Origin of the sequence: Streptomyces niger (assembly GCF_000718305.1) — a bacterium.
In the GTDB taxonomy this organism is placed as follows: domain Bacteria; phylum Actinomycetota; class Actinomycetes; order Streptomycetales; family Streptomycetaceae; genus Streptomyces; species Streptomyces niger.
In genome coordinates this window covers 224,329-266,260 of sequence record NZ_JOFQ01000012.1, presented here as the reverse complement: position 1 = coordinate 266,260, position 41,932 = coordinate 224,329, and the positions used below count along the sequence as shown (strand labels likewise).

Here is a 41,932-nt window from a genome sequence, read left to right as displayed (position 1 = left end):
GCGGCCTCAGTCCTCCCCCTTGCGCATACCGCATAGCAACGGCATACCGCGGACACCCGCCGACGTCACTCCCGACAACGCAGCGGAAAGGTCAGTAACTGCCTTTCGGGGCGGCGGTCGGTGGCCCCCGAGGGGCCGCGTGTCACCGCGCTGTCCGCGGCGTTCGAAGTGGCTGCGTGTCAGCGTCCCGAGATGCGGTCGGCGAGCTTCGCGATCGGGGCCGTGGTGGTGCGGCGCACGGCCTCGCTGCGGTCCGCCGCCCGGTAGGCGGCGTACATGCCGTGCACGCCGAGCCAGCGGGCCGGCTCCGGCTCCCAGGACCGCGTCCGGTGCCCGGTCCACGGGAGCCGCGTCAGCTCGGTGTCCCGTTCCAGTACGAGGTCGCGCAGGGTGCGGCCGGCCAGATTGGTGGCCGCGACGCCGTGGCCCACGTAGCCGCCCGCCCAGCCCAGTCCCGTGGCCCGGTCGAAGGAGACGGACGCGCACCAGTCGCGCGGCACGGCGAGCACTCCGGACCAGGCGTGGTCGATCCGCGCCCCGGCGGTCGCGGGCAGCAGGCGGTTCAGGGTGTCGCGCAGCGCCCGTACCGTCTTCGGGCTGGTGCGCCCGTCCTGGTCCACGTGGGACCCGAAGCGGTACGGAACGCCGCGCCCACCGATCGCGATCCGACCGTCGGCGGTGCGCTGCGCGTACGTGTAGGCGTGCGTGAGGTCGCTGAGCAGTTCGTGACCGTCCCAGCCGATGGCCTTCCATGCGGCGGCCGGGAGCGGCTCCGTGACGACCATGGAGGAGTTCATCGGCAGCCACGTGCGGCGCTCTCCGTGGAGGTCCGTGGTGAAGCCCTCGGTGGCCCGCAGGACGCGGTGGGCCCGCACCGCCCCGAAGGGCGTCTCGGCGCGCCCCGGGGCGATGCGGGTGACGGGCGTGGACTCGTGGATGCGTACTCCGAGGGCGGCGACCGCCCGGGCGAGTCCCTGGACCAGCTTGGCCGGATGGACACGGGCGCAGTGCGGGTTGTGCACACCGCCCAGTGCGCCGGCGACATCGATGCGGTCGCGCACCTCGCGCCCCGAGAGCAGCACCTCGTCCTCGTTGCCCCAGTACCGCGACTTCTCGTGTGCGGCGCGCAGCCGCGGCAACTGGGCGGGCCGGTGGGCCACGCTCAGGTAGCCGCTCTTGACCACGTCGGCGTCGATCCCTTCGGCCCCGGCCACCGCGATGACCTCGTCCACCGTGGCGTTCATGGCGCGTTGCAGCGCCAGGACGGACTGCCGCCCCCGCTTCTCGGCGTACGTCGCGGGCGAGCCGGCGATCTTCGCGCTGAGCCAGCCGGCGTTGCGCCCCGAGGCGCCGTAGCCCGCGAACTCCCGCTCCAGTACGACGATGTCCCGGCCCGGGTCGGCCTTCTTGAGGTAGTACGCGGTCCACAGACCGGTGAAGCCGGCGCCCACGATGCACACATCGGCCTCTGCGGGGCCGGTCAGGGGGTCGCGCCGGCTGGGGACGCCGGTCTGGCGGTACCAGAAGGAGATGTTGCCGTTCCACGTCATCGTCGCCTCCGTCGGTCAGCGGCCGGGCCGGTCGATCACCCACAGGATGCCGCGGCACAGCACCTCAGGAGTTCTTACCGCCGTGCTGCGGCCCGTACCCGCCGCCGCCCGGCGTACGGACCACCAGCACGTCACCGGCCGCCATCTCGGCCACGTCACAGCCCGCCAGCCGCTCCGTGCGGCCGTCCGCGCGCGCCACGAGGTTCTCGCCCGGGGCGCCCGGCTCGCCGCCCGCCATGCCGTACGGCGGGACCCTGCGGTGCCCGGTCAGCAGGGCCACCGTCATCGGCTCCAGGAAGCGGAGGCGGCGGGTGACACCGCAGCCACCGTGCCATCGTCCGCGGCCGCCACTGCCCTCCCGGACGGAGAAGTCCTCGACACGTACCGGGTAGCGCCACTCCAGCACTTCGGGGTCGGTGAGCCGGGAGTTGGTCATGTGGGTCTGCACGGCGTCGGCGCCGTCGAACCCGTCGCCCGCTCCCGAGCCGCTGGCGACCGTCTCGTAGTACTGCACGCGGTCGTTCCCGAAGGTGACGTTGTTCATCGTGCCGGCACCCTCGGCCTGGACGCCCAACGCCCCGTAGAGCGCGCCGGTGACCGCCTGGGAGGTCTCCACGTTCCCGGCGACGGTGGCGGCAGGGAAGACCGGCGCGAGCATCGACCCTTCGGGGATGCGCACCTGGAGGGGCTCGAGACAGCCACTGTTGAGCGGGATGTCGTCGGCGACCAGGGTACGGAAGACGTACAGCACGGCGGCCATCACCACCGAGCTCGGCGCGTTGGCGTTGCCCGGCTGCTGTGGCGAGGTGCCGGCGAAGTCGAGCACGGCGCCGCGTTCCTCGTGGTCCACGGTCAGCGCGACGCGGATCTCCGCTCCGCTGTCGGTCTCGTACCGGAAGGAGCCGTCGGAGAGCCCGGCGATGATGCGGCGCACCGATTCCTCGGCGTTGTCCTGTACGTGCCCCATGTAGGCGCGCACGACGTCGAGGCCGAACTGCCCGATCATCCGGTGCAGTTCACGGATGCCCTTCTCGTTGGCGGCGATCTGCGCCCGTAGGTCGGCGATGTTGGCGTCCGGGGAGCGCGAGGGGTACGGCCCTTCGGTGAGCAGCCTTCGCGTCTCCTCTTCGCGCAGCCGGCCGTCGCGCACGAGGAGCCAGTTGTCGAAGAGCACGCCCTCCTCCTGGACCGTGCGGCTGAAGGCCGGCATGGAGCCCGGCGTGATGCCGCCGATCTCGGCGTGGTGGCCGCGGGAGGCCACCAGGAAAAGCAGCTCTTCGCCCGGCTCGTCGAACACGGGTGTGACGACCGTGACGTCGGGGAGGTGCGTGCCACCGTGGTAGGGGTCGTTGATCGCATACACGTCGCCGGGGCGCATGTCGTCAGCGCGCCGCCGCAGCACCTCCTTGATGGACTCGCCCATCGAGCCGAGGTGGACCGGGATGTGGGGCGCGTTGGCGATCAGGTTGCCGTCGGCGTCGAACAGCGCACAGGAGAAGTCGAGCCGTTCCTTGATGTTGACGGAGTGTGCGGTGTGTTCGAGGCGCACCCCCATCTGCTCGGCGATGGCCATGAAGAGGCTGTTGAAGACCTCCAGCATCACGGGGTCGGCCGCGGTGCCGACGGCGGTGCGTTCCGGGCGCGACTCGACCCGGGAGAGCAGCAGATGACCGTGGTCCCCCGCGGCCGCCTGCCAGCCCGGGTCGACGACGGTGGTGGCGTCGTCCTCCGCGACGATCGCCGGTCCGGTCACGGTGTCCCCCGGGCACAGGTCCGTACGTCGGTACAGGCGGGTCTCGCGCCACCGTCCGCCCACGAACATCCGGACGGTGTCCAGCGGCCGCAGCGGGCCCTCCCGGTCCGCCGCGAGGCTGCGGTGGCGGGAGGTGCCGCCCGCCGCGCCCAGCGCTTCCACGGAGGCCGCCTCGGCGATCAGCGGCTTGTCCATGGTGAAGGCGTAGCGGGTGCGGTGGACGCGGGCGAACTCGGCGGCCATCCCGTCCGCCCCGGCGAGCGGTACGGGAATGCCGGCGTCGGTGCCCGCGTACCGGAGGACGACGCGGGCCCGGGTGGTGATGCTGTCCTCGGGCACGCCGTCGGCGAGCAGTTCGTCGCGGGTCCGCTCGGCGAGCCCGTCACAGGTCGCGCGGATGTGGTCCATGGCGCCGGCCGTCAGCTCGGTCTCGATGGCCTGCTCGCGCATCGCGGTGGCGTCGGCGACCCCGATGCCGTACGCGGAGAGCACACCCGCGAGCGGGGGCACGATCACCGTGCCGATGCCGAGCGCGTCGGCGACCGCGCAGGCGTGCTGGCCGCCCGCGCCGCCGAAGCTGGTGAGCGCGTACCGGGTCACGTCGTGGCCGCGCTGGACGGAGATCTTCTTGACCGCGTTGGCCATGTTGAGCACGGCGATCTCCAGAAAGCCGGCGGCGACCTCCTCCGGGCCGCGCCGGTCGCCCACCGCCTTCTCGGCCTCCCGGGCGAGGGCTGCGAAGCGCTCGCGCACCTCTTCGGCGTCCAGGGGCCGGTCACCGTGCGGCCCGAACACCGCGGGGAAGTGGGCGGGCTGGATGCGGCCGAGCATGACGTTCGCGTCGGTGACCGTGAGGGGGCCGCCGCGGCGGTAGCAGGCGGGCCCCGGCACGGCGCCCGCCGAGTCGGGCCCCACCCGGTAGCGGCGCCCGTCGAAGTGCAGTACGGAGCCGCCGCCGGCCGCGACCGTGTGGATGTTCATCATGGGCGCGCGCATCCGTACGCCCGCGACCTCGCTGCCGAGGACCCGCTCGAACTCGCCCGCGTAGTGCGACACATCGGTGGACGTGCCGCCCATGTCGAACCCGATGACCTTGTCGTACCCGGCCTCGGCGGCGGAGCGGACCATGCCCACGACGCCGCCGGCCGGCCCGGAGAGCACCGCGTCCTTCCCCCTGAAGTGCTCGGCCTTCCGCAGCCCTCCGTTGGACTGCATGAACATCAGCCTGATGCCCGGAAGTTGTGCGGCGACCTCCTCCACGTAGCGCCGCAGGATGGGCGACAGGTAGGCGTCCACCACGGTGGTGTCACCGCGCGGCACGAGCTTCATCAGCGGACTCACCTCGTGCGAGCAACTGACCTGGGTGAACCCGGCCTCGGTGGCCAGCGCGGCGAGCTCCTTCTCGTGCGCCGGGTGCCGGTACCCGTGGAGCAGGACGACGGCGGCGCTGCGGAGGCCCGCTTCGTACGCGGCGGCCAGCGCCTCCCGGGCTGCTCCGGAATCCAAGGGCGTGACCGTCTCCCCGTGCGCGGCCACGCGCTCCGGCACCTCGATCACCCGGTCGTACAGCGCGTCCGGCAGCACGATGTGCCGGTCGAACAGCCGGGGCCGGTTCTGGTAGGCGATGCGCAGCGCGTCCCGGAAGCCGCGCGTGGTGACGAGTACGGTGGGCTCACCCTTGCGTTCCAGAAGGGCGTTGGTGGCCACGGTGGTGCCCATCTTCACGACGGCCACCCGCTCGGCGGGCACCGCCTCCCCGGGCGCGAGCCCCAGTACCTCCCGGATCCCCGCGACGGCCGCGTCGTCGTACCGCTCGGGGTGGTGCGACAGCAGTTTCCGCGTGACCAGCCCCCCATCGGGCCGCCGCGCCACGACGTCCGTGAAGGTCCCGCCCCGGTCGATCCAGAACTCCCAGCGTCCCGTCATGCGCCCATTGTGACCACGAAATCGGGTGGCGGAGCGCTCCGAAAGGGACGGCGCGTTGCCCGGGGAAGCGGTGCGACGGCATCTCCGGGTGGCTTCAGGCCACCCCCCTGAGCACCGGCGGCCGGGACGGGGTGAGCGGAGCCGCGTCGTGGGCGGTGAGGAAGGCGTTGACGGCGGCGTGCCAGCCGAAGCGTTCGGCGCGGTGGCGGGCTGCGGTGCGGCGGAGTTCTTCGGGACGGGCCAGGACGCGGCGTACGGCGGCGGCGATGCTGTCCCCGTCGTCGAGGGCGGTCTCGCCCGCGGGGCCGATCAGACCGGCGAGCGCGGAGCCGGCGTTGGCGACCACCGGGGTGCCGCAGGCCAGCGCCTCCAGCGCGGCGAGCCCAAACGTTTCGGCGGGGCCGGGGGCCAGGAGGACGTCGGCGCTGGCCTGGAGGGCGGCGAGCGCGCAGGGGTCGGCGACGTGGCCGAGGAACGCCACCGGCAGCCGCTCGGCACGGGCCCGAGCCTCCAGACGGGCGCGCAGCGGGCCGTCACCGGCCACGGCCAGCGCGGCGTCCACCCCGTCGGCGCGGAGCCGGGAGAGGGCGTCCAGGGCCCTCTCCGGGCGCTTCTCCACCGACAGCCGGGAGCAGAGCAGGAGCACGGCGGACGCGCCGCCGCCGGTCCGCCGGCGCAGTTCTTCGCTGCGGCAGCCCGGGTGGGCGCGGGCCAGGTCGACGCCGAGCGGGGCGGTGACCACATTGCGCGCGCCCGTCCTGGTGAACTCGGCCGCCGCCCACTCGGCCGTGCAGACGACGCGCGTGTAGGCGTGCGCGGTGCGGAGGTTGAGCCGGTCACCGACCCAGCGGGCGGCGTACCGGGGCACGCCCCACGTGTGCAGCACTCCGTCCACGCTCTCGTGCGAGACCATCACCGCCGGCACCCGGGCGCGCCGGGCCCACTCCCCCGTCCAGCGCAGGGTCGTGCGGTCGGAGACCTCCAGGCGGTCCGGGGCGAGGGTGCGCAGCAGGCGCTCCAGCCGGGCGCGCCCGGTGAGGACCCGGTAGCCGCCGGTGCCGGGCAGTACCGGGCCGGGGACGGTGATCACGCGTCCCTGCGCGGTGCGTTCATCGCTCGCGGCCGGCCCCGGGACCACGAGCACCGGGTCGTGGCCGGCCGCCCGGTACCCCTCGCCCAGCTCGCGCAGGGCCGTGCGCAGCCCGCCCGACGCCGGGGTGACGAAATTCGCGAGGCGTACGATGCGCAGCCCCTCGGCCCGGGTGTCCTCGTACCGGGCGGCGTCCTCGTACGGCCACCTCCGGATGTGCTCCGTGCGGTCCCGCTCCGTACCGTCGCGCCTCATGCCGGCACCGCCTCCCGTTGTCCCAGTACGTCCTCGTAGTGCGCCAGCAGCCGGTCGCCGACCGCCTCCCATGTGCGGTCCGCGACGGCCGCCCGCCCCGCGGCCCCGTATGCGGCGCGCAGCCCCGGGCTGTCGGCGAGCGCCTGCACCGCGTCCCGCAGCGCGCCGGCGTCCCTCGGTGTGACGAGCAGCCCGGTGCGCCCGTGGGAGACCAGGTCCAGCGGGCCGCCCGCCGCCGGCGCCACCACCGGCACCCCGCTCGCCATGGCCTCCTGGACGGTCTGGCCGAACGTTTCGTACGGGCCGGTGTGCACGAAGACGTCCAGGCTGGCGAAGAGCCGGGCCAGCTCGTCCCCCGTGCGGCGACCCAGGAAGCGGGTCCCGGGCAGGGCCCCGCGCAGCCCCGGGGCGCTCGGCCCGTCCCCGATCACGATGGTCCGTACGCCGGGCAGCCGCTCCGTCTCGCGCAACAGCCCGACCTCCTTCTCCGGGGCGAGCCGCCCGATGTAGCCCACCAGCACGTCTCTCCCGGCGGCCAGCGAGCTGCGCAGCACCTCGTCGCGGCGGGCCGGGTGGAACCGCATGGAATCCACGCCCCGCGGCCACAGGCGCACCCGTGGGACGCCGTGCTCGGCCAGCTCCCGGGCCGCTGCCGTGGACGGCGCCAGGGTGCGGTCCGCCGCGCCGTGCACCGCACGGAGCCGCCGCCAGGCCGCCGCGCTGCCCGTGCCCAGGTACGTCCGGGCGTAGCGGCCCAGGTCGGTCTGGTAGACGGCGACGGCGGGCACCCCGAGGCGCGTCGCGGCCGCCATGCCGCGCACGCCGAGCACGAAGGGACTCGCGAGGTGGACGAGGTCGGGCCGGTGCGCGCCGAGCACGGCGGCCAGCTTGCGGCCCGGCAGCGCGACCCGGACCTGCGGATAGCCGGGCAGCGGGAGCGAGGGCACCCGCACCACCGGGCACGGCGGGGTCCGCCCGGCCTCCGGGTCCTGGGCCGCCGCGGGGGCGACGACCAGTGGCTCGTGGCCGCGCCGCACCAGATGCCGGGCGGTCTCCAGGGTGCAGTGTGCGACGCCGTTGACGTCGGGCGGAAAGGATTCGGTGACGATGGCGACACGCATACCCGTGTTGTCGGCGGGCCGGGCGTGGACCGGGCCAAGGGGATCTTTCCTTCGGGGGAACGTCCCATGAGCGTTGCGTCGTCACCGGAGTGCGGGAAGGGGGTCGGGTGCCTCACAGGGCACGAGTGCCCTGGCACCACAAGGGTGCCGTGCCCGCTCCTGCCCGCTCGCCCTACGCCGTGCCCCGTAGGCCCGTCCACGCCTTGGTGGGGGAGTCCCTACCGACCGCGACCGGGCGGGGCGACATCAAGGCGCCGTACCGAGGCCGTACGGGGGCCGAGGCCGTACCGGGGCCGAGGTCGGCCCGCTTCGGGGCGGTCCCGCAGCCCCTGCTCGCCTCAGACCTCGGCGGCGTCCGGGCCGATGCGACCGCGTACGGCGGTCTGGACCTCGGTCTCCTCGGCCGGGTCGGCGGCGAGCCGGCGGAGCTGTTCGACGACGCGGGCGTCGCCGGTCGCGGCGGTCCGTGCGGCGAGCTCCCGGGTGGTCTCCTCGCAGTCCCACAGGCACTCGACGGCGAACCCGGCGGCGAAGCCGGGATCGGTGGCCGCCAGCGCGGCGGCGGCCCGGCCGCGCAGGTGGGAGGAGGAGGTCTCGCGGTAGATGTGGCGCAGCACGGGGGCGGCGCACTCGACGCCGAGCCGTCCGACGCCGTCGGCCAGCTCCCACAGGCCGTCCGCGTCCGGGCCCTCGGCCTGCACGGTCCTGCGCAGCGCGGCGAGCACCGCACCGGCGTCCTGGACGCCCCCGCGGCGGGCGAGCAGCCCGGCGGCCACGGCGCCCAGCCGGTCCGGGCGGTGGGCCCAGATCCTGGCGCGTTCGACGGCTGCCACGGCGCGCATACGCAGGAACGCGCCGGTCGCTGCCTCAGTGAGCTCCGCACAGCCGAGCGGGTCGGTGACCGCGGCTTCGATCAGGTCGAGCGCCTCCGGGTCGCCGCGCTCGGCGAGGTGGTGCAGGGCCGCGGCGCGGGCCGCGTCCGGGCCGCTGCGGGCGGCGGCCAGCAGCTCAGGGCGGTCCTCGGGGCCGGCCACCGCGGCGAGGCAGCGGGCAGCGGCGCCGGTGCGCCACTCGGCGGGCCGGGCGGCCCGGCCGTCCTCGGCCCACTGCAGGATCTCGCGGACGCTCCAGCCGGGGCGGGGCCCGCTCGGCGTGAGCTGGCGCTGCCAGCGGTCGAAGCTGCCCTGCTCGCCCGCGGCCCGCACCCGTGCGCCGTACCGGGCGTCCTCGGCCCACAGCCGCCACGGGCGGGGCTCGAACGCGTCCCGTACGGCGGCGGCCAGCTCGGCCTCCCCCTCGGGGGTCTCCGGGAAGCGGGCCAGTACGGCGGGGGCCAGGGAGAGCAGGCCGTCGTCGGTGTCGCGCAGGGCGAGCTCGTCCAGGGCCCAGCGCCAGTTGGCGCCGACCGCGGCATAGCTGCGCAAGAGGAGCAGCGCGGCGTCGCGCCCGTAGGAGGCGAGGTGGCCGAGCACGGAGAGCGCGAGGCCGGTGCGCTCCTCACGGGTGTCGGTGCGGTCGTCGGGGTGGAAGAGGTGCCGTTCGATCTCTTCGAGTCCGCCGTCGAGCTGCATGTAGAGGCGTGCGTAGTACAGCGAGCGGTTCTCCAGCTGCCAGTCGCGCCGGGGGTCGCGCAGCACGCAGTCGTCGAGGGCGGCCAGGGCCTCGGCCCGGGGCGCCGCCAAGGCATGCAGGGTCCCGTCGCCGCGGCCTCGCTGGAGGAGGCCGAGCAGGGTGCCACTGGGCGCTATGTCTGGATCGAACATGAGGTCAGCATCCGGTGCGGGGGGCTGGCTGGCAACGGGATTTCCGCTGACCGGCATTCTTGCCGGTGTCTGCGGGCCGTATGCGTCGTTCACCGGAGTGGATCGGCGGAACGACTGCCGTACGGCGGCCGAAGCCTAGCCCGGAGCGACAGATTCCGCAGCGTCCGGGAGGATTGCGGAGGCGCAGCCCGAGGCATATGCCATGCGCACCACCGTATCGGGTCATGCCAAATCCCTTACGCGCGGTCGCAGCCTGTGCAACAGTCGTAACCGGCCCTTCTGTCAGACATGGCCGACAAGGCCGGAGACATGGCCGAGCGCCGCCTGATATCGGAGTACGTCATGCCGTCCCATCTTTTTGAGGACCATCATCACGCGCAGCCGCCCGAGCGCGGCGCGGTCGACGCACTCATCTCGCAGGCTCGCCGGCTCCGTGGCGGTCTGGACGCGGTACGCCGCGAGGCCGCGGCCGGCGGGCTGCCGGACGAGGACGCCCGGCTGCGCTGGCAGCGGGCGCTGTGCGACCTCGCGGTCCACCACCTCGAAGACCTCGGCGGCCATCTGGACCAGCTGAGAGAGGGACTGCCGGCCGGGCCCGCAGACGGTACGGACGACGCCCCGCCGCGGCCGGCGGCCCCAGCCGACCCGGACCCCGAGGCCCAGGCCCGCGGCTCGCTGCTGAGCCGGGTGGGCAGCGCCGAGTGGAACCTCCTCACCGACCAGGTCAGCTGGTCCGAGGAGCTCTTCGAGATCTTCGGCCGGGACCCGGCCGACGGGCCGCTCACGCTGGACGAGCTGCCGTCGTTGGTCTTCTCCGACGACCAGGCGCAGCTGACCGCGATGGTCACGGACTGCCTGGTGGACGGCAAGCCGATCGACGGCGAATTCCGCATCGTGCGCTCCGACACGAGCGTGCGCACGGTGCACATGGTGGGCGAGCCGGTGCTCGACGCCGACGGCAGCACGGCCTGCATGTGGGCCGTGCTGCGGGACGTCAGCGAGCTGCGCCGCAGCCAGCGGGCGGTGCGCGAGACCCGTGACTCGCTGCAGCGCCAACGGCACATCGCGCAGACCGAGCACCGGCTTGCGGTCGAACTGCAGGAAGCCGTGCTGCCGCCGTGGCGCGGCTCCCTGCGGTTCCCGCAAGGCGGTCCGGTCGCCCTCGACCTGGCCGCCCACTACCTCCCCTCCGGTTCCAGCGACCTCATCGGCGGCGACTGGTACGACGCACTGCAGCTCCCCGACGGGCGTACGCTGCTCAGCGCCGGCGACCTCACCGGGCACGGCGTCGCCGCCACCTCCGGCATGGCGATGCTCCTCGGTGCGCTGCGCGGCATGGCCGTATCGGGTCAGGACCCGGGCCCCCTGATGGGCTATCTGAACCAACTCCTGGACGCCTCGGCGCAGCCCGCTCTGGGCAGCGCGGTGTGCTGCCGCTTCGATCCGGCCACTCGCCGCCTGGACTGGGCGCAGGCCGGACACCCCGCCCCGCTGGTCTTCCGGGACGGGCGAGGACGGGAGCTGCAGCCGCCCGAGGGCGTGCTGCTGGGCGCGACCTCCCACGCCACGTACGCACAGCGCAGCGAGCAACTGGCCCCCGGCGACCTGCTCGTGCTGTACACCGACGGCCTGGTGGGCCGGCGTCGTACGTACGGCACGGACAGCGCACAGGAAGGCGCGGACCGACTGCTCGCCCTCGCCCCGCGGTTCACCGCGGCACGGAGCGCGCAGGACAGCGTCCGTATCCTCGTCGAGGAGTTCGGCAACGCCGACCGGGAGGACGACGCATGCGTGTTGATCGCCAGGATCTGCGACTGATCGCTCTCCTGGTGCGGGTGGACAGCGGCTGACGGGCCACTGGCGACACCGCTCCTCGGGTACCGATTGCCGATCGGGTACTCGGGTACTGACGCACGGGCTACTGACGCGCGGCGGTGGGTTGACGACGGCAGAACAGCGCGGTGGAAGGCGCCCCGAGGTCTTGGGGGCGTCTTTCACGCTGTTGTTGCGGTCCCGCACTTCCGCGGCAGAGCCGCCACGGCCGGGAGCGGGGTGCTCAGGCCCGCCCGTTGCGTTCCTTCGGCTTCTTCTGCCTGGGCAGGGCGAGTTCGATCTCTTCGCGGAGCGCCTGCACCTTGGGGTAGTCGGCGTACTGCCCCGTGAGCCGGTACATCTCGCGCAGCCGGTCCCAGGTGCGGTGCGAGGAGTTCTCCCCGATCGACACCAGCGCCAGCCGGGCGTACCGGTCCGCCTGCTCCGGGTCGTGGGCGATGAACAGGGCGGAGGCCAGCGACAGATAGTCGAAGATCTGCGAGCGCTGGTAGCCGTCCCGGCGCAGCGCGAGCGCCTGCTGGGCGTGCCCTTGGGCGATCTTGGCTGCCTTGGGGTCGTGCTCGGCCAGTGTGCGGTACGCCAGCGCCTGCATGCCGTGCAGGTCGGCCTCGTCGAAGCTCTGCATCCAACTGGGCGGCGGCACGTCCCGCTTGTCCGAGACGAACAGCTCCTCGGCCTCGCCGAGCGTGCGCCGCATCGCCTGCCCCTGGCCCTTCGACGCCTGCGCCCACGCCTCGATCGTGTGCAACATCGCACGCGTGCGCGGCAGGGTCTCGTCGCCGGAGCCGGACTGGGCGAGTTTCATGAGGTCCAGGGCGTCGTCGGGACGGCCCAGGTGCACCATCTGGCGCGCCGCACGGGAGAGCGCCTCCCCCGCTCGCGGCCGGTCGCCGCCCTCACGCGCGGCGTGCGCGGCGATGACGAAGTACTTCTGGGCGGTGGGCTCCAGGCCCACGTCGTGGGACATCCAGCCGGCCAGGACGGCGAGGTTCGCCGCCACGCCCCACAGCCGCCGCTGGAGGTGGTCGGGGTGGCGGTAGGAGAGCATGCCGCCCACCTCGTTCAACTGGCCCACCACGGCCTTGCGCTGCAGTCCGCCGCCGCGGGCCGCGTCCCAGCGCCGGAAGACCTCCACGGAGCGCTCCAGGGCGTCGATCTCCTGGGAGCCCACGGGGGCCGCTTCGTACCGGTCCATGCCGGCCTGATCGAGGGTGCGGACGGACAGGGGGTTGTCTGTGCTGGGTGCGTCGGCTGCCAGGGCCGGATCGGCGTGCAGCCAGTCGTGCATGGCGCTGCTGAGCGCGGAGCCCGCGGCGAGCGCCGCGCCCGCGCCCACCAAGCCGCGTCGGTTGAGCATGAGGTCCATTCCCGTGAATTCCGTGAGGACCGCAGCCGTACGGTCGGGCGGCCACGGCAGGCCGTCGGCGGCCTGCCGCTTCCCCGCGCGCCCGGAACGTGCAAAACCGAGGTCCTCGATGGTTACGACACGGCCGAGGCGCTCGGTGAACAAGGCGGCCAGCACCTTCGGTACGGGATCGCGCGGGGTCTCCCCCATGTCGATCCAGCGCCGCACTCGGGACGTGTCGGTCGCCAGCTGTGGGTGGCCCATGGCCGCCGCCTGCCGGTTGACCAACCTCGCCAGCTCGCCCTTCGACCAGCCGGCGAGCTGGAAAAGGTCCGCGAGACGGGTGTTCGGCTCCCTGTTCACGTCAAGCCCCCAGGTTCCTCGACTGAGTTGACAGTAACCGGCCGTCATGTGCCGGGCGAGCATTCGCCAGGGTTCGCCAGGGTGCGCCAGATGGTCTGCCACCCGTAGTCGCGTGTTCTGTAGAGATGCAGCCCCCGGCCCGGTGGCGGAAACGCATTCCCCAGGGTGTCGCGACCCTCATCGGGCCGGTGGCGCACCGCCACTCGTCGGCGCACGAAGGGACCTCATCCACCCATGTACGCAGCATCGTCCGCCGCGACCGCCCCTTCCCGGCCGTACCGACCGCAGCCCGCCGGCAGCGGTCCGTATCTCGATCCCGCCCACTCCTCGGGGATGGCCGCAGGGCCCACGGGCGGCCGTCTCCGGCGGGCGCAGGGTCCTGGACCCCAACCGCTCAGCGGGAGACTCGACTTGTCCGGCCCCCAGGGCGCGCAGCTGCGCGCAGCGGTCGCCTCGGTCCAGCGCATCTGTCCGGAGTTCAATCCGGTCCAGGTGCTGCGGCGCGGCGGAAAGTCCGTCCTTCTCGTCGGCACGACCGGTCGTACGACCGCGGTCGCGAAGGTTTTACTGGACCACTCGCCGGCGTGGGTCGAGCGGTTCCGGCACGAAATAGCGGCATATCGCGCCTTCGTACGCCACCGTCCGCCGGTGCGCGTGCCGAGGTTGGTCGCCGCGGATCCTGACAACTGCACCCTGGTCGTCGAGCGGATGCCCGGACGGGTGGCCGCCGTGCAGCGCCACCCCACCGAAGCGCCGCCGCGTGCGGACATCCGGGCCGCGCTCGGCGCGGTCTGCCGGATCAACCTGTGGCGCCCCCCGGCCGGCATGTTCGACGCGCCGCTGGACTACGCGAACCGCATCGGGCGGTTCCACGATCTCGGCCTGCTGACCGACCGGGACCTCGGGGACCTGCAGAAACTGATGCACGGCCTCGCGCACTCCACGGGCCAGTTCTGCCACGGCGACGCGCTGCTGAACAACGTCCTGCTCTCCCCCGCCGGCCCGGTGCTGCTGGACTGGGAGCACGCCGGCTGGTATCTGCCGGGCTACGACCTGGCGACCCTGTGGTCGGTGCTCGGTGACGCACCGGTCGCGCGCCGGCAGATCAGTCAGCTCGCGCAGGCCGCGGGTCCCACGGCCCGGGATGCCTTCCTGGTCAATCTGATGCTGGTGCTGACCCGGGAGATCCGGCGCTACGAGACCGCGGTGCAGCGGACCATGCGGGAAGAGGCGCCGCCCGGCGCCCCCGGTCCGGGACAGCCGGGAGCGCCCGCCGCGGGCGAGGAACAGCGTCTGCTGCTGCGGCGGCTGCACGACGACGCCCAGATGGCGCGGCGTGCGGTACGAGCGGCGGTCGGCACCCGCTGATCCGCTGACGGGGGGACGGAGCGGCGCGCCTGTGCAGGGGCGCGCCGCTTCTGTGCGCGTACGCAGCCGCGCCACAGGGGTGGCGTACGGCCTCACACGGGTGGCGTACCACCGCGGCCTTCGGGGCATCACCCACACGCACCACGCGACGGTGCGGAACCCGAGGTCCACCGGCTCGACGTTGCCCACGATTGGTCCACACCACTGACGCGTCCCAGGCCCGGAGCCCGGCGCGCGAAAACCTCTCCGGGCCCGTGCCCACCTGCGGAATCACCCGGATGCAGGGTGATTGACGGATCGTCGGTGAACCGATACCTCTTGTCGGGTTCCCGCACGCCCAACGGCGCACCATCCGCCACACCGCCCGGTACGGGCCGGCCCGAGGAGGCTGCATTGCGAGGATCCGCTCCCGTCGGCGTCGCCAGACGTGACGCCGTCCGCACCCGCAGAACGACCAGGAGGGCGGCGACCGCGGTTGCGGCGTCCGCGCTCCTGCTGCCCCTGGTCTCGGCCGCGCCCCACGCCACCGCCGGCTCGGACACCGGCTCGCTCCAGCGCGCGTTCGCCGACGCCGCCGCCCGGTACGACGTGCCGCAGAGCGTGCTGCTGGCCGTCTCGTACCTGGAGTCCCGCTGGGACGGCCACCGTGGCGCGCCCAGCGTGGCCGGCGGCTACGGCCCCATGCACCTCACCGACGCACGGGCCGCGCTCGCCAAGGAGGCGCCGCACCACAGCGACGGCAGTGAGGACGCCCGCGGCGACTCCGCGCGCCCCCGGAAGACCGTCGAGGCGAAGCCGCCCGCGGCCGCCGACCTGCCGGCTCGGCTGAAGACCCTGCCGAAGGCCGCGGCGCTCACCGGCCTCTCCGCGCGCGAGCTGCGGGAAAACGCCGCGGCGAACGTCAGGGGCGGCGCGGCCCTCCTCGCCGACCAGCAGCGCCGGCTCGGCCTGAAGGCGAGCGCGGACCCGGCCGACTGGTACGCCGCCGTGGCCCGCTACTCCGGCGCGAGCGACTCCCGGACCGCCACGGTCTTCGCCGACCAGGTCTACGACGTGCTGCGCGGTGGCGCGTCCCGCACGACCGACGCGGGGCAGCGCGTCACCCTCGCCAAGTCCCCCGGCCTCTCCCCCGACCGCGCTCAGACCCGCGTGCTGGGCCTGCGCAAGGCGACCGGGGATCGGACCGAGTGCCCGTCGAGCGTGGCGTGCGAGTCGGTGCCCGCGCCGTACCAGGAGCTTCCCGACGACGACTACGGCAACCACGACCTGGCGGACCGCCCCGAGGACCAGAGCGTCGACTACATCGTCATCCACGACACGGAGGCGACGTGGGAGACGACTCTGAAGCTGGTCCAGGACCCGACCTACGTGTCCTGGCACTACAGCCTGCGCTCCTCCGACGGGCTGATCGCCCAGCACGTGCCGACCAAGGACGTCGGCTGGCACGCGGGCAACTGGTACATCAACTCCCGCTCCATCGGCCTGGAGCACGAGGGGTTCCTGGTCGCGCCGGACGCCTGGTACACGGAGGCGATGTACCGGACCTCGGCGCGGCTGGTGCGGTACCTGGCGCACAAGTACGACATCCCGCTGGACCGGCAGCACATCCTCGGACACGACAACGTGCCGGGCACCACCACCTCGACGATCAAGGGCATGCACACCGACCCCGGCCCCTACTGGGACTGGGACCACTACTTCGCGCTGCTGGGGCGGCCGTTGACGCCCACCGCGGGCCCACGCGGCGGTCTCGTCACGATCGACCCGGTCTACGAGATGAACGAACCGCCGTACACCGACTGCGAGAAGGCGGGCCAGCCGTGTGCCCCGCACGGCTCGGGCGCGGTGCGGCTGCACTCCGCGCCCAGTGAGGACGCCCCGCTGGTGAAGGACGAGGGGCTGCATCCGAACGGCGCCGACTCCACCATCGGCGTGAACGACACCGGCGCGCGTGCCAGCACCGGCCAGCAGTTCGCGGTCGCGGACCGCAAGGGCGACTGGACGGCGATCTGGTACCTCGGCCAGAAGGCGTGGTTCGAGAACCCCGGGTCGGAGCCGACGGCGGTCAACGCCAAGGGCTGGGTGGCCACGCCCAAGGAGGGCCGGACCGAGATCCCGGTCTACGGCCGGGCGTACCCGGAGAAGGCGGCGTACCCGGCGGACGTCCCGGTCCAGGCGGTCTCGCCGCTGCCGTACGCCCTCAAGGCCGGCCAGCGGTACGTGATCGGCGGCCGGACGCACGGCGAGTACTTCTACGCGCCCACGTTCGACACGAGCAAGCACGCCGTCGTGCGCGGCAAGGACGTGTACTACGAGATCCAGGTCGGCCACCGGGTCGGCTACGTCCGGGCGGCGGACGTCGACGTCCGCTGGTCCGGGCGCTGACACCACCGCGGCGGCCGGCGGGTCCCTTCCCGGGCCCGCCGGCCGCCGCGCCGTGCCCGTCCCTCAGCGCCCGCCGGCCACGTTCCGGCTGCGCTGCTCCTGGCCCGGGCCGCCGTACGGGTAGTCGGCGGCACCGGGGTCGCTGGCCTTGTCCAGCCGGGCGCGTTCCTCCTCCGACAGCCGGAGGCCGGCCGAGGCGAGGTTGTCGTCCAGCTGTGCCACGGTGCGGGCGCCGAGGATCACCGAGGACACGGCCGGCCGGTCGCGCACCCACGCGAGCGCGACCTGCGCCATGGAGACGCCGCGCTCCTCGGCCACCGCGCGCACCTCGTCGACGACGTCCCAGGTGCGCTCGACGGCGCCGCGCCGGTCGTACGCCTCGACGCCGCGCTCGGGGTTCTCGCCGAGCCGGGTCGCGCCGGAAGGCCGGGCGTCCCGCCGGTACTTACCGGTCAGCCAGCCGCCGCCCAGCGGGCTCCACGGGAGCAGGCCGAGCCCTTCGGAGACGCAGGCCGGCACGATCTCCCATTCGATCTCGCGGGAGACCAGGCTGTACTGCGGCTGGAGGGTGACGGGGCGGGCCAGGCCGCGGAAGTCGGCGACGTCCACGGTCTTCTGGAGCTGCCAGCCGGTGAAGTTGGACAGCCCGATGTAGTGGACCTTGCCCTGGCGCACCGCGTCGTCCAGGAAGCGCAGGGTCTCCTCGACGGGCGTCAGCGGGTCCCAGGCGTGCACCTGGTACAGGTCGATCGTCTCGATGCCGAGGCGGCGCAGCGACGCGTCCAGCGCCCGGTGCAGGTGGCGGCGGGAGAGCCCGGCGCCGTTCGGGTCCTCGGCCATGGGGAAGCGGCCCTTGGAGGCGAGGACGATGCGGTCGGTGACGTCGGCGGGGCGGGCGGCGAGCCAGCGGCCGATGATCTCCTCGGAGGCGCCGGCGGTGTAGACGTCGGCGGTGTCCACGAGGGTGCCGCCGGCCTCGACGAACCGGTCCAACTGGGCGTGCGCGCCCGCCTCGTCGGTCTCGTGGCCGAAGGTCATCGTGCCCAGCGCGAGGGCCGAGACGGCGCATCCTCCGGTGCCGAGGGTGCGGTACTCCATGTCAGGTGCTCCTTCGGTGGTCACAGGGCGAGCCACACCGCGTGGTCCGGGGCCAGCCGGCCGTCCGCGAGCGGGCCGCTGGCCAGCAGTACCTCCGCGTGCTCCGGGAGAGGATACGGCTCGGCCGAGAGGTTGACGAGGCACAGGAAGCCGGGCTCGCGGTGGAAGGCGAGGACGCCGGCGGGGGCATCCTGCCAGGCCATCGAGCCGTCGCCCAGGGCGGGGTGCTCGCGGCGGATGCGCAGGGCGCGGCGGTACAGCGTCAGCATGGAGTCCGCGTCGTCTTCTTGCGCGGCGACGCTCAGCTCCCGCCACAGCGGCGGCTGGGGCAGCCAGGGCTCGCCGGTCGCGCCGTCCGGGCTGAAGCCGTACGGGGCCCGGTCGCCGGACCACGGGATCGGCACCCGGCAGCCGTCCCGGCCGCGGTCGGTGTGGTCGGACCGCTCCCAGGTGGGGTCCTGGAGCACGTCCTCGGGCAGGTCCTCGACCTCGGGCAGGCCCAGTTCCTCGCCCTGGTAGACGTAGGCGCCGCCGGGCAGCGCGAGCATCAGGAGCGCTGCGGCGCGGGCGCGGCGGGTGCCGAGCGCGAGGTCGAGCGGGCCTTCGGGCCGGTACGTCTCGTTGGCGACCCACTTCTTGACGACCTCGCGGCCGTAGCGGCTGGGGTGGCGCACCACGTCGTGGTTGGAGAGGACCCAGGTGGCGGGGGCGCCGACCGCGCCGAGCATGGCGAGGGAGTGGTCGATGACCGCGCGCAGCTCCTTCGGGTCCCAGCTCGCCATGAGGAAGTCGAAGTTGAAGGCGGTGTGCAGGCCGTCGCTGCGTACGTAGGCGGCGAGTCGTTCGGGGGTGTCGGCCCAGGCCTCGGCGACGAAGGCGCGGTCGCCGGGGAACTCGTCGGCGACCCGGCGCCAGGCGCGGTAGATCTGGTGCACCTCGTCGCGGTCCCAGTGCGGGTGGTCCAGGTGTTCGCCGGGGACGCGGTCGGCCGGTGCCGGGAGGTCCGGCAGGTCGGGCAGCTCGGGGTGTTTGACCAGGCCGTGGGCGACGTCGATGCGGAAGCCGTCGACGCCGCGCCGGAACCAGAACCGCAGGATGTCCTCGAACTCGGCCAGGACGTCGGGGTGGTCCCAGTTGAGGTCGGGCTGTTCGGGCGCGAAGAGGTGGAGGTACCACTGCCCGTCGGGCACCCGGGTCCAGGCGCGGCCGCCGAAGCAGGACCGCCAGTCGTTGGGCGGCTCGGCGCCGTCGGGGCCGCGGCCGTCGCGGAAGACGTACCGGTCGCGCTCGGGGCTGCCGGGCCCGGCGGCCAGCGCGGCGCGGAACCATGCGTGCTGGTCGGAGGTGTGGTTCGGCACGATGTCCGGGATGACGCGGAGGCCTGCGGCGTGCGCCTCCTCGATGAGCGCCTCGGCCTCCTCGACGGTGCCGAACCGCGGGTCGATCGCCCGGAAGTCGGCCACGTCGTAACCGTGGTCGGCCTGCGGGGACTTGTACCAGGGGTTGATCCAGATCGCGTCCACGCCGAGCGACTTCAGGTAGGGCAGGCGGGAGCGGATGCCGGCGATGTCGCCGATGCCGTCGCCGTTCCCGTCGGCGAAGCTGCGGATGTAGACCTGGTAGATGACGGCGTCGCGCCACCAGGGTGCGGTGCGGGTCATGGGACGTACTCCTTGTACGGCGAGGCACGGACGAGGTACGGACGAGGTACGGGCAGTCTGGGTCACTTCGCGGCACCGGCGGTGAGGCCGGCGACGATCCGGCGCTGGAAGAGCAGCACCACGATGACGAGCGGTACGGTCACGAGCACCCCGGCCGCCATCTGGCTGCCGAACGGCGTCTCGAACCGGGTGGCGCCGGAGAACTTGGAGATCGCGACGGGCGCGGTCTGCATCTCCGGCTTGTTGGTCATGGACAGGGCGATGAGGAACTCGTTCCACGCCGCGATGAAGGTGATGATCGCGGTGGTGAACAGGCCGGGCGCGGCGAGCGGCACGATGACCCTGCGGAAGGCCTGGCCGCGGGTGCAGCCGTCGACCATGGCGGCCTGTTCCAGATCGTCGGGGAGCTGCCGGAAGAAGGCGGTGAGGTTCCAGACCGCCAGCGGCAGGGTGAAGGACATGCTGGGCACGATCATGGCCTGGTAGGTGTTGATCCAGCCCAGGCCCACGAAGAGCTTCAGCAGCGGCACGGCGATCGAGACCACCGGGAACATCGAGGTCGCGATGATCAGGGTGAGCACCAGCCGCTTGAGGCGGAACTCCAGCCGGGCCATGGCGTACGCGGTGAACGTGGCGAGGAGCAGCGCGAGGCAGGTGGTCACGCCCGCCACGACCAGGCTGTTGAGGAGAGCGCGGGTGAAGGCCTGGGAGGGGTCGAAGACCGCGCGGTAGTTCTCCAGGGAGGGCGGGGACGGCAGCGGGGAGTTGTCGAAGATGTCGGAGGTGCGGCGCAGGCTGGAGACCAGCATCCAGCCGAACGGCGCGAGGCAGTAGGCCACGACCGCGGCGACACCGAGGAACAACAGGCACTTGCGGAGGCTTGCCGGGAGTGTCACGCCGCAACCCCCTGAGGACGGCGCGGCAGCCGCCGGCGGCGCCGCGCGGACTTGCCGTCGTCCCCCACGATGTCCGCGCCGAGCAGCCGTACGAAGGCCAGCGCGATGAGGAACACGTAGACGAAGAGGAGCACCGCATAGGCGGAGGCCGGGCCGAACCGCACGTTGGCGGCCTGGTCCTGGGCGAGCATCGACAGCGTCTCCACCGAGGTCTTCTGCGCGCCGATCAGGATGTACGGCAGGTCGAACATCCTGAGTGCGTCCAGCGTACGGAACAACACGGCCACCAGCAGCGCCGGCTTCACCAGCGGCAGGGTGATGTGCCGGAACCGGCGCAGCACCCCGGCTCCGTCGATGCGCGCCGCTTCGTACACCTCGTCAGGGATGACCTGAAGGCCGGCCAGGACGAGCAGGCCGACGAAGGGCGCGGTCTTCCACACGTCGGCGACGATGACGGCGACCTTGGCGTGGAACCCCTCGGTGGTCCAGAGCACTTGGTGGCCGATCAGGGCGTTGGCGATGCCGTCGCTGTGGAAGATCCAGCGCCAGAGCAGGCCCGTGACGGCGGTGGGGATGGCCCACGGGATGAGGATGCTCGCGCGGACCAGGGCGCGGCCGCGGAAGGCACGGTGCATGATCAGCGCCATGGCCACCCCGATGAGGGTCTCCAGAAGGACCGTGGTGACGGTGAGGAACGTGGTGTTCCAGAAGGCGTTCCAGAAGCGGCTGCCGGCCTCGTCGAAGATCGCGGCGAAGTTCTGGAGCCCGACGAACGGCTCGCTGTCCTCGACGAATCCGGTCTTCGGGTCCAGGCGCCGGGTGCCGTACAGCGACTGCTGCAGGGCGACGATCGTCGGGTAGAGCACGACGACGCCGAGGACGAGCAGGGTGGGCGACACCAGGAGGGCGGCGAGCCGGGCGGTGCCCGCGGTGGCCCGGGGCGGGCGGCGGCGCCGGGCGGGCGCGGTGGGTCGTTCGCTGCGCGCGGCCGGCGGTGCGGGCCGGGCGGGCGTCTGTGTCTCGGCCATCGGGGCGTGGCTCCTTACTCGGCCATGGGGTGCCGCAGCGCCCGCTGGAGGTCCTTGAGCGCCTGGACGCTGCTCTTCTCGCCGGTCAGCGCGGCGTACGCCGCGCGCTGCACGGCCGCGGTCAGGTCGCCGTACCGGAAGACGCGCGGGCGCGGCACGGCGTGCAGGATCGACCGCTTGAGCGTGGGGAGGTAGGGATACGTCTTCACCAGGGCGGGGTCCTGGTAGAGCGACGCGTACGTGGGCGCGGCGGGCGCGTACTTGAGGGAGAAGCGCTGGTTCTCCTCGTTGGTGAAGAACTCGATGAAGTCCAGCGCGGTGGCCTTGTTCTTGGCGGAGGCGGTGAGGGCGAGGTTGTGGCCGCCGAGGCTGGAGGCGCCGGGCCCGTGCAGGCCGGGCAGCGGGGCCACGCCGAACTTCCCGGCGACCTTGCTGGAGCCGTCCTTCTTCGCGGCCAGCGGGTACATGTAGGGCCACTGGCGCTCGAAGATCAGCTTCCCGGCCTGGAAGGCCTGCCGGGCGTCCTCCTCCTGGTAGGTGATGGCCTCCTTCGGGACCGTGCCGTCCCGGACGGCGTCGACGAGGAAGTCCAGCCCGGCCTTGGCCTGCGGGGTGTCCAGGTGCGGGCGGCCGCGGGCGTCGGTGACGGTGCCGCCCGCGGAGTTGACGGCCTCGGCGACGTTGACGGTGAGGCCTTCGTACTTCTGGAACTGGCCGGCGTAGCAGGACATCCCGTGCGCCTCGGGCAGCTTCTTCACCTTCGCGCAGTCGGCCTTCATCTCCGCCCAGGTGGTCGGTGGTTCGGCGATGCCGGCGCGGCGCAACAGATCGGTGCGGTAGTAGAGCATGCCGCCGTCGGAGGTGGCCGGAACCGCGTACAGGCCGCCCCGGTAGGTGGCCGTCCCCACGATCGGGTCGAGCATCCTGCCGAGCGGAAAGCGGTCGGCGGGCAGCCGGTCGACCCAGCGGTGAGCGGCGAACTCCGTGGTCCAGACGGCGTCGAGGGAGAGCACCGTGAACGCGTCGGACTTGATCTCGGCGTTCTGGATCATTTGCTGGCGCTGCGCGTCGGGGTCGGTGGGCAGTTGGACGAAGGTGACCTTCTCGTCGGGGTGGGCCTTGTTCCACCGGTCGAGCACGGCTTGCACGGTGCCGGTGGTGTCCTTGCCCGCGACGTACGTGATGGGGCCGCGGCCCTCGAACGTGCCGGCTTTCGCGGCGGGCGGCGCGCCGCCGGAGGTGCCGCAGGCGGTCACGGCGGTGAGTCCGAGGAGCCCGGCACAGGCGCTCCGGACGGCTCTGGTGGTCCTGGTCTTCACTGTCTCTCCTGGCAGCTGGGCACCGCACACCGGATGCCGTGCGGTACACCGACCGTGTGACTGCGCTGTCTTCCGCATCCCGGGCAAGCAGAAACAAGAGACGCCCGATAGAGGGCCATTGAGGGGAAGAGGGGTGCAGGAGCGGGGGAAGGCGGCGGTCACTCCGTAACAACGCTTGCACGCTAGGAGGAGGCGTGAGGGAAGTCAACGCGTTACGTCGAGGTAATTTCCCGACCGCTCGCGGATGCTATGCCCCTGTTTGACGCGAGTAGTTGAGGGTCGTACCGGTGATCAGGTAACCGGGACAGCGTTGTCACACCATGAGCGTGACAGCGCTGTCTCAGAGAGGTTTCCGAGCGCCATGGCGGGTGCTACCGTCCGGGCATGCCACCAGCCCAGCGCCACCACCCCACGCTGGCCGACGTCGCCCAGCGGGCCGGGGTGTCCGCCTCCACCGTCTCCCGCACCATGCGCGGCCTGACCACGGTCTCGCCGGACGTGCGCGCCCGCGTCGAACAGGCCGCACGGGAACTGCACTTCGTGGTGTCCCGTCAGGCATCCAGCCTGGTCACCGGCCGTACGGGCGTGGTCGCCGTGCTCGCGCCCACGCTCAACTCCTGGTTCATCGGCTCGGCACTCTCCAGCCTGGGGCCGGTACTGCGCGCGGCCGGCCTGGACCTGCTGGTCTATGTCATCCCGGACCTGGCGGAGCGCACCGACTTCTTCGACCGGCTGCCCGCGCGGCGCAACGCCGACGCGCTGCTGGTCTTCTCCTTCGACCTCTCCGAGGAGGAGAGCGCGCGCCTGGACGACCTCCAGATGCCGGTGGTCTACATCAGCCAGCACGCCAAGGGCCGCCCCAGCGTGTACGTGGACGACGTGGCAGGGGCCCGCGCCGGCACCCGGCACCTGCTCGGCCTCGGGCACCGCCGGATCGCCTTCGTGCAGACCACCGGCGCCAGCGGCTTCACCTTCAGCTCGCACGAGCGGCTGCTCGGCTACCGGCAGGCGCTCAGCGAGGCGGGCGTGGCGCCGGACGACGATCTGGTGGTGGCCACGCCGCCCGGGGACAAGCGCCGTACCGCCGAAGCCGTTGGGACGCTGCTGAGCCTGCGCGAACCGCCCACCGCGATCTTCGCCGAACAGGACGAGGTCGCCGTCTCGCTGGTCTGGACGCTGCGCAAGGCCCATGTCGACGTGCCGGCGCGGATGTCCGTGCTGGGCTTCGACGACCATCAGATGGCCGAGTGGTCGGACCTCACCACGATCGCCCAGTCCCCCGCCGACATCGGACGGGCGGCGGGCGAGCTGGCCCTCGATCTGATCAACGACCCGGAAGCGGACCGGGCCCGGCACCTGGTCCTCCCCACCCGGTTGATCCCCCGGGCCACGACGGCACCGCCACGGCCGGCCGCCCGGGACCGGCCAGCGGAAGCGGCCGAACCCGCCGGCCCGGCCCCGGACGCGCCCGCCCGAAGCCGGGCCGGAGCGGACACGTACGAGTGACCGCCTCGCGCCCCGAGGACGGCCCGCTCCTGGCGCGAAGAGGCGGTACGGGCCCGGGGCACCCGCCCGTGCCGCCGTGCCGCGCTCATGCCGGGCTCAGCCCTGCTGGAACATCTCCGCGGGCAGCGGCTTGAGCAGCGCGTACAGGTCGTCGGTGATCGGGCGGTCCCAGCTGGCGATGGTGACCAGCACGCCGTCGTTCCGGTCGAACTGCACGCAGGAGACCCGGCCCTCGGAGCACTTGATGCGCTTGACGATCAGCAGGTTGTTGTCGTGCATCACCGGGAGGTCCTCGGTCTCCACGACGGTGACCTCCTCGTCGTGGCCCAGCGCGTCCAGCAGCTGCGCCACCTCGAAGGGCACCTCGCCCTCGCCGAGATCCCGCGCCGGGGATCCTTCGGGGAGATTGCCGATGATCATCGCCGGGCCGCGGCCGCCGAAGAGGTCGTAACGCAGGAAGACGCCCTGGCAGCTGCCGTCGGGAGCGGGCAGCAGCCCGGCACCCAGATTGCCGGGCCAGTCCCCGGGGTCCATGGCAAGCACATCAAAATCGGGCCCGGCAGGCACGGCGCTACGGCGGCGGAGGAACGACATACAGCCATCGTACGTGGCGCGCCGCGGCACCACGCTGCGGTCCCGGGGCGGCCGTCACCCCTCCGGCACGGTGGGCGGCGGCACGAGGCCGGCGCCCGCGCTCTCCAGCAGTCGCGGCAGGCCGCCGCGGTCCGTGCCCATCTTGCGGTAGACCCCGGACAGCAGCCGGCTGACGGCCGGCACCTGGGTGCCCAGCTCCACGGCGATGCGGTCCTTGGTCCAGCCCTGCACGACCCACTCGGCCACCGCCCGCTCCTGCGCGGTGAGCGTGTCCGTACCGGAACTGCGCAGCTGGAGCGGGCGCAGCCCGGCGGCGGACAGCTCGTCGCGGGCGCGGGCCGCCAGCGCCTCGGCGCCGCAGTGCAGGGCGCTGTCCAGGCCGCGGTAGAGGCGATCGGCGGCGTCCTGCGGCAGGCCCGCCCGGCGCAGTGCGGCGCCGTGCTCCACCAGCGCCTGGGCCAGCTCGAAGGCGGACGGGGAACGCTCGAAGTGGCGCACCGCCTCGGCCAGCAGCTTCATGCCCTCCGCGCCGCCGACCACGCCGGCCTTGCAGAACAGCGCCTGCCCGATGGCCGACTCCGTACCGAAGTCCTGCGCGCGCTGCAGCGCCTCGTCGACCAGGGTGAGGGCCCTGGCCCGGTCGGTGAGGGCGATCGCGCGGGCGAGGTGCAGCTGCCAGGGGCACCAGGCGGGGTTGCGCATGGCGCGCGACTCCAGCCGCCTGCCGACCGCCGTGAGCTGCTGTTCCGCGTCGCGGTGCAGTCCGCGCGCGAGCAGCAGCTCGCTGTAGACGGTCTGCGAGTCGGGGTACACGACGGCGTTCGGCACGACCTCGCCGTAGCTGTACGTGTCGGCCAGCTCCTGGGCCTCGGCGATCCGTCCGCGGGCGAGCAGGATCTCGATGAGGATGCCGATCGCGAACCACTGGGCGGGCACCCGCTGCCCCACCCGGTGCGCGATCCGCAGGCCGCCGTGGACCAGGTCCTCCGCCTCGGCGAGCCGGCCGCGGCGGTAGCGGATGTAACCGAGCAGGGTGTACCCGAAGGAGAGGTGGGCGCCGCGCCAGCCCTTGCGCTCGCACTCGGCGATGCCCTTGTGGAACAGCTCCTCGGCACGGCCCGGCTGGTCGCAGTACATGAAGGTGAGCGCGACGAGGACGGGCACTTCGAAGCCCTACTCCTCGTCCGTCCACGGCAGGCCGTCGCCGAGCGCCTCCTCGGCGTAGTGCAGCGCCCTCTGCGCGCTCTCGCCGCGCACCATGGCGTCCCAGGCGCGCAGCCCGAGGATGTACCGCTCGGCCATGCCGCGCCCGGTGAGATGGTCGGCCAGCTTGGCCAGCAGCCGGGAGCGGGCGGGCGACTCCTGCTCGTCGGCCCGGAAGGCGTTCCACATGAACTGCTCGGCCTGCATGCGCAGCCGCGTCCGCGCGTTGGTGGCCCGCTGCGCCTCCGCTGCGACCACCTCCGCCGCCTCCTCCATACGGTCGGCGTGTGCGAGCGCCTGCGCCAGCTTGTACGTGATCGTCTCGCGCAGTTCCGGGTCGAGCTCTTCCTCCTCCAGCGCCGCACGGAGGTGGTTCACCGTGGTCGCGGGCTCGCTGAGCAGGGAGGAACAGCCCAGCTCGAAGAGGACCAGGGCGCGGTCCTGCAGAGCAGGGGGCTCGCGCAGCGCACGGGCCAGGCAGCGGCGGGCCGCGTCCGGCGCGCCCGCGCGGAAGTACTCGCTCGCGGCCTCGCGCAGCCGCTGCACGACCCAGTCGTCGTGCTCGGGGTGCATCTCCAGCAGGTGCCGGGCCGCGGCCGTGGCGCCGTGGCCCGCGTCCACCACGGCGGCCGCCGCCTGGCCGTGCAGCGCGACCCGCAGCGCGCCGGGGATGGCCTGGTAGACGGCGCTGGCGACGAGGGGGTGGAAGAACCGGAGGTTGCCGTTGTCCGAGGAGGCGGCCGGGGCGAGGATGCGGGCGTCGCGCAGCTTGTCCACGACGTCGGCGGCCTGGACGGAGCCGAGGCCCGCGACGTTGGCGGCGAGCGTCGGGGAGACCTCCGTACCGAGCACGGAGGCGGCCCAGGCGAAGCGGACGGCGGCGGTACCGAGCCGCTCCAGGCGTTCGATGAGTCCGCTGTCCTTGATGGCCATGACCAGCTCGCGGAGCTGGGAGACGTTGGCCTGCTGCGGCTTGATGTCGCGCTCGCGGATCTTGGCGCTCAGCTCGACGACCTCGTACGGATTGCCGCCGGTGACGGCCCAGCACTCGCGGCAGAACGCCTCGTCGGCTCCCTCGCCGACCATGTGGGTCACCACGCGCCGGACGGCGGCGGGGGTGAGTGGGGTCAGCTCGAAGGGGCGGGAGCCGCTGCGCTCGGCGATCCGGCGCAGCGGACCGGCGCCGGCCGGCAGCTCGTCGGGGCGGTACCCGACGATGATCAGTATGGGGAGCTCCTCCGCGCGGGCGGCGAACGCGGTGAGCCAGGCGAGGGATTCGGAGTCGGCCCAGTGGGCGTCGTCGAGGATGAGGACGACGGGCGTGAAGTGCACGGCGAAGCGGGTGACGACCCAGTCCAGGCCGTCCCGCACGCCCTGCGGGTCGGGGGAGGCGTCGCCGTCCGCCGCGACCAGCCCCACGGCGGGCGCGACGATGTCGTACCAGGTGCCCAGGATCCGGCGGTGCTCCTCGGGGGACTCGGCGGCGAACACCGGCTGCACCAGCTGCCGTACCACATGGAAGGCCACCTCCTGCTCCTGCTCGCCGCCGCGGGCCAGCAGGACCGTGCAGCCGCGGGCGATGGCGCGCCGGCGGGCCTCGTTGATCAGCGCGGTCTTGCCCATGCCCGCGGGCCCGGCGAAGGCGATCAGGCCGCCCGTCCGCACCCCTCCGTCCTCTTTGCCGGAGCCGCACAGGTCGGTCAACATGCCGTCCAGTGCGCTCAGTTCCGTATCCCGCTCGAGCATCGGCCTGCGCGCCCGGCCGGACCGCCCGGTGATCTCCGCCATGTTCCGCCCTCACCCCTTTTGCATATGGCGACGAGCCTAGCGCCGCGTGGCTCCGCATGGTCGGGCCCGAGCAACTTCCGACCATGAATCGGGGGAGCGTACGCCGTGGTTGCGCGCTGTCCGGGACATTGCGCGGCGCGCTCCCCCTTACCTGCGCGGGTGGCGCGAGCGGGCGACGTCCGCGAACTTATTGACCGATAAACCTGCTCCCTTCTTGACTGGTCAACGCAGGAGCCTCAGGCTCCCCTGACTGCGCCGCGGGGCGCAGCTTGAAGGAGGCGGACCATGAACGACCACAAGAGTGCGACGGTAGTACCGTTGCCCCCCGTACCCAGGCGTACCGCGCCCCTCCTCATCCCCTTCCCGGCGCGGTTGAACCCCGGGGTGGAAGCGGCGCGGCGGCACACCCTCGGCTGGCTGCACGATCACGGCATACTGCGCGGTGCGGCGGCGACGGAGGAGTACGACGCACTGCGACTGGACCGGCTCATGGCCTACTTCTACCCCGAGGCCGGCGCCGCCGAGCTGGCCCTGGCGACGGACTTCAACGCCTGGTTCTTCCTCTTCGACGACCAGTTCGACGGCGAACTGGGCCAGTGCCCGGAGTCGGTGGCGCACTTCGTGGACCGCGTGGTGCGCACGATGGACGACACGCCCGATCTGCTGCCCGAGGAGCCCGACAGCCCGCTGGTCGCCGGCTACCGCGACATCTGGCTGCGGATCACCGCCGGGGCGCCCCGCGCCTGGCAGCTGCGCTTCCAGGACCACTGGGAGCGGTATCTCGGCGCGTACCACTGGGAGGCGCAGAACCGTACCCGCAAAGGCGTGCTGCCGTTGGAGCAGTACCTCAAGGGCCGCCGGGACTCCATAGGCGTACAGCCGTGCCTGGACTTCGCGGAGCGCTGCGGCGGTTACGTCCTCCCGCGTGAGCTGCACGGCAGACCGCCGCTGGCCGAGCTGCGCCGGCTCACCGCCGATGTGGTGATCTTCGTCAACGACGTCGTCTCGGTGGACAAGGAGCTGGCGGCCGGGGACGTCAACAACAGCGTGATCATCCTGCAGCGGTCGACCGGCTGCACGCTGGACCAGGCGGTGCGCAGGATCGTCCGGACGACCAACGCGCGCGTGGACCAGTTCCAGCAGATCGCCGCAACGCTGCCCGCGACGCTCAAGGAGCTGGGCGTACCGGCCGAGGTGCACGACCACGTGGGCCACTACGTCACGCACATGCACCACCTGATGAGCGGCAATCTCGTGTGGTCGCAGGAGACCCCGCGCTACGACGACACCGGCACCGCCTCCGTACGCAGCCGGCCCTGGGCCGACCTCTTCGCGGCCGCCGACCCGGGCACGCTGTCGGCGCACCGTACGACCGGCTCCTGACCGGCGGCCCGCCCCGATGACCGAGGTGCTCAACTACTGGAAGGCCGGGCTGGGATCCGTACCGGCGGAGGTGTGGGAGACGGTGCCGGGGCCGCGCACGCTGATCCTCGCCGACAACGCCCTCACCGCGCTCCCCGACCGCATCGGCCGGCTGACCAGCCTGCGCACGCTCGACCTCGGGCACAACGCACTCACCCGGCTGCCCGCCTCGCTCGGCGACCTGACCGGCCTCTCCGGCTGCCTGTACCTGCACGACAACCGACTGGCCGAACTGCCGGCCACACTGGGGCGGCTGGCCCGCCTCGGCTATCTCAACGTTGGCGAGAACCCGCTCGGCCGCCTCCCGGACGCGCTGGGCGGGCTTGCGGGCCTGTACGAACTGCGGGCCCAGCACTGCGCCCTGACCGCGCTGCCGCCGGCGCTCGGCCGGCTGACCCGGCTGCGGGAGCTGTGGCTGCGCGGCAACCACCTCACCGCGCTGCCCCGCACCTTCGCCGAACTGCGGGAACTGCGCGAACTGGAGCTGCGCGGGAACGCCTTGGCCGAGCTGCCCGAGGTGCTGCGCGGCCTCCCGCTGCTGCGCCGGCTGGACCTGCGCTCCAACTGCATCGGCACACTCCCCCACTGGCTGCCGGAGTGCCTGTCCCTGGAGAAGCTGGATCTGCGCTGGAACGCCGTCGACGAGGCGGCGCCGGTGCTGCGTGCCCTGCGGGACCGCGGCTGCGTCGTCCTCGTCTGACGGGCGCGCCGCCCGGCCGGGGTCCGGTCCGGGCGGCGCGGCCGCACCCGCTCAGCGCGCGGCGTCGTACCGTCCTCCGGGCGTCACGTCAGGTCGAACTCGCCGTCCCGGGCGCGCAGCACGAAGCCACGCCATTCGCCGGGCGAGAACACGACGGCCGGGCCGTCCGGGCTGCGGCGGTCCCGCATCGCGATGAAGCCGTCGACGAAGGCGATCTGGACATCGCCCACGCCCTGGCCACTGGGCTGCCACTGGGCCTGTGTGAGGTCGAGTTCGGGCTGCTTCTCGCCGGTGATCCGCTGCTCGGTGATGGTGCTTTCGGCCACGTGTACCGCTCCTCCCCGGTGGGGTCCGCCGTCCCGGCCAGCGTAACCATCGTGCCCGGCCACCGACAGGCCGCGACGGGCCGGATGGCCCCGATCCGCACGGCATCGGTCAGGTCGCGGGCGGCTCGGCGCCGACCAGCCACATCGCGAAGAACTGCGAGCCACCCCCGTAGGCGTGCCCCAACGCACGCCGGACACCCGGGATTTGGTGGTCCCCGGCCCGGCCGCGGACCTGGAGCGCCGCCTCGGCGAAGCGGAGCATGCCCGACGCGCCGATCGGGTTGGTGGAGAGGACGCCGCCCGAAGGATTCACCGGGAGGTCACCGTCCAGTTCCGTCACGCCGGCCTCGGTGAGCTTCCAGCCCTCGCCCTCCTCGGCGAAGCCGAGGTTCTCCAGCCACATCGGCTCGTACCAGCTGAACGGCACGTACATCTCGACCGCGTCGATCTGGCGGCGCGGGTCGGTGACGCCGGCCTGCCGGTAGACGTCGGCCGCGCAGTCCCGCCCGGCGCGCGGCGAGACGACGTCCTTGCCCGCGAACAGCGTCGGTTCGCTGCGCATCGCCCCGCCGTGCACCCATGCCGGCGGGTGCGGCGCGTGGTCGGCGCCGGCCCGTCCGGTCAGGACCATCGCGCACGCGCCGTCCGAGGAGGGGCAGGTCTCGGAGTACCGGACGGGGTCCCACAGCATCGGGGACGCCTGCACCTTCTCCAGGGTGATGTCGTGCTCGTGGAGGTGCGCGTACGGGTTCTTGAGCGCGTTGCGGCGGTCCTTGTAGGCGACGAGGGAGCCGATCGTGTCGGGTGCGCCGGTGCGGCGCATGTAGGCGCGGACGTGCGGGGCGAAGAAGCCGCCGGCCCCGGCCAGCAGCGGCTGCTGGAAGGGGACGGGCAGGGACAGGCCCCACATCGCGTTGGACTCGGACTGCTTCTCGAAGGCGAGGGTGAGGACGGTGCCGTGTACCCGTGCGGCGACGAGGTTGGCGGCCACCAGGGCGGTGGAGCCGCCCACGGAACCCGCGGTGTGCACCCGGAGCATGGGCTTGCCGACGGCGCCGAGCGCGTCGGCGAGGTACAGCTCGGGCATCATGACGCCCTCGAAGAAGTCGGGCGCCTTGCCGATGACGACGGCGTCGATGTCGGCCCAGGTCAGCTGGGCGTCCTCCAGGGCGCGCAGGGCGGCCTCGCGGACCAGCCCGGCGATCGAGACGTCCTTGCGTGCGGCGACGTGCCGGGTCTGGCCGATGCCGACGACGGCCACGGGCTCCTTGCTCATGACGGCCTCACTCCCCTTCCAGGACGGCGACCAGGTTCTGCTGCAGGCACGGGCCCGAGGTGGCGTGCGCGAGGGCGCGGTCGGACGCGCCGCGCTGGATGCGGGCGGCCGCCTCGCCGAGCCGGATCAGTCCGGCGGCCATCATGGGGTTGGCTGCCAGGGCGCCGCCCGAGGGGTTCACTGCGACGTCGTCGGTGAGCCGCAGGGCGCGGCGCAGCACGATCTCCTGGGAGGTGAAGGGCGCGTGCAGCTCCGCGGTGTCCACGGGGCGCTCGAAGGCCCCGGCACGTTCGGCGGCGAGCCGGGTGGAGGGCGAGTCGGTGAGGTCGCGTACGCCCAGGGCGTGGGCTTCGATGCGGTGGTCGATGCCGCGTATCCAGGCGGGCCGTTCGCACAGCTCTCGGGCCCTGTCCCCGGCGGCCAGGATGACGGCAGCCGCGCCGTCCCCGATGGGCGCGCAGTCGCCGCGCCTCAGGGGGGCGACGACGTGGTCGCCCATGGGGACGTCGCCACGCAGCTGGGCGTGCGGGTTGGCGGCCGCGTCGGTACGGCTGCGCGCGGCGACCCCCGCCAGGACCCGCTCGTCGGCGGCGCCCGCGTCGAACAGCGCCTGCGCCTGAAGGGCGGCGAGCGCCACGGAGTCGGGCCACAGCGGCGCCACGTAGTACGGGTCGAGCTGGCGGGTGAGCACTTCCCGCAGGTCGCCGGGCGAGGACTTGCCGTAGGAGTAGACGAGGGCGGTGTCGGCCTCGCCGGTGAGGAGCTTCACCCAGGCCTCGTACAGCGCCCAGGCGCCGTCCATCTCGACGTGCGACTCGGCGACGGGCGGCCAGGCGCCGACGCCGTCCAGGGCCATGGTGAAGGAGAAGGCCCGGCCTGCGAGGTAGTCGCAGGAGCCGGAGCAGACGAAGCCGAGGTCGGCGGTCTTCAGGGAGACCGCGTCGAGCACCTCCTTCAGCACCGGCATCAGCATCTCCACCTCGGAGACCTCGCGGCTGTCCGGTACGTGATCGGACTGCCCGAACGCGACGATCGCCACGTCTCGCATCACACCAGCTCCCTGTACGTGTCGTAGTCGGCGTCCGGCTCCCCGGTGGGCCGGTAGTGGTCGGGCCAGCGCTGGCCTTCCTTCCAGACCGGCTCGACCCGCATGCCCATCCGGACCTGGTCGTACGGAATGCCGGCGATGCGGCCGTGGAGCGCCAGCCCCGCGCCGTCCAGGGCGATGTGGCCGTAGACGTAGGGCACTTCGATGTCCAGGCCCTTGGCCTTGATGTTGACGATGCAGAAGGTGGTGACGGTGCCCTTCGGGCCGACCTCGACGCGTTCGCCGGTGGGGACGCCACAGGTGGGACAGGCGCCGCGCGGCGGCACGTAGACCTTGGCGCACTCAGGGCAGCGTTCGCCCACCGTGCGCCGCTCGGCGAGCGCCCGGAGGTACGCGGTCTGGGCCCGGCCGGGGCTGTACGTGTAGTCGAGGCGGGCGGGGAGGGTGACGACGGAGACGGCGTCGGCGAAGTCGCCGGCGTGGTCGCGGGGCGCGGGCCCGGCCGCGCCGTCGTACGGCTCGAAGCAGGCGATGTCCGTGATGGCGCCCGTCCGCGTCTCCGCCCACCGGATGCGGACCCGCATGCCGGTGGAGACCGCGTCGGGCGAGGGGGCGTCCAGGACGTGCAGCAGGGCGCTGTCGGTGCCGTCGAGCCGGACGAGCACCCAGGCGAAGGGCCGGTCGAGCGGGGGCTTGCCGGTGGGGTGCGGGTTCCAGGCCCAGGTGGTGACGGTGCCGACCTCCGCGACCTGGACCATCTCGTGCAGCTCGGCGGCGGTGGCCGGGTCGTACTCGGTGGGCGGCACCAGCACCGTGCCGGCGGTGGTCCGGACGCCGAGGACGGTGCGCTCGCGGAGGCCGGTGAGGAAGGCGCTCTGCACGGGCCCGAGGGAGCGGGTGAAGGGGAATTCGACGACGAGTGGGGCGGCGAGGATCTCGGTGGTCACGGCTGCTCCTCAGGTGCGCCGGTAGACGGGCGGGCGCTTCTCGGCGAAGGCTTTCGCGCCTTCCTTGGCGTCGGCGGTGCCGAAGATCGGCCAGCCGTGTTCGAGTTCGTGTGCCAGTCCGTCGGTCTCGGTCATCTCCGCGGTCGCGTAGACCGAGGACTTGACCGCTTCGACCGCGAGCGGGCCGCAGGCGTTGATCTGTTCGGCGATCTCCAGGGCCTTGGCACGGGCGGTGCCATCCGGCACGACGTGACCGATCAGCCCGGTCCGTTCGGCTTCCCGCGCGCTGTACGGGCGGCCGGTGAGCAGCATCTCCAGGGCGTGCGTGCGGGGGATCTGGCGCTGCAGGCGGACGGTCGAGCCACCGATGGGGAAGAGCCCGCGGCGCACTTCGAAGAGCCCGAAGGTCGCGCTCTCACCGGCCACCCGGATGTCCGTGCCCTGCAGGATCTCCGTACCGCCTGCCACGCACGGGCCCTCGACGGCGGCGATGACGGGTTTGCGCGGCCGGTGGTGCCGGAGCATGGCCTTCCAGTGCAGGTCGGGATCGGCTTTCATCCGGTCGCGGTACGCGTCGTCGGCCATGCCGCCGCCGGCCAGCGCCTTGAGGTCCATGCCGGCGCAGAAGACACCGCCCGCGCCGGTGAGGACGACCGACCGGATGTCGTCGTCGGCGTCGGCGGCCAGCCAGCCGTCGTACAGGCCGACCAGCATCGGCGGCGAGAGGGCGTTCTTCGCCGCCGGGCGGTTCAGGGTGAGTACGAGTGTCGCGCCGACGCGCTCCACGGTGAGGTGTTCGGTGCCGGTACCGGGGGTGCCGCCCATGCCGTTCTCCCGTCCTGCCCGTATGAAGGATCCGCTCTGCCCGGGTGAAGAATGCAGAACAGGTTGCAGGAGCGGCACGGCGACTTCAAGAGTTTTCTGACACTCAGTCAGTTTTATTGGCCGCGGCCCTTCCCCCTTACCGCCCCGGCGGCTCTAATGAGCGCCGGACCAGCGGCCGCGCGATCAGGAGGAGACGTGGAGTACAACCTTGCCGACCTCTTCGAGTCGATCGTCGACACGGTGCCCGACCGCGAAGCGTTGGTGTACACCGACCACCCCGGCAGCGGCGCCGAACGCCGGCTCACCTACCGGCAGCTGGACCGGGCGGCCAACCGCCTCGCCCACCACCTCCAGGACTCCGGCGTACGCCCCGGCGACCACGTCGGCCTGCACCTCTACAACGGCGTCGAGTACCTCCAGGCGTTCTACGCCTGCCTGAAGATCCGGGCCGTGCCGGTCAACGTCAACTACCGCTACGTTGAAGAGGAGCTGGCCTACCTCTACCGCGACGCCGACCTGGTCGCGCTCGTCTTCGACGCGGAGTTCACCGAGCGGGTGGCCGCCGCCGCGCCCCGGGCGCCGCGCCTGCGCCACCTCGTACGGGTCGGCACCCCGCCGCCCGGCGCCCCCGAACCCGCGCGCCCCGTCGTTCCCTTCACGGAGGCCGAGGCCGCCGGCTCCCCCGACCGCGGCTTCGGACCGCGCAGCGCCGACGACCGCGTCATCATCTACACGGGCGGCACCACCGGCATGCCCAAAGGCGTGGTCTGGCGCCACGAGGACCTGTTCTTCTCCGGCACGGGCGGCGGCGCGCCCACCGGCGAACCGGTCTCACGCGCCGAGGAACTGGCCGAACGGGCCGCCGCGAGCGGCGAAGGGCTGGTCTTCTTCCCCACTCCCCCACTCATGCACGGCACCTCCACCCTCACCGCCCTCATAGCCTTCCACTTCGGTCAGAAAGTCGTCCTCCACCGCAAGTACGTGCCCGAAGAGGTCCTGCGAACGATCGAACGCGAACGGGTCACCAGCGTCTCCCTCGTTGGCGACGCGATGCTGCGCCCGCTGACCGACGCCCTGGCCGGCCCGCTCAAGGGCACCGACTGCACGACCCTCTTCGCCGTCTCCAGCTCCGGCGCGATCCTCTCCGACACCGTGCGGGCCCAGTTCACCGCCCTGGTCCCGCACGCGATGCTGCTGAACAACTTCGGCTCCTCCGAGTCCGGCTTCAACGGCACCGCCACCGACGACGCGGGCCCCGACACCGGCTTCCGGCTGCACGTCAACGGCCGTACCGCGGTGGTCGACCCGGTCACGCACGCACCGGTGGCGCCCGGCGAGCCCGGCCGGCTGGCCCAGCGCGGCCACGTGCCGCTGGGCTACTACAACGACCCGGCCAAGACCGCCGAGACGTTCTTCGAGGCCGACGGCGAACGCTGGGTACTGCTCGGCGACATGGCCACCGTCGACGAGGACGGCGTGGTCACGGTCCTCGGCCGCGGCTCGCAGTGCATCAACTCCGGCGGCGAGAAGGTCTACCCCGAAGAGGTCGAACAGGCCCTCAAGGCCCACCCCGACGTGTACGACGCACTCGTCGCGGGCGTCCCGGACGACCGCTGGGGCAACCGCGTCGCGGCCGTGGTGCAGCTCCGCCCGGGCGCGGCGCCGGTGGATCCGGCCGCCGTCCAGGCCCACTGCCGTAGCCACCTCGCCGGCTACAAGATTCCCCGCACGGTCGTCTTCACCGACCACATCCAACGCTCCCCCAGCGGCAAGGCCGACTACCGGTGGGCCAAGCGGGTGGCGGGCGGCGAGTAGGCCCCCGGGGGACGGCTGCCGCGTCGTCCTCCGGCTGACGGAGGCGTCTCGGGCCGGCCGGGGTGCCCGCCTCCGGTCAGCCGCAGACCGAGCGCACGGAGCGGGCCAGGGCCACCGTGTGCAGCGGGTCCAGGCGCGCGTCCCGTACGACGCCGGCCGAGGCCACCGCCAGGACGGGCGTGCAGGACGGGGACGTACGCGCGGCCGAGGAGTCGGCGAGGGCGCGTACCAGCCCCTCGTTGATGCGGTTGATCTCCTCGCGGACCTCGGCGAGGTCGGGGCGGGTGGTGGGCGCCCGGGAGGGGTCGGCGGTCCAGGCGCGGTGCAGCCCGCGCTGCACGATCTTGTTCGCCTCGATCTGGTCCCGGAAGACCGCCACCGTACGCGCGGGGTCCGCGCCCAGTTCACGCGCCCGCTGGGCCACCGCATCGAGCACCTGCTGCTCGCGCGCCGGGTCGTCGATGGGGCTGTCGGTGCCCCACTTGGCCGCCGCGACCAGGTCGGCGGTCGCCAGCCGCTCGGCGGACAGCGCGGCGAGGGGACGCAGCGCGGTGTACTGGCCCGTACGTGCGGTGGGCCTGGTGGCGGCCGGAGCCGTGCGCTCCGGCGAGCCCGAGTGAGCCACCGGGGCAGCTTGGGTTGCCGGGGCCGCTTGGGTTGCCGGGGCCGCTTGGGTTGCCGGGGCCGCGGTCGCGCCGGGGGCTCCGGCGAACAGGGCGGCCGCGGCGACGGTCGTGACCACCGCGCGGCGGACGACGACGTGCCGCGGTGAACGGCGGCGGACGGAGGAGCTGAGTGGCACCGGTTCCCCTTCTCTGTCGGTCCCGCAAGGGGCTGCTCGATCGCCTTGTTCTACTGGAACAAGGGTCGTCACGGCTACCGGAGTCCGCCGACCGGACAGCCGTGCAGAAACTCCCCCGCCCCCGGCGTCAGCCCTCCCGCACCAGGAAGCCCTGTACCGCGTCGAGGAATTCGCGCGGCCGCTCCTCATGGACCAGGTGGCCGGCGCCGTCGATCGTGACCAGTTCGGCGTGCGGGATCAGTTCCGCCATGCGCGCCAGCCGCTCCTGCGGAATGTGGCTGTCGGCACCGCCGCCGATCACGAGCGTGGGCGCGGTGATCCGCCCGAGCGCTTCCCACCACCCCGGATCCGGCGCGTTCCGCTCCGCCACCACCGTGGCCTTCGCCGCCCAGTCGAACAGCGGCGGGCCGGCCGGTGCCTCCGGTACCTGCTGCGGCGGGTCGGCGGGCAGCGGCGGGGCCGCCTCTTCGAGGATCAGCCGCGCCACCAGCTCGGGTCGCTCGGCGGCCAGCAGGAGCGCGGCCACCGCTCCCAGCGAGTGGCCGATGAGCGTGACCTGATCGAGGCCCAGCTCGCGAAGGAAGCCGATCGCGTCGTCCCGCCACCGCTCGAAGCCGTACTCGCCGGGCCACTCGCTCTTCCCGTGGCCCCGCTGGTCCAGCGCGTACACCCGGTGGGTGGTCGCCAACTGCCCGACCACCCCGCGCCAGTCCTCACCGTCCTCGCCGAGACAGTGCAGCAGCACCGCCGGGGGCGCCTCCGCCTCGCCCCACACCCGGTACGCCAGCTCGACCCCGTCCACCTGCACCTTCTGTACGTCCGCCATGGGCCGAAGGTACCCACGAGGACGCGTCCCGAACTCCGTTTCCCTCTCCTCTCTCAGCTCGTGGGCGGCTCCCCCTTGATGACGGCGAAGACGGCGCCGTACGGGTCGCGGAACATCGCCAGGCGGCCGACCCCCTCCGCGTCGACCGGCGCGATGAGGGCCGTCGCGCCGCGCTCCGTCGCCGCCGCGGCAGTCGCGTCGCAGTCGTCCACCCCGAAGTACGGGTGCCACTCCGAGGTCGAACCGCGGTCGAGATGCTCCTGCGGCAGCTGCATCATGCCGCCCTGACCGAACGCGGGGGACGCCGCGACACCTGCCGGGACGACGATGGTGTACGCGCCCGCTTCGCCCATCGGCAGGTCCTGGTACTGCCAGGAGAAGACCGAGCTGTAGAAGTCCTTGGCCGTGGCGGCGTCGGTGGTGTACAGCTCCGTCCAGCACAGGGCGTTGGCCTCCATCACGGCTTCCAGCCCCTTGACCTCGCCCGGCTGCCAGACCGCGAACCGGGCGCCGGCGGGGTCGGTGAACGCGGCCAGCCGGCCCGCGGTGAAGACGTCCATCGGCTCGGCCCGGACCGTGCCGCCGGCAGCCGCCACGGCCTTGGCCGTGCCGTCCGCGTCCGCGGTGTGGAAGTACAGCGTCCACGCCGGACGGGCGCCTTCCTCGACCAGGGGGCCGATCGCGGCGACGGTGCGGCCGTCCAGCCGGAAGAAGCCGTAGCCACCTGCGTCCGGCCCCAGGGACTCGAAAGTCCAGCCGAACACCTCGCTGTAGAAGGCGACGGCCTCGTCCACGTCGGGGACGCCGAGGTCCAGCCAGTTCGGCGCACCCGGTACGTACTGGGTCGAGAGCATGAACAGATCCTTCGGTGTGTGGCGAAGCTGGTGAACTGCCGTCGTGACTGTCGTAGCCGTCGCGACTGTCGTGACTGCGTAGCTGTCGTGGCTGTGTAGCTGTCGTGGCTGTCGTGGCTGTCGTGCCTGTGTGGCGGTGTCCGGCCGCCGGTCGTTCACGGCCCGCACCACCCGGTTTCCCGAACGATTCACAGCATGGCAGGCACCACTGACAGTCACCCCGCAACGGCTCGTCACCGCAGGTCGGGCGGCATGCCGCAGCCGCATCGACCGCTCGGCCGGCGCAACCACCGGGCGCCTCAGGCCCTCCCGTCCCTCCGCCGTCCCAGCCGGTCCCGGAGCTCCCGCTTGAGGATCTTGCCGCTGGCGTTGCGCGGGAGCTCGGGGACGAGGACGACGCGCTTGGGCGTCTTGAAGGCGGGCAGCCGGGTGCGGGCGGCGGCGATCAGTTCCTGCTCGTCGAGGTCTCCGGCGTCCGACTTCGGTACGACCACCGCCGTGACCGCCTCGATCCACCGGTCGTCCGGCAATCCGATCACCGCGACCTCGGCGACCTTCGGGTGCTCGTACAGCACGTCCTCGACCTGCCGTGAGGCGACCAGCACACCGCCCGAGTTGATGACGTCCTTCACCCGGTCGACGACGGTGAGGTACCCGTCGGGGTCGCGGACGGCGAGGTCGCCGGAGCGGAACCAGCCGTCCCTGAAGGCGGCCGCGGTCTCCTCCGGCTTCTCCCAGTAGCCCTCGCACAGTTGCGGCGAGCGGTAGACGACCTCGCCCGGCGTCCCGTCGGGCACGTCCCGGCCCTCCTCGTCGACGACCCGTGCCTCCACGAAGAGCACCGGCCGTCCGCAGGAGTCCATCCGCCCCTCGTGCTCGTCGGGCCCCAGCACCGTGGCCAGCGGGCCGATCTCGCTCTGCCCGAAGCAGTTGTAGAAGGCGAGGTCGGGGAGGCGGCCGCGGAGCCGCTCCAGTACGGGTACCGGCATGATCGACGCCCCGTAGTACGCCTTGCGCAGCCCGGTGAGGTCGCGCGCGGCGAAGTCGGGGTGGTGGGAGAGGCCGATCCACACCGTGGGCGGCGCGAAGAGGCTGTCCGCCCGGCCCGCGCCCACCAGCTCGAAGATGGTGTCGGCCGCGGGCGCGTCCAGGATGGTGTTCTCCGCTCCCACGGCCAGGTAGGGCAGCAGGAAGACGTGCATCTGGGCGGAGTGGTAGAGCGGCAGGGAGTGCAGCGGCCGGTCGGCTTCGGTGAGGTGCAGGGCCGTGATGGCGCTGACGTATTCGTGCACGAGGGCGCGGTGGGTCATCATCGCGCCTTTGGGGAGCGCGGTGGTGCCCGAGGTGTAGAGCAGCTGGACGAGGCTCTCCCCGTCGACGTCGCCGAGCGGCGGCAGCGCGGCGAGGGCCGAGGGGTCGGCGCGCAGCCGGTCCAGCCGGGCGAGCAGCCCGTCGGCGGCGTCGCGCAGCGGCAGTGCGGGCGCCCCCGCCGGAAGTTCGTGCGCGAGGGCGGGGTCGGTGAGAACCAGCGAGCTGCCGGATTGTTCGACGATGTAGCGGAGGTCGTCGCCCGTGATGTGGTGGTTGACGGGTACGTGGACGAGGCCGGCGCGGGCGCAGGCGAGGAAGCCGATCAGGTAGGCGTCGGAGTTGTGTCCGTAGGAGCCGACCCGGTCGCCGGGGCGCAGTCCCTCGCCGAGAAGCAGCCGGGCGGCGGCGGTGACCGCCTCGTCCAGCTCCCGGTAGGACCAGGAGCGTTCGGCGTACCGCACCGCCGTGCGCTCCGGCACCCGCCGGGCGCTCCGCCGCAGCATCCCGTCGACCGTACTGCTCCGCACTCCAGCCATGGCGCGATCCTGTGCCCAGCCTCCGTCCGGGTCAAGGGAGGCGGCATCGGGGCGCGGCGGGCTCCGGTGGCCCCGGCCGCCGCGCCGTGTCTCAGAGGGCGCGTTCGCGGCCCTCCCAGTACGGTGCGCGCAGCCGCCTCTTGTAGAGCTTGCCGTTGGGGTCACGGGGCATGGCGGCGAGGAAGTCGACGCTCTTGGGGCGCTTGTAGCCGGCCAGTCGGGTGGCGCAGTGGTCCAGTATCTCGGCGGCCAGTTCCGGGCCCGCTGTGCGGCCTTCCTCGGGCTGCACGACGGCCTTGACCTCCTCGCCCCAGTCGTCGTGGGGGATGCCGAAGGCGGCGGCGTCGGCGACGGCGGGGTGGGCGAGCAGGGCGGCCTCGATCTCGGCGGGGTAGATGTTGACGCCGCCGGAGATGATCATGTCGATCTTGCGGTCGCGCAGGAAGAGGTAGCCGTCCTCGTCGAGGTAGCCGAGGTCGCCGACGGTGAAGAAGTCGCCGATGCGGTTCTTCTCGGTCTTGCCGTCGTCCTTGTGATAGCGGAAACCGCCGGTGGCCATCTTCATGTAGACGGTGCCGACCTCGCCGGGCGGGAGGCGGTTGCCGTCGTCGTCGAAGACCGCGAGTTCGCTGATGGGCCAGGCTTTGCCGACCGTGCCGGGTTTCTTGAGCCAGTCCTCGGCGGTGGCGAAGGCGCCGCCGCCCTCGCTGGCCGCGTAGTACTCCTCGACGCAGCTTCCCCACCAGTCGATCATGGCGCGTTTGACGTGGTCCGGGCAGGGCGCCGCACCGTGGATGGCGTGCCGCATGGCGGACACGTCGTACCGGTTCCTGATCTCCTCCGGAAGGGCGAGCAGCCGGTGGAACTGGGTGGGCACCATGTGGGTGTGCGTGCAGCGGTACGTGTCGATGAGGCGCAGCATCTCTTCGGGGGTCCAGCGGTCCATGAGGACGAGCCGGTGGCCGATGTGCAGCGAGGCGCCGGAGAACTGCAGGACGGCCGTGTGGTAGAGCGGCGAGCACACGAGATGCACGTTGTCGTCGAAGGGCCGGATGCCGAAGATCCCGAGAAAGCCGCCGAGATGGGTCTCCTCGGGGGGCTTGCCGGGCAGCGGGCGGCGGATGCCGCGCGGGCGTCCGGTGGTGCCGGAGGTGTAGTTCATGACCCAGCCGAGCGTGCGCTCCTCGGGGGGCGTCTCCGGCTGCCCCTGAAGGAGCTCGGCGTACGGGCGGAAGCCGTCGACGGCGCCGACCGCGTACCGGTGTGCGGCGGGCAGTCCGGCCTCGTCCGCCGCGGAGCGGGCCGCGTCCCCGAAGCGCTCGTGCGTGATGAGCACCTTGGCGCCGGAGTCGGCGACGATCCAGGCGATCTCCGGGCCGACGAGGTGGTGGTTGACGGG

29 protein-coding genes and 1 pseudogene (1 of these 30 cut by a window edge) are annotated in these 41,932 nt (G+C 72.9%); 7 read left to right on the top strand and 23 right to left on the bottom strand.

Annotated elements, in window-relative coordinates; translation table 11 throughout:
* Positions 1-179: 179 nt before the first annotated feature.
* The 5 genes from IF20_RS24250 to IF20_RS24230 all read right to left on the bottom strand — a co-directional run bounded on the left by IF20_RS24250 (position 180) and on the right by IF20_RS24230 (position 9,458).
* Positions 180-1,550, bottom strand: a complete 1,371-nt coding sequence (locus IF20_RS24250; protein ID WP_052867389.1) for an NAD(P)/FAD-dependent oxidoreductase — start codon at positions 1,548-1,550, stop codon at positions 180-182.
* Positions 1,551-1,614: 64 nt separating this feature from the next.
* Positions 1,615-5,229 carry a hydantoinase B/oxoprolinase family protein gene (locus IF20_RS24245; protein ID WP_052867388.1) on the bottom strand — a complete coding sequence of 1,205 codons (3,615 nt, stop codon included), beginning with the start codon at positions 5,227-5,229 and terminating at the stop codon, positions 1,615-1,617.
* A 94-nt stretch (positions 5,230-5,323) separates the two neighbouring features.
* Positions 5,324-6,574: a glycosyltransferase gene (locus IF20_RS24240; protein ID WP_110944481.1), complete on the bottom strand. Its 1,251-nt coding sequence runs from the start codon at positions 6,572-6,574 to the stop codon at positions 5,324-5,326.
* Positions 6,571-7,695, bottom strand: coding sequence for a glycosyltransferase family 4 protein (locus tag IF20_RS24235; RefSeq protein ID WP_052867387.1), 1,125 nt, complete (start codon positions 7,693-7,695; stop codon positions 6,571-6,573). Before IF20_RS24235 ends, IF20_RS24240 begins: the two co-directional genes overlap by 4 nt.
* A gap of 338 nt (positions 7,696-8,033) precedes the next feature.
* On the bottom strand, positions 8,034-9,458 hold the full coding sequence (locus IF20_RS24230) for a hypothetical protein (RefSeq protein WP_052867386.1): 1,425 nt from the start codon (positions 9,456-9,458) through the stop codon (positions 8,034-8,036).
* A gap of 342 nt (positions 9,459-9,800) precedes the next feature.
* Here IF20_RS24230 and IF20_RS24225 point away from each other — a divergent pair, with 342 nt between their 5' ends.
* Positions 9,801-11,276 (top strand): PP2C family protein-serine/threonine phosphatase, encoded by a 1,476-nt coding sequence (locus tag IF20_RS24225; RefSeq protein WP_052867416.1) that lies wholly within the window; start codon positions 9,801-9,803, stop codon positions 11,274-11,276.
* Between the two features lie 238 nt (positions 11,277-11,514).
* Here the strand turns inward: IF20_RS24225 and IF20_RS24220 are convergent, their stop codons facing one another.
* A complete protein-coding gene (locus IF20_RS24220; protein WP_052867385.1) occupies positions 11,515-12,999 on the bottom strand; it encodes a DNA-binding protein NsdB in 1,485 nt (494 codons plus the stop codon).
* A gap of 234 nt (positions 13,000-13,233) precedes the next feature.
* On the opposite strand from IF20_RS24220, the gene IF20_RS24215 reads away from it, so the two are divergent.
* Positions 13,234-14,367, top strand: a complete 1,134-nt coding sequence (locus tag IF20_RS24215; protein ID WP_110944480.1) for an aminoglycoside phosphotransferase family protein — start codon at positions 13,234-13,236, stop codon at positions 14,365-14,367.
* Positions 14,368-14,760: 393 nt separating this feature from the next.
* Entirely contained in the window at positions 14,761-16,752 is a 1,992-nt protein-coding gene (locus IF20_RS24210) for an N-acetylmuramoyl-L-alanine amidase (protein WP_052867383.1), read from the top strand.
* Positions 16,753-16,815: 63 nt separating this feature from the next.
* Here IF20_RS24210 and IF20_RS24205 read toward each other — a convergent pair whose 3' ends face one another.
* The 5 genes from IF20_RS24205 to IF20_RS24185 form a co-directional block, all read right to left on the bottom strand.
* Positions 16,816-17,850 (bottom strand): aldo/keto reductase, encoded by a 1,035-nt coding sequence (locus IF20_RS24205; RefSeq protein WP_052867382.1) that lies wholly within the window; start codon positions 17,848-17,850, stop codon positions 16,816-16,818.
* Positions 17,851-17,870: 20 nt separating this feature from the next.
* Positions 17,871-19,511, bottom strand: a complete 1,641-nt coding sequence (locus tag IF20_RS24200) for a glycoside hydrolase family 13 protein (protein WP_052867381.1) — start codon at positions 19,509-19,511, stop codon at positions 17,871-17,873.
* A 62-nt stretch (positions 19,512-19,573) separates the two neighbouring features.
* The gene (locus IF20_RS24195; protein ID WP_052867380.1) at positions 19,574-20,407 is read right to left on the bottom strand and encodes a carbohydrate ABC transporter permease; all 834 of its coding nucleotides are present in this window, start codon (positions 20,405-20,407) and stop codon (positions 19,574-19,576) included.
* Complete coding sequence (locus IF20_RS24190; protein WP_052867379.1) at positions 20,404-21,435, bottom strand: carbohydrate ABC transporter permease; 1,032 nt, start codon at positions 21,433-21,435, stop codon at positions 20,404-20,406. Before IF20_RS24190 ends, IF20_RS24195 begins: the two co-directional genes overlap by 4 nt.
* 14 nt (positions 21,436-21,449) lie before the next feature.
* Positions 21,450-22,754, bottom strand: coding sequence for an ABC transporter substrate-binding protein (locus IF20_RS24185; RefSeq protein WP_052867378.1), 1,305 nt, complete (start codon positions 22,752-22,754; stop codon positions 21,450-21,452).
* A gap of 384 nt (positions 22,755-23,138) precedes the next feature.
* On the opposite strand from IF20_RS24185, the gene IF20_RS24180 reads away from it, so the two are divergent.
* On the top strand, positions 23,139-24,260 hold the full coding sequence (locus IF20_RS24180) for a LacI family DNA-binding transcriptional regulator (protein WP_324605593.1): 1,122 nt from the start codon (positions 23,139-23,141) through the stop codon (positions 24,258-24,260).
* Positions 24,261-24,356: 96 nt separating this feature from the next.
* Here IF20_RS24180 and IF20_RS24175 read toward each other — a convergent pair whose 3' ends face one another.
* Positions 24,357-24,854 (bottom strand): hypothetical protein, encoded by a 498-nt coding sequence (locus IF20_RS24175; RefSeq protein ID WP_052867377.1) that lies wholly within the window; start codon positions 24,852-24,854, stop codon positions 24,357-24,359.
* A gap of 54 nt (positions 24,855-24,908) precedes the next feature.
* Positions 24,909-27,845 (bottom strand): annotated as a pseudogene (locus tag IF20_RS24170) (ATP-binding protein).
* A 285-nt stretch (positions 27,846-28,130) separates the two neighbouring features.
* On the opposite strand from IF20_RS24170, the gene IF20_RS24165 reads away from it, so the two are divergent.
* Positions 28,131-29,228 (top strand): isoafricanol synthase, encoded by a 1,098-nt coding sequence (locus IF20_RS24165; protein ID WP_052867376.1) that lies wholly within the window; start codon positions 28,131-28,133, stop codon positions 29,226-29,228.
* A gap of 16 nt (positions 29,229-29,244) precedes the next feature.
* Complete coding sequence (locus tag IF20_RS24160) at positions 29,245-29,967, top strand: leucine-rich repeat domain-containing protein (protein WP_052867375.1); 723 nt, start codon at positions 29,245-29,247, stop codon at positions 29,965-29,967.
* Positions 29,968-30,050: 83 nt separating this feature from the next.
* Here IF20_RS24160 and IF20_RS24155 read toward each other — a convergent pair whose 3' ends face one another.
* From IF20_RS24155 to IF20_RS24135, 5 genes are all read right to left on the bottom strand, one after another.
* Complete coding sequence (locus IF20_RS24155; RefSeq protein ID WP_052867374.1) at positions 30,051-30,293, bottom strand: DUF397 domain-containing protein; 243 nt, start codon at positions 30,291-30,293, stop codon at positions 30,051-30,053.
* 109 nt (positions 30,294-30,402) lie between these two features.
* A complete protein-coding gene (locus tag IF20_RS24150) occupies positions 30,403-31,569 on the bottom strand; it encodes a thiolase domain-containing protein (RefSeq protein WP_052867373.1) in 1,167 nt (388 codons plus the stop codon).
* Positions 31,570-31,576: 7 nt separating this feature from the next.
* A complete protein-coding gene (locus IF20_RS24145) occupies positions 31,577-32,617 on the bottom strand; it encodes a thiolase domain-containing protein (RefSeq protein WP_199896720.1) in 1,041 nt (346 codons plus the stop codon).
* Entirely contained in the window at positions 32,617-33,564 is a 948-nt protein-coding gene (locus tag IF20_RS24140; protein ID WP_052867371.1) for a Zn-ribbon domain-containing OB-fold protein, read from the bottom strand. The genes IF20_RS24145 and IF20_RS24140 overlap by 1 nt, the downstream gene beginning before the upstream one ends.
* 9 nt (positions 33,565-33,573) lie before the next feature.
* Positions 33,574-34,389, bottom strand: a complete 816-nt coding sequence (locus IF20_RS24135; protein ID WP_052867370.1) for a crotonase/enoyl-CoA hydratase family protein — start codon at positions 34,387-34,389, stop codon at positions 33,574-33,576.
* A gap of 195 nt (positions 34,390-34,584) precedes the next feature.
* On the opposite strand from IF20_RS24135, the gene IF20_RS24130 reads away from it, so the two are divergent.
* Positions 34,585-36,204, top strand: coding sequence for an acyl-CoA synthetase (locus IF20_RS24130; protein ID WP_052867369.1), 1,620 nt, complete (start codon positions 34,585-34,587; stop codon positions 36,202-36,204).
* 76 nt (positions 36,205-36,280) lie between these two features.
* Here the strand turns inward: IF20_RS24130 and IF20_RS24125 are convergent, their stop codons facing one another.
* The 5 genes from IF20_RS24125 to IF20_RS24105 form a co-directional block, all read right to left on the bottom strand.
* Complete coding sequence (locus tag IF20_RS24125) at positions 36,281-37,006, bottom strand: chorismate mutase (RefSeq protein ID WP_407702548.1); 726 nt, start codon at positions 37,004-37,006, stop codon at positions 36,281-36,283.
* 127 nt (positions 37,007-37,133) lie between these two features.
* Positions 37,134-37,832 carry an alpha/beta fold hydrolase gene (locus tag IF20_RS24120; RefSeq protein WP_052867368.1) on the bottom strand — a complete coding sequence of 233 codons (699 nt, stop codon included), beginning with the start codon at positions 37,830-37,832 and terminating at the stop codon, positions 37,134-37,136.
* A gap of 53 nt (positions 37,833-37,885) precedes the next feature.
* Positions 37,886-38,686 carry a VOC family protein gene (locus tag IF20_RS24115; protein WP_052867367.1) on the bottom strand — a complete coding sequence of 267 codons (801 nt, stop codon included), beginning with the start codon at positions 38,684-38,686 and terminating at the stop codon, positions 37,886-37,888.
* A gap of 299 nt (positions 38,687-38,985) precedes the next feature.
* Positions 38,986-40,533, bottom strand: coding sequence for a fatty acyl-CoA synthetase (locus tag IF20_RS24110; RefSeq protein ID WP_052867366.1), 1,548 nt, complete (start codon positions 40,531-40,533; stop codon positions 38,986-38,988).
* A gap of 91 nt (positions 40,534-40,624) precedes the next feature.
* Positions 40,625-41,932, bottom strand: partial view of an acyl-CoA synthetase gene (locus tag IF20_RS24105; RefSeq protein ID WP_052867365.1) — the 3' portion only. Its footprint extends 279 nt past the window's final position; the window shows 1,308 of its 1,587 coding nt (coding positions 280-1,587); the start codon falls outside the window, past its right edge — the gene reads right to left on this strand; its stop codon occupies positions 40,625-40,627.

Excerpts from the sequence above, each read along its gene's own strand:
- IF20_RS24250 (WP_052867389.1), bottom strand. The coding sequence starts at position 1,550 with ATGACGTGGAACGGCAACATCTCCTTCTGGTACCGCCAGACCGGCGTC.
- IF20_RS24245 (WP_052867388.1), bottom strand. The coding sequence starts at position 5,229 with ATGACGGGACGCTGGGAGTTCTGGATCGACCGGGGCGGGACCTTCACG.
- IF20_RS24240 (WP_110944481.1), bottom strand. The coding sequence starts at position 6,574 with ATGAGGCGCGACGGTACGGAGCGGGACCGCACGGAGCACATCCGGAGG.
- IF20_RS24235 (WP_052867387.1), bottom strand. The coding sequence starts at position 7,695 with ATGCGTGTCGCCATCGTCACCGAATCCTTTCCGCCCGACGTCAACGGC.
- IF20_RS24230 (WP_052867386.1), bottom strand. The coding sequence starts at position 9,458 with ATGTTCGATCCAGACATAGCGCCCAGTGGCACCCTGCTCGGCCTCCTC.
- IF20_RS24225 (WP_052867416.1), top strand. The coding sequence starts at position 9,801 with ATGCCGTCCCATCTTTTTGAGGACCATCATCACGCGCAGCCGCCCGAG.
- IF20_RS24215 (WP_110944480.1), top strand. The coding sequence starts at position 13,234 with ATGTACGCAGCATCGTCCGCCGCGACCGCCCCTTCCCGGCCGTACCGA.
- IF20_RS24205 (WP_052867382.1), bottom strand. The coding sequence starts at position 17,850 with ATGGAGTACCGCACCCTCGGCACCGGAGGATGCGCCGTCTCGGCCCTC.
- IF20_RS24200 (WP_052867381.1), bottom strand. The coding sequence starts at position 19,511 with ATGACCCGCACCGCACCCTGGTGGCGCGACGCCGTCATCTACCAGGTC.
- IF20_RS24190 (WP_052867379.1), bottom strand. The coding sequence starts at position 21,435 with ATGGCCGAGACACAGACGCCCGCCCGGCCCGCACCGCCGGCCGCGCGC.
- IF20_RS24180 (WP_324605593.1), top strand. The coding sequence starts at position 23,139 with ATGCCACCAGCCCAGCGCCACCACCCCACGCTGGCCGACGTCGCCCAG.
- IF20_RS24175 (WP_052867377.1), bottom strand. The coding sequence starts at position 24,854 with ATGTCGTTCCTCCGCCGCCGTAGCGCCGTGCCTGCCGGGCCCGATTTT.
- IF20_RS24165 (WP_052867376.1), top strand. The coding sequence starts at position 28,131 with ATGAACGACCACAAGAGTGCGACGGTAGTACCGTTGCCCCCCGTACCC.
- IF20_RS24160 (WP_052867375.1), top strand. The coding sequence starts at position 29,245 with ATGACCGAGGTGCTCAACTACTGGAAGGCCGGGCTGGGATCCGTACCG.
- IF20_RS24150 (WP_052867373.1), bottom strand. The coding sequence starts at position 31,569 with ATGAGCAAGGAGCCCGTGGCCGTCGTCGGCATCGGCCAGACCCGGCAC.
- IF20_RS24145 (WP_199896720.1), bottom strand. The coding sequence starts at position 32,617 with ATGCGAGACGTGGCGATCGTCGCGTTCGGGCAGTCCGATCACGTACCG.
- IF20_RS24135 (WP_052867370.1), bottom strand. The coding sequence starts at position 34,389 with ATGGGCGGCACCCCCGGTACCGGCACCGAACACCTCACCGTGGAGCGC.
- IF20_RS24120 (WP_052867368.1), bottom strand. The coding sequence starts at position 37,832 with ATGGCGGACGTACAGAAGGTGCAGGTGGACGGGGTCGAGCTGGCGTAC.
- IF20_RS24115 (WP_052867367.1), bottom strand. The coding sequence starts at position 38,686 with ATGCTCTCGACCCAGTACGTACCGGGTGCGCCGAACTGGCTGGACCTC.
- IF20_RS24110 (WP_052867366.1), bottom strand. The coding sequence starts at position 40,533 with ATGGCTGGAGTGCGGAGCAGTACGGTCGACGGGATGCTGCGGCGGAGC.